This window comes from Sphingobium sp. TomMM15 (assembly GCF_055397045.1).
The window spans coordinates 330,301-383,590 of record NZ_AP027314.1; the positions used below are offsets into that span (position 1 = coordinate 330,301).

Sequence of the window (53,290 nt, forward strand, 5' to 3'; positions counted from 1 at the left end):
CGCGACCTTGTCGGGATGGCCTTCGGACACGGATTCCGAGGTGAAGAGATAGTTGCTGCGCATGGGACTCCCGTAAGCCAAGCTGGCGTGAAAGCGACATAAAGAAAAGTTTATGTGCCCCTATTAGCCCTTCACCCTACGGATGGCAATGGCCAGTCCGGCCAGCAGAGCCATGAACAGGAGGGATGCCCAATTACCCAAATGGGCAAAGAGCGTGGGCGGCAGCGCGGGGGGCAGCGCGCCGTCGAGATAGCCGGCGCGGTGGAGGCCGAGGGCGCGCAGAACGTGGCCGCGCGCATCGATCACCGCTGACACGCCGGTGGGGGTGGAGCGGATGATGGGGATGCCTTCCTCGATCGCGCGCAGGCGGGCTTGTGCGAGATGCTGGACCGGCCCCCAGCTGCCGAACCAGGCGTCGTTGGAGGGGTTGAAGAGGAAGGCGGGGCGGTTCTTCGCGTCGATCACATGGCCGGAGAAGATGATTTCGTAGCAGATCTGGACGCCCATCTTGAGCTCCGGGCGACCGAGGGTGGCGGGGAGGGTGAGGCTTTGCGGGCCGGGGCCGGGCCAGAAGTCAGCGTCTCCGGGGACGAGGCGGGAGAGGCCGATCGGCTGGAGGAGGGCGCGCATGGGGAGATATTCGCCATAGGGGACGAGATGCGCTTTGTCATAGCGACCGAGTAGTTGCGCCTGAGGGGAGACGATGAAGAGGCTGTTGTTCGCTCCGGCGAGGGCGTCGGTGGTGACGCCTTCTTTCTGAACCTGCTTGAAATAGACTTTGGTTGCGCCGGTCATCAGCAGGTCGCCGGGGCCAAGCAGCGCGGCGAGGCGCGCGCGCCATTGCGGTTCCATGTCGAGATAGGCGGGGATGGCGGCTTCGGGCCAGAAGATGAGGCGCGGGGCGGGGCGGGGTGTGCCGGAGAGGGTGGCGAGGGTGCGGAAGTGGGCTTCTTCCAGTGCTGGCGAGTATTTTTCGTCCTGGCCTATGTTGGGTTGGACGACACGGATGCGTGGGGCGCCTGCGGGGGTTTGCGGGGCAGGTGTGAGGAGGCCCCAGAGGGCTAGGGCGGCGAGGGGTGCGGCGATGGCGGCAGCGGGGCGGAACTGACGCTTGATCGCGAGGAGGATGGCTCCGGCGGCGAGGATGGTGAGGCCGCCTACGCCATAGGTGCCGATCAGGGTGGCGGCTATGGGGATGCCGGTGGGGAGCAGGGTGACGCCGAGGGGGTTCCAGGCGAAGCCGGTGAAGGCGGTCGCGCGGAGATATTCTGAGGCTATCCAGCAGGCGGCGAAGAGGAGGATGAAGGGGGTGCTACTGCCCACCCCGCTGCTAGGCGGCAGAGCCGCCAAGTCTCGCTGCCCCTCCCGCCTGCGGGAGGGGAAGGTTGTGGAGAGCCACCATGTGCCGAGCGTTGCCAGGCCGGGATAGACGGCGAGATAGAGGGATAGCAGGACTACCGCGCCGTAGCCGAACCAGTGCGGCATGGCGTCCTGGAAGGTGAAGGCGTGGGCGATCCAGTTGAGGCCCAGGGTGAAATGGCCGAGGCCGAACAGCCAGCCGCGCGTGAAGGCCGCGCGGCGGGTGGGGGCGGTTTCGATGAGCCAGAGGAGCAGCGCGAAGCAGGCGAGGGTGACGGGCCATAGCTTGAGCGGCTCAAATCCGGTGGCGGCGATAAAACCGGCGAGCAGGGCCGTGAGCTTTGGGAAGCGGGCGAGCAGTTGCATCATTGGGGCAGATCAGCGGATCGAGGCCATGGTGGCGTGGCTGCACTTGTCGTTCTTGTGCCCGCCGCCCGACAGCATCGATGCCGCGATGAAGCCGCCGACCACGAGGACAAGGAAAGCGGCGGAAAGGAGGCCCAGATATTTCTCGATGAACGCCTTTATCGGGCGGCCGAATTTCCAGAAGAGGAAGCCGACCAGCATGAACTGGAAGGCGCGGGACAGGATGCTGGCCCAGAGGAAGGTGAAGAGCGAGAGGCCGATGAAGCCTGCGGTGATGGTGATGAGTTTGAAGGGGATGGGCGTTGCGCCCTTCACCAATATGATTTCCGCGCCATAATCCCGCAGATAGCAGGCCGCGACGGGGAATTTGGCGGCGAGGCCGAGGGCGTCGAGAATCTGTTGTCCGACGGCCTCATAGAGGAAATGGCCGATCGCATAGCCGAGCATGCCGCCCAATACCGAGGCGATGGTGCAGATGATGCCGAAGCGGATCGCCCGTTCCGGCCGGGCAAGGCACATCAGGCCAAGCAGCGGGTGCGGGGGGATTGGGAAGAAGCTGCTCTCCATGAAGGAGATGACGAAGAGCCAGCGTTCGGCATGGGCGTGGGCGGCTTTGGCCAGCGTCCATTGATAAAGCTTGGTGAGCATCGGGGGCGGGCCTAGCGGAGATTACCGGGGACGGCCAGCGCTTTCATCCCATTACGGAGTTGCAACATCGTGAAGGCGTTGACGCGGTGAGAACGGCTCGGCATCACCCCTCTTCTCCGCATCAGCAGCCCGGCCGGTTTTTTGTGACGATTTCCAACCCATCATGGTCGAAAGTGCGCGAGCGTGGTGGGGGATTGATCTTTGCGCTGGGGCTGAACGCGCTGCTGGTGCTGGCCTTGCTGACATTGGCGCCGGGTCTTGATCCCCAGAAGGTTGATCCGCGCAATCCGGTGACGTTCGAAATGGCCGCTGCGCCTGAACCTCAAGCCGAGAAAAGCCCCGAGCGGGCTGAAAAGAAAGAAAAAGCGGCGGCGCCGGAGAAGAAGGAAAAGGAACCCGACAAGCCGCGCAAGCCGGTCGAGAAACCCGTCGTGACGCCGGTCGAAAAGCCGATCGTGACTTTGCCGCCGACCAAGCAGCCGTTCCTGCAACTGGACAGCGCGCAGATGGCGACGGCGGACATCGGCAAGATGCCCAAGACGGATGACAGCCAGAGCGCGGGCACGGCCGGGCAAGGGAATAGCCGCATGGCGGCGGGGCCAGGCGAAGGGCCAGGCGGCGTCCAGCTGTTCGAGGCGGAATGGTATCGGCGGCCAACGCCTGCGGAACTGGGCGGCTATATGCCCGCCAATGCGCCCGCCGGTGGATGGGGGCTGGTGGCGTGCAAGACGGTGGAGAATTTCCGGGTCGAAAATTGTCAGGCGCTGGGGGAATCGCCGCAGGGGTCGGGCTTTGCGCGGGCCGTTCGGCTGGCGGCATGGCAGTTCCTGGTGCGCCCGCCGCGCGTCAATGGGAAGGCGATGGTCGGACGCTGGGTGCGGATCAGGATCGACTATAGCCGTGCGCCTGCCGACAGCGGCGGGGCGGGCATGTGAATTTAGGTTGCATTTCGATACCTATATGAGATGAGGTGTCCCGTCGATTAGTAGGGAGACTCTCATGATCATCTATGGCGCGCGTCCATCGCCCTTCGTCCGTAAAGTTATCGTCTTTGCCGCCGAGAAGGGGCTGGCGGTGGAAGTGAAGCCCGGCGGCTTTGGCCAGGGCGGCGAGATTTTCGAGCGGGCGTCGCCTTTCGGAAAGATGCCCGCGTTTCAGGATGGTGATTTCCTGATCAGCGACAGCAGCGCGATCATAACCTATATGGATGCCATCAAGCCCGATCCTGCGTTGATCCCGACAGAGCCGAAAGCGCGTGCGCGGACGATCTGGTATGAGGAGTTCGGCGATACCATCGTACAATCCGCCGGGGCCGCGATCTTTTTCAATCGCATGGTTGCTCCGTTGCTGGGGATGCCGCAGGATTTAGTGGCGGCAGACCGGGCGGAGGCGGAGCAGCTTCCGAAGATTGGCGATTATATTGAGAAGATCCTTCCGGAGAGCGGCTTTCTGGTGGAGGATCGCTTTACCCTGGCCGATATTGCGGTTGCCTGTCCGCTGATCAACGTCGGCTATTGCAGTTCGAGCTTGAAAGGCGGGCGCTGGCCGCGGCTGGAGCAATGGTTGGAGAAAATCTGCGCGCGGCCGAGTTTTGCCGATGCGCTGGTGGCGGAAATGAAGGGCATTGAAGCCATGCGGGCATCCTGAACGAACCTAAATGGAACATTATGCTTGACATCGTCACGCTGTTCTGGCAGTTATGTCGATATTGGGAATTGTGAGTCGCCGGGATGGTGACGCGGCAAGGGCTGGTCCGGAAGGACTGGCCCTTTTTCGTTGGGATAGTGGGGGCGAGGGGATGGGGCAAGAGGACGGCGCCAAGATGGTGCGGCGTTTTTCCGGCAAGGCCAGCGATGCGCCCGACAGGGAACTGATCGTGCAGCGGAGCCAGCGCGGCGCAGCCGGTAGCGGGGCGCAGATGCGCGCGGTGCGCCGGGACGGCTGGACTGTCGAGCGGCGCAAGGTCTTCATGGAAACGCTGGCGGCGACTTGCAATGTCAGCGAGGCGGCGCGGGTGGCGGGGAAGAACCTGTCGAGCGCCTATTATCAGAAGCGGCGCGATCCCGGCTTTGCGCGGGAATGGGCGCAGGCGCTGGGCGTCGGCTATGCCGAACTGGAGGCGCTGCTGCTGCGGCAGGCGCTGTTCGGCACGGAAGAGGAAGAGGTGGTGCTGGACGGCGAAGGGATGGTGAAGAGCCGGAAGGTGAAGCGCGGGCATCCCAATGCGGTGGGGGTGCGATTGCTGGTGCAACATCGGCGCGAGGCGGGGGAGAGGCTGGCGGCGGATGCGGTTGAGAGGCCGGACGGGGCGGATGCGGTCGAGCGGTTGCGGGAGGCGTTGGAGAGGGTGCGGGAGAGGCAGGGGGAGGGGTGAGCTAGCTCCATTTAGTTAATCACATTAGCAGTGATGGTTAGGTGAGGCGTCGCTGTACGGGGCATGCAGCGAATTGGACTCTTATTCGATGCGCCAATTGACAGTTCTCCCCCACCTTACCGCTACGGGCGCTCCGGTTGCATCGGTGGCCGGCCGAAAGCGAGCTCTCTTCAAAAGAGCCGCACAGGCCGCCTGATCGAGATCGTCATAACCACTGCTCTTCTCAATTTTGCAGTCGTTCACCGATCCGTCGGGTTGGACCAGGACTGTGATTATGCTTTGTCCCTGCGCGCGAACGGCGGCAGCAGAAGCGGGATAGTCCGATGGTTGAACCCATTTAGACCTGTCGCCGATGGGGGCCGTCGCCCTCATTAATCGATTGGCCTTGAGGTAGGCCGAACACTGTTTATGGAATGCGGGCGTATCCTGTCCTGGAGGCGCTTTGCAGGATTTAAATCGACCATTGTCGTTGGCGATGAAGCGGGTGTCAGCCGGAAGGTCGCTTTGTAGCCAGCCGGATTTTTCTTTGGCTGGTTCAAGCGCCGCATCTTGAGCGACCGCTGGGACTGTGAAGAGCCAAAATGAACACACAAGATGGGCGGCTTTCTTTCTCATGTGATCTTCCCCTGCTGTCACCACTGTGACTGCTCGCCTTTGGATCGCAAGCACTCCTGCTCGTCCTAATTGCGGTAAAAGCAGGAATTCGCAAGTCATGCTGGACATAGCGAGAGTGTCCCGGGTGAAGTCGGGGATGACGGCTTAGGAAAGGCCCTTCTTCACCGCACTGCTTCGGGCGCATGTCTCAGGTGGAGCAGGGGGTAGGGGCGGCCTTGGCCGTCCTTTTCCGAACGGCCGGTGCGGGCGAAGCCCATGCGTTCGTAGAAGGTGAGAGCACCTTCATTCTGTTCGTTGACGTCGGTGGTCATAGCCGGGTGGAGGGCGAGGCCGTGGCTTACGAGCGCGCGGCCGACGTCTTTGCCGTGCCAGGCGGGGTCGATGAAGAGGGCCTCCATATGCGTGCCTTCTATCAGCATGAAGCCGACCGCCCGGTCATCGGCGTCGGTCGCCAGCCATGCGGGGGCGTGGGGCAGGAAGCGGGACACTTCTTTATCGAGCGCTCGGCGATCGGCTGGATCGAGGAAATCATGGGTGGCGTCGATGGCGGAGCGCCAGATGTCGAGCAGGCGGGCGCCGTCGGCAGCGCGGGTGGGGCGGATCGATGTCATGGCCTCACATATAGAGATGAGGTGGCCCAGGCGAAGAGGCGCGGAGTTTGAAAGAGTTGAAGCGGGGCGAGGAGAGCGCGGGCCGATGGGTGGCATGTCGGATTTCGAGAGGTTGGCGGTCCTGCCCGACGCGGCGCGGGAGCGGGTGCTGGCGGGGCTGAATGGCGCGGCGGCGCAGGCTTTGGCACATGATTGGGAGTGGCTCGCCCGGCCGGAGCAGCTGGCGCCCGAGGGAGGCTGGCGGATTTGGTTGATGATGGCGGGGCGCGGGTTCGGCAAGACGCGGGCCGGGGCGGAATGGGTGCGGCGGGTTGCGGAGAGCGATGGCGCGGCGCGGATCGCGCTGGTGGGCGCGACTTTGGGGGAGGCTCGCAGCGTGATGGTCGAGGGGCCTTCGGGCCTGCTGTCGATTGCGCCATGGTGGAACCGGCCGATCTTTTCTCCTGCGCTGCGGCGGTTGGTGTGGCCCAATGGGGCGATGGCGCTGATATTTGGGGCGGCTGACCCGGAATCGCTGCGTGGGCCGCAGTTCAGCCATGGATGGGCCGACGAGATTGCGAAATGGCCGCAGGCGCAAGCGGCCTGGGACAATATGATGATGGGGATGCGGCTGGGGCGCGCGCCTCAAGTGATGGCGACGACGACGCCGCGCCCAGTGGCGCTGGTGCGCGGGCTGGTGGCGCGGGATGGCGCTGATGTCGCGGTGACGCGGGGGCGGACGGCGGACAATGCGGTCAACTTGGCCGATGGCTTCGTGGCGGCGATGGAGCGGAGCTATGGGGCGACGCGGTTGGGGCGGCAGGAGCTGGACGGCGAGCTGATCGAGGAGGTCGAGGGCGCGCTGTGGAACCGGGCGCTGCTGGAGCGGTGCCGGGTGGCTCATGTGCCGGGCGGCGGTAGCGATGGGGCATTGCTGTCGCGGGTCGTCATCGGCGTTGATCCTCCGGCGTCGGCGCATGGCGATGCCTGTGGGATCGTGGTGGCGGGGATTGGCGGCGATGGCCGGGCCTATGTCATTGCGGATGCGAGTGTTGAGAAAGCGAGCCCGGAAAGCTGGGCGCGAGCGGTGGCTGATGCCGCCGCAGTGCATGGCGCGGATCGGGTGATTGCCGAGGCGAATAATGGCGGAGCGATGGTGGAAAGCGTGCTGCGCGCGGCGGAAGCGGCGCTGCCGGTGCGGTTGGTGCATGCGAGCCGGGGGAAGGCGGCGCGGGCCGAGCCGGTGGCGGCGCTGTATGAAGCCGGGCGGGTGCGGCATCGCGGGGCATTCTGGGCGCTGGAGGATGAGATGTGCGGGCTGATCGCCGGGGGCGGCTATGTGGGGCCGGGGCGGTCACCGGATCGGGCGGATGCGCTGGTCTGGGCTTTGACCGAGTTGATGCTGGGACGGCGGGGGGATGCGCGGGTGCGGGCGGTTTAAGGAACCGGGCGCCCAAGCGCGGCGTATTATCCTAAGTCAATTTTATAGAGGGAGTGAGGCTGATGAAATTGGCCAGGATCATGATCGTAGCGGCTGGCGCGACTTTGGTTGCGACGCCGGTGACGGCGGCTTCGCTCAACGGCAAGGAGCGGGCGCGGGTGGCGCGGGCGGCTCCGCGTGATCGGGATGATGTGCGCTATTGCCTGTTACAGGCGAAGAAGGGGCGTGATCGCGGGACGGTGATTGGCGCGGCTGGTGGTGCTGGCGTGGGTGCTTTGGCTGGCGGGAGCTTGGGTGAGTCCTTGCTGGCGGGCGCGGCTGGGGCTGTGGCTGGGCGTGTTATTGGGAAGAGTGAGGGGACTAACGCGGAATGCGATCGGGTTTTGCGGCGTAATCCTTGAGCTAGCGGGCGAGGGGGCTTTCCCCTCTCCAGGTTACGGTAGGCGAGGGCGGTCCCCTCTCCAAGTTTCGCTAGGCGGCTGGCGCCGCCAAGCTTCACTATCCTCTCCCCTGAAGGGGAGAGGATTTGCTTTTGTGCGGGGTTTTTCCATGAAATTCTTTGGGGCGAGGGCGGCGCGCGGGGGCGCGCGGCCGGTGTTGGCGCGTGCCTGGGGTTCGGGCGCGGTGGCGTTGGGGGAATGGCCTGCTTCCTATGAGGCGCAGGTGCGTAGCGGCGTGATTGGCAATCCGATTGCGCAGCGGGCTTTGCGGCTGGTGTCGGAGGGCGCGGGGGCTATGGCTTTGCTGGCGAGCGGGGTTGAGGATGAGGAGCGCGGGACGGTGCTTTCGCTGCTGACGCGCTGTTCGGCGGGGCAGGGGTTGGTCGAGACGCTGGCGAGCCATCTACTGCTGCATGGCAATGGCTATGTGCAGGTGATGATGGGCGCGGATGGCAAGCCGGTCGAGCTATATGCGCTGCGGCCCGAGCGGGTGAGCGTGGAGGCGGATGCGCGGGGGTGGCCTGCGGCTTATCTCTATCGCGTGGGGGATAGCGTGACGCGGTTGCTGCCCGAGGATGCGGCGGGACGGGCTTCGATCCTGCATTTGAAGGCGCTGCATCCTTTGGATGATCATTATGGGCTGGGATGCGTGGGCGCGGCGGCGGGCGCGGTGGCGATCCACAATGCGGCGACGGTGTGGAACAAGGCGCTGCTGGACAATGCGGCGCGGCCTTCGGGGGCTATGGTTTATGATCCGGGCGACGGGTCGGTGATGAGCCCGGAGCAGTTCGAGCGGGTAAAGCGGGAGATGGAGGTCGCCTTTTCCGGTGCGGCCAACGCCGGGCGGCCGATGTTGCTGGAGGGCGGGCTCGACTGGAAGGCGATGAGCCTGACGCCTGCGGAAATGGACTTTGTGGGGCTGAAGGCGGCGGCGGCGCGGGAGATTGCCCTGGCTTTCGGGGTGCCGCCGATGCTGATGGGGCTGCCGGGGGATAATAGTTACGCCAATTATCGTGAGGCGAACAAGGCGTTGTGGCGGCAGACGATATTGCCTCTGGTTGCGAAGATTTGCGGCGGGCTGGCGCAAGGGTTGCAGGGGTGGTGGCCGGGTTTGTCGTTGGCGGCGGATCTGGATGCGGTGCCTGCATTGTCGGACGAGCGGGCGGCTTTGTGGGAGCGGGTGGCTGCGGCGGATTTTCTGACGGCGGATGAGAAGAGGTTGATGTTGGGGGTTTGAGGTCGCGCAGAGGCGCAGAGGGCGCGGAGGATTTTGCAGGGCTGCCTTTGGGCGGCTTTTTGTTGCTCAGCAGCCTTTGCGTGCTCTGCGCGATAATCGGGACGGGGGCTGATGAAGAGGGTTGGTTGGGATGTTGAGGAGAGGGCGGTTCCCCTCTCCCGCTGCGACTAGGCGGCATCGCCGCCAAGTCTCGCGCCAGTTCGTGGTAAACAACACCCCATGTTGTTTAGGTCATGCCGGGGGCATGACCGACCCCGAACTCCCCTGAAGGGGAGAGGGGAAGGAGGGCATTTTCATGAAATATGATGGCGAGATGCTGGCGCGGCTGGTGGCGCAGGCTGACGCGGCGCCGGGGCAGATGGACATGGTGATGATCCGCGCGCTGATCGAGGAGGCGAGCGAGTTGGGCGCCGGGCGGGCGCTGGAGCGGCTCGGCTTGAGCGATCGGCGCGCGGAGGATGATGTGCGGGAGTTGCGTGAGCTGCTGTCCGCCTGGCGCGACGCGAAGAAGGCGGCGCGCGGGGCGGTGGTCGGCTGGGCGGTGCGGATCGTGATGGCGCTGGTGCTGCTGGGTGTAGCGGTGAAGGCTGGGCTGGTCGGCATGGTGCGGGGATGAGTGGCCCGAGCGGTGAGTGCGACGTGCGGTTCGCGGGGTATGCGGCGGTGTTCGATCGGGTGGATCATGGCGGTGATGTGGTGCGGCCGGGGGCTTTTGCGGGCGTGGCGGCGGGGGTGCCGCTGCTCTGGCAGCATCTGCCGGGTGAGGCGATCGGGACGGTCGAGCGGGTGGAGGAGGATGCGCGCGGGCTGCGGGTAATTGGGCGGGTGTCGGGTAGGACTTCTGCCGGGAGGGCAGCGGCGCGCGCTTTGAAGGAGCGCGCGGTGGATGGGTTGTCCTTTGGCTATCGGGTGCGGGAGGCGCGGGGAGCTGGGCCGCGCGAGCTGCTGGCGTTGGAGCTGGTGGAGGTGAGCGTGGTGACGCACCCGATGCAGCCTTTGGCGCGGGTGATTGCGGTGGAGGGGTAGCGCTTCTCCCCCCTCATCCAACTTCGCCTAAGCGGCTCTGCCGCTAAGGCTTCGTATCCTTCTCCCCCCGCGGGGAGAAGGTTTTGATGAGCGGTCCTTTGGGGCCGCTTTTTTTGTGGGAGTGGTTGATGACGGATCAGTTGGAAGCGAGCTTTGATGCGGTGGTGCAGGGTGAGCGTATCGAGGCGCTGGAGGGTGAGGTTGCGGCGCTGAAAGGGGCGCTGGTGCAGCAGCAGCGGCCTGCGCTGGATGGGGTGAAAGGTGGGACGTTCGATCCCAAGCGGGCCGCTTTTGTCGAGCGCTATGTGCGGCAGGGGCTTGAAGCGGGTGTGGAGCTGAAGAGCTTTTCCGGGGCGAGTGGCGCTGCGGGCGGCTATGCGGTGCCGCGTGAGATCGACCAGATCATCGATGCGACGTTGAAGAGCATCTCGCCCATTCGTTCGATTGCGAATGTGGTGCGTACCGGCAGCGCTGGCTATCGCAAGCTGGTGACGTCGGGCGGCATCGTGTCGGGCTGGGCGAGTGAGACGGGTGCTCGAGCGGAGACGGCTACGCCCAATTTCAACGAGATCGTGCCGCCTTATGGCGAGCTTTACGCCAATCCGGCGGCAAGCCAGGCGATGCTGGACGATGCGCAGTTCGATGTCGAAGGCTGGCTGGCGGGCGAGATTGCCCGTGAGTTTGCGGCGGCGGAGGGCGCGGCGTTCGTTAACGGCAATGGCACGAACAAGCCCAAGGGGTTCCTGACCTATACGACGACCAATGAGGCGGACAGCGTGCGTGCCTTTGGCTCGCTGCAATATGTGGCCTCCGGCGGCGCGGGTGCTTTTGCTGCGACCAACCCCGAGAACAAGCTGATCGATCTGGTGCAGAGCCTGCGGGCGCCCTATCGTCAGGGGGCGTGCTTTGTCATGAATTCGGCGACGCTGGCCGTTATTCGCAAGATGAAGACGAGCGATGGGGCGTTTATCTGGCAGCCTTCGCTGAGCGCTGGGCAGCCTGCGACGCTGCTGGGTTATCCGGTGGTGGAGGCCGAGGATATGCCGGATCTTGCTGCGGGTTCGCTGTCGATCGCCTTTGGTAATTTCCAGGCGGGCTATGTGATTTCGGAGCGTAGCGAGACGAGCATCCTGCGCGATCCGTTCAGCAACAAGCCGTTCGTGCATTTCTATGCGGTGAAGCGGATTGGCGGCGCGGTTTCCAATTCGGAGGCGATCAAGCTGATGAAGTTCGCGGCTTCGTAACAAACCCCCTCATCCAACTTCGCCTAGGCCCGTTCGGGCCAAGGCTTCGTATCCTTCTCCCCCCTCAGGGGGAGAAGGGTCTTTTTTTAGGGAGGGGCGGTTGGTGCTGGTGCGGGAAGAGGCTGGGGTGGCGGGGGCGTCGCTGGCGGAATTGAAGGATTATCTGCGGATTAGTGGCAGTGGCGAGGATGGGTTGCTGGAGGGGCTGCTTAGAAGTGCGACGGCGTTGTGCGAGCAGTTTCTGGGGCAGTGGCTGATCATTGGCGAGGCGCGGGAGACGGTGCGGGTTGATGGGGGATGGCAGCGGCTGTCCGCTACACCGGTGGTGGCGATCCTGGGGGTCGATGCGGTGGGGCCGGATGGCGTGGCGCAAGCGTTGGCCGTCGATGCTTATTCGGTTGATATCGATGCGGCGGGGGATGGCTGGGTGCGGGCGCGGCCTTTGACGGGCGAGCGGGTGCTGGCGGTGCGTTACCGGGCGGGGATGGCGGAGGACGCGGATGGACTGCCCGATCCGATCCGGCAGGGGATCGTCCGGCTGGCGGCGGAGCATTTTTCCGCGCGTGACGGTGATGTGGCGACGCCGCCTGCGGTGGTGAGCGCGCTGTGGCGGCCGTGGCGGCGGATGCGGCTGGCATGAAGGTGGCGGTGCTGGCGAGGAAGGTCGAGGCGCGGGCGGCGCGGCGGCGTGGGCAAGTGGCCGAGGCAATGCTGGCGGCGGGCGTGGAGGATGTGCGGGTCGAGGGGGAGGCTGTGCTGTTGTCGGGGCGGGGGTTGCTGCGGCGGTGGCTGGGCGACCTTGATCTGCGCGAGAGGGTGAGGGGCGGGCGATGAGTGCGGAAGTGACGGTGCGGGCTGCGGTGGTTGCGGCTTTAGGCGAAGATGCGGAGTTGATGAGCGGGCTGAATGGCCTGTTCGATGGTCAGCCTGTGCGGGCGAGTGTGCCTTATGCAGTGGTTGGGGAGTGTCTTGCGAACGATTGGGGCGCGAAGGATCTCGACGGGCGCGAGTTGCGGCTGACGATCGGGTTGCATGATGCTGGGGAGACTCCGGGGCGGTTGGCGGTGTTGCTGGAGCGCATTGGTGGCGTGATGGAGGGTTTGGAGGCTGCCGAGGGGTGGCGGATCGTTGGGGTGCGGTTGATCCGGTCTCGGGTGGTCAAGGGGCGGGAGAAGGACGCCTGGCAGGCGGTGGTGGATTATCGGGTGCGGGTGGTGAGGGTTGAGTAGGCCGCCTCGAAATCAAGTAAAGAAGTAAAGCCGTTGGCTTCGCCGGCCTTCGGCTCGACAGGCTCAGGGCGAACGGAGTTTTGAGGGACGGGTGTCAGTTTGACAGGACCACTGGCGACGAAGCGCCAGCGGTGCTGGGCTGGCCGGGCGGCATGAAGCGTTAGCCGCCGGGCTTGGAATAATCCTCGAACTCGCCGGTGATCTTGTCGACATATTCGGCGATCTGGTCGTCGGCGTCGGCTTGCGCGTCCTTTTCGGACATGCCGGTGGATTTGTCGTCAGCGACGATGGCGGCGCGGAAGGCGGCTTCCTTGGCGCTGCACTTGGATTTCAGCGTGGACTGGAAGTCGCCGAGCGTCAGCTTCTTGTCGAGCGCGGGGCTGATCTCTTTTGACAGGCATTCGGAATAGGCCTTGCGGCCAGCGCCGACGGCATCGCCGCTTTGCGCCGAGGCGGCCAGCATCATCATGAGGGGAGCAGCGAACAGCATTCGAACCTCTCCAATCGCAATTCAGGCACGGTTTATCTTACAGGAGAATGCTCCATGGCAGTGGAAAAAGGAAGCGCGTTTCTATTGAAAGTGGGCGATGGCGGGTCGCCTGTCGCCTATGCGACGGTGGCCGGGATGCGGACCACGCAGCTGTCGGTGAACGGCGAGGGCGTCAACGTGACGTCCAAGGATTCCGGTGGTTGGCGCGAGCTGCTTTCGGGCGCGGGGGTGCGGTCTGTCAGTGTGTCGGCGGCTGGGATCTTTACCGGGTCGGCGGCGGAGGTGCGCATTCGCAATCATGCGCTGGCCGGGACGATCGAGCAGTTTGAATTGAGCTTTGAAAGTGGCGAGCGGATGCGGGGGCGGTTTCTGGTCACGCGGCTCGACTATGCGGGCGATTATAATGGTGAGCGTAATTATGCGCTTAGCCTGGAAAGCTCTGGCCCGGTGGTGTCGGAATGAGCGCGGTGAATGAGGCGCCCAATAGCGCAAGGGGCGAGGCTGCGCTGGAAGTGGCTGGTGAGGTTTTGCGGTTGCGGCCGAGCTTTGCGGCTCTGGTGGCGGCGGAGCAGGAGTTGGGGCCGTTGTTCGAGCTGGTCGATCGGGCGGCTGCGGGCAAGTTGTCGCTGTCCGACATGGCGGGTCTGTTCTGGCATTGCCTTGCTGATGCGCCCGTGGGGCTGACGCGCGAGAGGTTGGGCGAGGCGATCGTTGAGGCGGGGCTGGTGAAGCTCTCGCCGGTGCTGAGCGGGATCATCAGGCAGATTTTGGGGGGACGATGAGCTTCTTCAAAGCGGCGGCGCGGCTGGCTGGCGTCGCGGGATGGTTGCTGGGGTGGCGGCCGGATGAGTTTTGGCGCGCGACGCCGGTGGAGTTGGAGGCGGTGTTGCGGGCTGCTCGGGGTGAGGACGAGCCGGTGGTAGGGGTGGATAAGGGGGAGTTGGAGCGGTTGCTGGGGGTGATGCCTGATTGAGGCAGTGATCTCCGGACAGAATTAGAGTGGTCGCGTGGGGGCCGCCCCCACCCCAACCCCTCCCCTGAAGGGGAGGGGCTTATTTTGGTGGCTCTTGGAGGCAGGGGATGGACGAGGACATCGAGACGCTGGTGGTGCGGGTTCGGGCGGATACGCAGGGGCTTTCGCGGGATGTGGAAGCGATGCGGGGGGAGTTGGAAGGGCCGCTGGCTTCAGGCGCGGAGCGGGCGGGGCGGCGGATTGAGCAGGGGTTGCTGCGTGCGGTGCGGAGCGGGCGCTTTGGCTTTGAGGAGCTGAAGCAGGTTGCGCTGTCAGTGCTGGAAGAGATTGCGGCGGGGGCGGTTCGGTCTGGTGCGGCTAGTGTTGGGGGCGTGGGTGGTTCCTTGCTGACGTTGGCGGGGGCGGCGCTGGGATTGCCGGGGCGGGCTACTGGCGGGCCGGTGTCACCGGGGCGGGCCTATGTCGTTGGTGAGCGGGGGCCTGAGTTGTTCGTGCCGACCGCCAGTGGGCAGGTGATGGCGAATGGTAGCGGCGGCGCGCGGGATGTGCGCGTGAACATCGCCGTGCAGGGGCGTGGTGAAGGGTTCGACAATGCGCGGATGCTGGCGCGGAGCGCGCGGCAGGTGGCGCGGGCGGTCAGGGGGGCGCTGAACGGATGAGTGGGCTTGGCTATTGGTTGGCGGACGCGCGGCGGGGGCAGGAAGAGCGCTTCATGAAGCGTTTCGCGCCAACGCATTGGACGGTGAACTTTCCGCGGCCGATGATGGCTAGTGTCGTTACGACGGCGGCGGATGCACTGCGGGTTGACGCGGTTTTTTACGGGTCCGGCGATCTGGCGGGGCTGATCTGGGAGGCGGAGGACAAGTGGAGCCATCCGCTGCTGGCCTATGAGACGGCGCGGGATTTTCGAGATTGCGTGTTGCGGTTTCGTTGGCGGAGCGGGGGGCTGAAGCGGCTGGATGAGGTGCATGGACCTACGCTGACTATCGAGGGCCGGGATGCCGGGGGCGATCCGAGGTCCTGGTATGTGCGGCTTTGGAACTATGCGAGTGGATCGGCGGAAGACGCTGACATCGTTTTGAATTTCGCTGATCTGGATGGGGGGTTCCTGCTGCCGGGCGAGGCTGATCCGGTTTGGGCGGGTGATGTGGACCGGATGTTCATATCGCTTGCTGCGCCGGGCTATGATGCTGGGGCCACAGCCTTTGCGGCGGGGGTCGAGGGTTGGGCAGAGCTGTCGAACATGCGCTGCGATGGCGCGGGGTCGGTGCTGAGCGTTGGCGATGTGATGGTGCCGGAACATGGGCTGTCGATGGCGACAGGCTATGATGATTGTTTCAACCAGACGCCCGAGCGGATCGTCGATGCGATCCATGCGCTGGGCTATCGCGGCGACATCAACCATTATGTGGGGATGAGCCATTATTTCCGGCTCGAACCGCTGGGTGGTGGTTTTTATGTGAGCCTGGCGGGAGGCGTGTTGAACGCGCCCTGTGCGGCTTGGCATGCTGACTTTTCGGGGCGGGCAAAGGCTCTGGGGCTAGGGGTGATCTGGTCGCTTTCCTATGAGTTGCTGGATGCGCATTGCTGGAACGATTGGAAGCAACGCGCGGAGAATGGTGATGCGGCGCTGACGGGTTGGTCGCCGCCCTCGACTTTGCTGTCGCCTGCGCATGATGGGGCGATGAGCTATTTGCGGCTCGTGGCCGGGGCCTTTGTTTCCATTGGGTTGAGTGCCGGTATTCCGATCAAGTTTCAGGTGGGCGAGCCATGGTGGTGGGTGATGCCTGACGATGGGCGGATCTGCATCTATGATACGGCGGCGCGGGCTGCCTTTGGTGGGAGCCCGGTTTCGATCAGCGACGTGCGGGGTGTGTTGAGCGGGCCGCAAAAGGCTCTGCTGGATCAGGCGGGGGCGGTGCTGGCGGCGTCTACGGCGGCGCTGTGTGCCTGGGTGAAGGGGGTGGCGCCGGGGGCGGTGACGCATTTGCTCGCCTATCTGCCGACGGTACTGGACCCGCTCGCGCCGGAGGCCAAGCGGGCGAACATGCCGGTGGGGTGGGCTGCGCCAGCCTTCGATGTGTTGCAGCTGGAAGATTATGACTGGGTGACGGAGTGGCGACCTACGCGCACCTCGCGGGGGATCGAAGTGGCGACGGCGCGGCTCGGCTATCCGGTGGAAGAGCAGCATTATTTTTCTGGCTTCGTGCTGCTTGGCGAACAGGCGGCGCAGTGGCGGCAGATCGCTGACGCGGCGGAGGCGGCGGTGCGGCGGGGGACGGCGGCGACATTCGTGTGGGCGCTGCCGCAGGTGGCGCGGGATGGCTTCACCTGCTTCAGACTTCAGGGGGATGATGAGATGCAAGCCTTTGACGATGTGGCGTTTCCGATCGCCATTGGGCGGGACGCGAGCCTGTCGCCTGCTTTTTCGACGCAGGTGGTGGAGAGCCCGTCCGGGCATGAGCGACGGAGCAGCGACTGGGCGGATGCGCGGCTGTCCTTCGATGCGGGGCCGGGGGTGCGATCGGAGGCGGACATTGTCGAGCTGATCGCTTTTTTCCGGGCGCGACGTGGGGCGGCGCGGGGGTTCCGTTTTACCGATCCTTATGACGACCGCAGCTGTGCGCCGGGGATGGTGCCGGGTTCGTTGGATCAGCGTCTGGGAACCGGGGATGGCGTGCGGACGGAGTTTCCGTTGCAGCGCTATTATGGCGACGGTGAGGAGGCGCAGGTGCGGCGGATCACCCGGCCGGTGGCGGGCAGCATTCGCGTGGCGGTGGATGGCGTCGAGCTGAGCAGCGGGTGGAGCCATGCGGGACTGGGCGTCATCGCGTTCGACGAGGCTCCGGCGGTGGGCGCGTTGCTGACGGCGGGGTTCCGTTTCGACGTGCCGGTGCGCTTTGCCGAGGACAGGCTGGACGTCAACCGCGCGACCTTTGCGGCGGGTGAGGCACCTTCGGTGCCGCTGGTGGAGATACGGGAATGAGCGGGCTGGAGGCTTTGGAGAAGCCGCTGGCGACACTGGCCTTTTGCTGGCGGCTGGAGCGGCGGGATGGGGTGACGATTGGGCTGACGAGCCATGACCGTGATCTGGAGATCGGGCATGTGCGCTATCGCGCCGCGCCGGGGATGACGCCTTCGGCCGTTCGCAGCGGGATCAGTGCGGAGGGGGGCGATACCGACTTGCAGGGCGCCTTGATTGCGGATGCGATCAATGAGGCGGATTTGATGGCGGGCCGCTGGGACGGGGCTGCGCTGGAGTTGCGGCTGACGGAATGGGAAGCGCCGGGCGAGATGTGGCTGATGCTCGCGAAGGGTGAGATTGGGAGCGTGGCGCGAAAGGGCGGGGCTTTCACGGCGGAGCTGGTGGGGGCGATGGCGGCGCTGAAGGCTCCGGTTGCGCCCTCTACATCGCCCGATTGCCGGGCGCGGCTGGGGGACCGGCAGTGTCGTGTCGATCTGGCGGGGCGGCGTAAGGTCGTGGCGGTGTCGGCTGTCGATGATGTGGAGGTGAGTGCGGCAGGGTTGGCTGCGGGTGTCTATGCCTTTGGCACATTGCGATGGCTGACGGGCGCCAATGCCGGAGCGGTGCAGGCTGTCGTGGATAATGGGGCAAGTGGGGTGACGCTGGCCGATCCGCCATGTTTTGCGGTGGCGGCAGGGACGCTGGCGCTGCTGACAGAAGGTTGTGACCGGCAGTTGGATACGTGCCGAACGCGCTTCGCCAATGTCGTGAATTTCAGGGGGGAGCCTTATTTGCCGGGCACGGACCTTCTGACGCGCTATCCCGGCGCGTGAGCGGCGCAATGGGGGGCCGGATCGTGGCGGCGGCGCGCGATCTGGTGGGGGTGCCTTTCCGGCTGCAGGGGCGCAGCAGGACGAGCGGTATCGATTGCGTCGGGCTGGCGGCTTTGGCGCTGGCGGAGGCGGGGCACAAGGGTACACCGCCGCGAGGCTATGGGCTGCGGTCGGGCGATGCGGCTCTGGCGCGCGACTGGCTGGAGCGGGCGGGCTTGCAGGCGGTTGAGCGGGGGCAGGCGGGCGACCTGGCGCTGGTGCGGCCGGGGCCGTTGCAGTTGCATCTAATGATTTTGGTCCCCGGCGGGCATGTGCATGCCCATGCGGGACTGGGGCGCGTGGTCGAGACGCCGGGGCCTTCGCCTTGGCCCGTCATCGGCCATTGGCGGGCGATATAGGAGCAGACATGGCGACTTTAGTGCTGACGGCGCTGGGCACGGCGATCGGCGGGCCGCTGGGCGGTGCGATCGGCGGATTGATCGGCAGCAGCCTGGATCAGGCGGTGCTGTTCAAGCCCAAGGGGCGCGAGGGCAGGCGGCTGACCGAGTTGCAGTTGCAGACATCGAGCTATGGCGCGCAGATCCCGAAGCTGTTCGGGAAGATGCGTGCAGCCGGATCGGTTATCTGGGCGACCGACCTTAAGGAAAAGCGCAACAAGAGTGGCGGTGGCAAGGGGCGGCCGAGCGTCACCAGCTATAGCTATTCCGCGAGTTTCGCGGTTGCGTTGTCGGCGCGGCGGGTGCGGGCGGTGCGGCGCATATGGGCGGACGGCAATCTGCTGCGCGGCGTGGGCGGGGATTTCAAGTCGGGGCTGAGCGCGTTCCGCCTGCATTTGGGGGGCGAAGATCAGGCTGCCGATCCGCTCATCGCTTCGGCGGAGGGCGTTGACCGGACGCCGGGGCATCGGGGCATTGCCTATGCAGTGTTCGAGGATTTGCAGCTTGCCGATTATGGCAATCGCATTCCTTCGCTGACCTTCGAGGTGGAGGCGGATGAGGGGGTGGTGACGATCGGGACGGTGGCCGTCGATCTGAATGGGGATGTGCTTGAGGCGGTCGTAGATGGAACCGTCGATGGCTTTGCGGCGGGCGGAGCTGATGTGATCGACGCGATTGGTCCGTTGGTGGAGGCATGGGACCTTGCCTTTGTTGCTGGTGAAGATGGACTGCGGCTGACCGGCACGGGGGGCGATGAGACGGGTGGTGAGATCGGCGCGGGCGCTTTGTGCAAGCGTATCAATGGCCGTGCCATCGACGCCGTCGAACAGTCGGGGGAGAGTGCCGATGCGGTGCCGCTGGCCCTGTCGCTACGCCATTATGATGCGGCGCGGGACTATCAGGCGGGGGTGCAGCGCGTCAGTCGGCCGGGCGCGGGGCGGGTCGAGCGCGGGATCGATCTGCCGGTCACCATGTCGGGCGATGCCGCGCGCCGTCTGGCGGCCCGTCATCTTGGTCATGACTGGACGGGCCGATCCGCCATGACGCTGCGGTGCGGGTGGGACGCCCTGCGCCATGAGCCCGGTGATCTGGTGACGGTCGAGGCCATGCCGGGCCGCTGGCGGGTGGAGGAACGGGAATGGGAAGCCATGGCCGTTCGGTTGGCGCTGCGGCGGGTGCCGGGGGCGGGAGGCGTCTTGCCTGCGGGAGCGTCCTCCGGCGCGATCGTGCGGCAGGCGGATGCGCCGCATGGACCTACTATATTGATGCTGACCGACCTTCCGCCGCTGCGGGAGACGGCGGCCACCGTGCCGTTGATCGCTGCGGCGGCCAGTGGCGGGGAGGGGTGGAGGAACGCGGCCCTGTTCGTGATGAGCGAGACGGGAGAAGCCAATCCGGTCGGCCGCACCGCGCCGCGTGCCGTGATGGGGGAGGCCGACGAGGTGTTGGGGCCGGGGAGCTGGGCTCTGATCGATCTGGTCAACAGCTTGCATGTGACGCTGCTGGCTGCCGACATGGAACTGGGCGACGCGGATGAGGCGGCATTGGCGCAGGGGCGCAATCTTTGCATGGTTGGACGGGAGCTTCTGCAATTTTCCCGCGCGGTGCAGACGGGGGCGGCGAGCTTCCGGCTGGAGGGGCTGCGGCGGGGATTGTTCGGGACCGAATGGGCTATGGATGCGCATGTCGCTGGCGAGCCGTTTCTGCTGATCGAGGAGGAGCGGCTTGCCGAACCTTTTGCAGCCCTGGGCAATGGCGAGATCGGCAGCACGCTGCGGCTTTCGGCGGTCGGGATTGGCGATGCGGAACCGGTGGAGGCAGAGCTGACCGTCAGCGGGGAAGCGGTGACGCCGGTGGCGCCCGTTCACCTTCGCGCCGTTGCCGACGGGGCGGGCGGATGGAATCTGAGCTGGGTCCGGCGGAGCAGGAATGGCTGGCGCTGGATCAGCGGGGCGGATGTGCCGCTGGGCGAGGAAAGTGAGTGTTACGAACTGCGCGTGCTGGCGGATGGCGCCCTGATGCGCCGGATCGAGTCCACATCGCCGTCATGGGCATATGACGCGGACGCATTCGACGCGGATGGCGGCGGCGCATTGACGATCGAGGTGCGGCAGATCGGCTCTTTCGCCCTGGGACGGGCGGCGCGGATCGTCTTGCCGCTTTGATAATCGACAATTGGAAAAAGGAAGTTCGATCATGACGAGCGATGCGACGCCTCGCTGGGCCTTGCCCCAGCTTTTCGCCGGGCAGGCGCAGAAGGAAGTCTTTCACAACGAGGCGCTGGCGCGGATCGACATGCTGCTGCATGGCGCGGTGGAAAGCGCTGACGAGGATGTGCCGCCAACTTCGCCCGACGACGGCCAGTGTTGGATCGTGGCGGAAGGCGCTTCAGGAAGCTGGTCGGGGCAGGATGGGTCGGTCGCCTGTTGGACTGGAGGCGGATGGCGGTTTGTCGCGCCGCGTGCGGGCTTGAGGCTGCGGGTCGTGGACCGGGGGCACTCGATGTATTTCGACGGCAGCGATTGGCAGGATGCAGCGGCTCGCAGCGACGGCTTCTATGTAGGGGGCGAGCGGGTTGCGGGAGCCCGGCAGCCGGCCATAGCCAACCCCGTGGGGGGAAGCTCCATCGACAGTGAGGCGAGAAGTTCCCTGGTATCGATTTTAAATGCGATGCGCAGTCACGGACTGATCGAACCATGACTTGAGGGGTGTCCATCTTTTACAATAGAGGCTCGCGGAAATGCTTGTGCTACCGGGCTTCTCGAGCCGTGTGATGTATTTGAGCAACAGTTTCACCAATTGTGGACTTGCCATGAAACTTTCTTGCCGATACATGGTTTCAGCAGTCCTTCGTGACACTTTTGAAAGGGGAATTCAAATGCGGAAGCTTGCCCTCGCGGCTGTGCTTGCCTCCTCCGCCCTGGCCACCCCGGCCCTGGCGCGTGATAACAGCTGGTATATCGGAATCGATTCCGGTGTTACCATTGTTGAAGATCAGGACATCACCTTCACGCCCGGTATCGATCCAACGACTGGTCTTGGCACTGCCAGCACCACGCTGGAAAATGTCGACTACCACAAGGGTTGGGACGGTGATGCGGTCATCGGTTACGACTTCGGCGGTTTCCGTCTTGAAGCCGAAGCTGGTTACAAGCGTGCCAAGGTTGACCTGGACAACAGCGGTTTCGGCGGTTCCGCGTCGGCCCTTTCGTTCATGCTGAACGGTCTGCTTGACTTCGGTTCGGACGACGGCCTGCAGGGCTTCGTCGGTGGCGGCGTTGGCGTTTCGCGCGCCAAGCTGGCCAATGACCTGGTCAACGACAGCGACACCGGCTTCGCCTGGCAGGCGATTGCGGGCGTTCGCTATCCGCTGACCAACAATGTTGACGTCTCGCTGAAGTATCGCTTCTTCAATCAGGACAACATTGATCTGGTTCCGGCCTACACCACTTCGGTGGGCGTTGCCGGTGGCGATGTCAGCACGAAGCTGCGCACGCACAGCCTTCTGCTGGGTCTGGCGTATAACTTCGGTGAGCCGGCTGCACCTCCGCCGCCTCCGCCGCCCCCGCCTCCGCCGCCCCCGCCGCCCCCGCCGCCGCCTCCGCCGGTCGCTGAGTGCAGCCCTGGGCCGTACATCGTGTTCTTCGAATGGGACAAGTCGGACGTCACGCCTGACGCCGCGACCATTCTGGACAACGCGGTTTCGGCCTACAGCAACTGCGGCAGCGCCCAGGTCATGCTGGCAGGTTATGCGGACCGTTCGGGTTCGGCATCGTACAACGTCGGCCTGTCGCAGCGCCGTGCTGACGCGGTCAAGGCCTACATCTCGTCGAAGGGTATCCCTGACGGCGTGATCACGACCCAGGCGTTCGGTGAATCGAACCCCCGCGTCGAAACCGCCGACGGTGTTCGCGAACTGCAGAACCGTCGCGTGGAAATCACTTACGGTCCGGGTTCGGGTCAGTAAGCAAGATTTCCATCTTCGCGGATGGAACAAGGTTGAGGGGCTGGTCGAAAGACCGGCCCCTTTTCCTTTGCGGTGATCAGGCGCATCGGCGAGCGAGTGGTTTCATAGCCTCCGTCTGGCCGTCAGCGTTGGGGAGATCGGTTGGCATTGTGGACTATATGCGCAACAAATGGCGACTTGCTGCGTTCGCCAGCTATTGCTTCACCGGGAGTGCATTTGATCATGAAAAACGCCCTAATCGTCTTTGCGCCCCTCGCACTTTGCCTGACTGCCTGCGCGAGCGGGGATGGCGGGGCTTTGAATTCCGGGTCGGCCGGGATGCTAAATGCACGCGCTGTCTTGTTGGCTGCGGACGGGTTGGCTCGGGGCGAAGCGAAGGTGACGGAAGCGACGGACGGCCTGCATGTCGATGTGCGGGCAAGCGGGCTCACGCCTGGTGTTCATGCGGTCCATATCCACATGACCGGAACATGCACGCCGCCCGACTTCAAGAGTGCCGGTGGGCATTGGAATCCAACCGCGCGCCAACATGGCCGGGATAACCCGGCGGGCATGCATATGGGAGACATGCCAAACCTGACCGCTGGACCGGATGGGACTGGGCGAATGGAGTTCGTGGTCTCCGGCGCGACCTTGCGCAGTGGGACCAATGCGGTCCTGGACGCAGATGGCGCCGCCATCGTGATCCATGCTCAGGCGGATGACAACAAGACCGATCCTGCGGGTAACGCAGGCGGGCGCATTGCCTGTGGTATATTGTCCGCCGGTTGAAGACGCCCGGCGGGCACGTATTTTAGAGAGCGGACGGGTCGGCAGGGTATACCGCCGCCATCTCATAATGCGCTCCATTCTGCGTGAGGTGGCTTTCGAAAAGGGCAAATTCGTCCACCAGAAATGGAGGACTGGAAAGTCCGGCGTGATAGGTTAGGAACCCGTTCGTGCTGCCCCCGTTACGGCCGAAGCGGGCGAGAGTGAGGTGGGGCAGATAGGCGCGTTGCTCAGCCGGAAAGCCCGCCGCAACACAGGCGCGGTCGATCTTCCGATGAAGCTGGTCGAGCGCATCGCGAGGTTGAACGGCTGCCCATAATGTGTCGGTTCGCCCTTTGCGCTCGAACTGTCCGAGGCCGGACAGGGAGATCGCGACAGGAGCGAAGCGCACGGCTGCCAGCGCCTCGGCCAGATCGTTGGCTTGGTGCCGGTCGGCGTTTCCTACAAAGCGTAAGGTCAGGTGCAGTTGATCCTCGCTCTGCCATCGCGCGCCAGCGATGCCGCTCATCAATGACAATAAGCGCGCCCGGATCGGCTCAGGCGGGCGAATGGCGACGAACAGGCGGTGCATGAGGCCATTATAGCGAGCCTGGGGAATTGTGTCAGCGGAAGCGGAGGAAGGGTGGAGTTGGTGCGCTGGAAGAGGAGCCAGGAAACCATCCTATGTCGTTAGAGCGTTCCAGTCGCTCTTCCCTTGAATTAGCGGCCAGATATGGCGATAATAGCAATGTCGGCGAAGTGCGCCGGTGAAGGAGATTATCTCATGGCCAATTGGTCTGACCCCCGCTCGAACATTGCCGGTTTCGGCGGGACGACGGTTGCGCGCGGCGAGGCTTTCGACGCTGGCCTGCGCAGCTATATGCTGTCGGTTTACAATTATATGGCGAGCGGCGTGCTACTGACGGGCGTCGTTGCCATGCTGTTTGCGTCGAGCGGGCTGGCTTATCAGATCCTGGCTGGCCCCGGCATTCTCAAATATGTCATCATGCTTGCGCCGCTGGCGTTCGTGATGATCATGAGCTTTGGCATGAACCGCCTGTCGACTGTCGCGATGCAGGCGATGTTCTGGGCCTATGCCGCAATGATGGGGCTGTCGCTTTCCTCGGTCCTGCTGGTTTATACCGGCACGTCGGTGGCGCAGACCTTCTTCGCGACGGCAGCGGCTTTCGCGGGCCTTAGCCTGTGGGGTTACACGACGAAGAAGGATCTTTCGGGCTTTGGCACCTTCTTGATCATGGGCGTGGTCGGCCTGCTGGTCGCGTCGCTCATCAACCTGTTCTTGCGGTCGAGCGCGATGGACATGGTGGTCAGCTTTATCGGCGTGCTGCTGTTCGCGGGCCTGACCGCTTATGACACGCAGAAGATCAAGAGCATCTACGCCCACGTTGCTGGCACGGACATGATGGGCAAGTCGGTGGTGATGGGGGCGCTGAACCTCTATCTCGACTTCATCAACATGTTTCTGTTCCTGCTGCGCTTCATGGGTGATCGCCGCTGATCTTCCGGCGGCGGTGCCGAACATGAAAAAGGCCCGATGGCATGCGCCACCGGGCCTTTTTTCTTATGCCGGCTTCTGCATCTGCGCGATGAGGGCGCCGTCGAGTTCCTTCTGCCGCCTGTAGGCGGGGCGCTCACGGAGGCGGGCGGCGTAGGTTTCGAAGGCTGGGCGGCTGTCCATCGTGCCGAAGCTCAATCCCCAGTCGATCTGGGAGCCGACATAGACATCGGCCGCGGTGAACTGGCCGCCGCAGATCCATTGATCGCCTGACACGGCCTTCTCCAGCGTTGCGAGCGTCTGGCCATAGTTGCCGTAGCCCATGGAGCGTTCGCGGTCTTCAGGAACAGTGAGGCCCATCGCCTTGTTGGAAACAGCCGCTTCGACCGGGCCAGCCGCGAAGAACAGCCAGCGATAATAATCCGCCCGCTGCTCCGGCGGAGGCGCGAGGGCTGCGGCGGGGAAAGCGTCGGCCAGATAGGCGCAGATCGCAGCGGCCTCTGTCACGACCTTGCCCTGATGGACGATGGCGGGAACCTTGCCCATCGGATTGATGGCGAGATAATCGGCCGCCTTCATGGTGGTGCCATAGTCCAGGATGATCATGTCATAGGGCTGGCCAACTTCTTCCAGCATCCAGCGTGCGATCTGCCCGCGCGACATGGGGTTGGTGTAGAAGGTGATGTCTGCGGCCATGTGACTCTTCCCTCGTGAAGACGTGGTTGGAATTCGCGGGCGCCAGATTGGCAAATGCTGGTGGTGCCGACCAATGGAATTTTGATTGTGGGGTGGCCGTTTCAGATCACCTTTGATGTTGCGCTTGCCCACCCCCTAACCCCTCCCGCTTGCGGGAGGGGGTATGCGATCCTCCTGACGCTCGCAGGCTTTGCCCAAAAACAAAGGGCGGCCGTGGGAGCCGCCCTTTCATATCTCGTGCCTCGGCCTGCTTACTTGGCCGATTCCGCAGGCTTCGCCTTGCCACCCTTCTTGCCCTTTTTCGGAGCGGCCGGGGTGATTTCAAAGGCCAGCGCATCGTCCTTCAGCCGGACATGCACCTCGCCGCCATGGACGAGCTTTCCGAACAGCAGTTCCTCGGCCAGCGGCTGCTTGATCTTTTCCTGCATCAGGCGGCCCATCGGGCGGGCACCGTAGAGCTTGTCATAGCCCTTCTTGGTCAGCCAGCCCTTGGCATCGTCGTCCAGCGTGATGTGGACGTCGCGGTCGGCCAGTTGCAGTTCGAGTTGGAGCACGAACTTGTCGATGACCCGCGCCACGATCTCCGGCGGCAGATAGCCGAAGGGGACGATGGCATCGAGACGGTTACGGAATTCGGGGGTGAAGAGCTTCTTCACCGCATCCTCCTGCACATCGTCGCGGGTCAGTTCGCCAAAGCCGATGCTTTCCTTTGCCATGTCCGACGCACCGGCATTGGTGGTCATGATGAGGATGGTATTGCGGAAATCCACCGTCTTGCCGTGGTGATCGGTCAGGCGGCCATTATCCATGACCTGCAACAGGATGTTGAACAGGTCGGGATGCGCTTTTTCGATCTCGTCCAGCAGCAGGACGCTGTGCGGATTCTGATCGACCGCATCGGTCAACAGACCGCCCTGGTCATAGCCGACATAGCCCGGAGGCGCACCGATCAGGCGGCTGACCGAGTGCCGCTCCATATATTCCGACATGTCGAACCGCTGGAGCGGGATGCCGAGCAGGTTCGCCAACTGGCGCGCAACCTCCGTCTTGCCGACACCCGTGGGGCCGGAGAAGAGATAGCTGCCGATCGGCTTTTCCGGATCGCGCAGGCCCGCCCGCGACAGCTTGATCGCGGAGGACAATATCTCGATCGCCCGGTTCTGGCCGAAGACGACGCGCTTGAGATCGGTGTCGAGCGAACCCAGCACCGACTTGTCGTCGGCCGAGACGGTCTTGGGAGGAATGCGCGCCATGGTCGCGATGACCTGCTCGATCTCCTTGGGCGTGATCGTCTTCTTGCGCTTGCTGGGCACCACCAGCATCTGCATCGCGCCGACCTCATCGATCACGTCGATCGCCTTGTCCGGCAGCTTGCGGTCGTTGATGTAGCGCGCCGAAAGCTCCACCGCCGCCTTGATTGCGTCGGGAGTATATTTGACGTTGTGATGCTCCTCAAAGGCGCTGCGCAGCCCAGCGAGAATCTTGATCGTGTCTTCGATGGTGGGTTCGTTGACGTCGATCTTCTGGAACCGGCGCAGCAGGGCGCGGTCCTTCTCGAAATGGTTGCGGAACTCCTTGTAGGTGGTCGAACCGATGCAGCGGATCGTGCCGCCTGACAGAGCAGGCTTGAGCAGATTGGACGCATCCATCGCCCCGCCGCTGGTTGCGCCAGCGCCGATCACGGTGTGGATTTCGTCGATGAAGAGAACCGCATGCGGCATCTTCTCCAGCTCGGTGACGACCGCCTTCAGCCGTTCTTCGAAATCGCCGCGATAACGGGTGCCAGCCAGCAGCGCGCCCATGTCGAGCGAGTAGATCACCGCTTCCTTGAGTACGTCTGGAACATCGCCCTCGACGATCTTGCGCGCGAGGCCTTCCGCAATCGCGGTCTTGCCCACGCCCGGATCGCCCACATAGAGCGGGTTGTTCTTCGACCTGCGGCACAGGATCTGGATCGTCCGGTCGACTTCGGCGCTGCGGCCGATCAGCGGGTCAACCTTGCCCCGCATCGCCTTCTCATTGAGGTTGACCGTGAACTGCTCCAAGGCACTGTCCTTCTTGCCCTTGCTGTCCTGCGCCTTTTTTTCCTCTTCCGGAGCGCCCTTTGCGGCGCCTTGCTCCGGAACGGCAGTACCCTTGCCGACGCCGTGGCTGATGTAGCTTACGGCATCCAGTCGGCTCATATCCTGTTGCTGTAGGAAATAGACGGCGTAGCTCTCCCGCTCGGAAAAAAGCGCGACGAGCACATTGGCTCCCGTCACTTCATCCTTGCCGGAAGATTGCACGTGCAGGATGGCGCGTTGGACGACGCGCTGGAAGCCGCTGGTTGGCGAGGGGTCGCTGGACCCTTCCACCTTCAGGCTGTCGAGTTCACTGTCGAGATATTGGGTGACGGCGTCGCCCAGTTCGCCAAGTTCTACGCCGCAGGCCTGCATCACCTTCGAAGCATGCTCGTCATCAATCAGCGCGAGGAGCAGATGCTCCAGCGTCGCATATTCGTGGCGGCGCTCCGACGCATGGGTCAGCGCGTTGTGCAACGTGGTTTCAAGGGCGGGTGCGAAAGATGGCATTTCTATTCTACTCCTGGCCCCAAAGAGGGGCTGACTTGAACCATATGTCGGCATTGCTCGACGGCGGATCAAGGAGGGGTCCCTGATCGCCGGAATTGCGAGACTGCCCGTACCCGGTAAAGCCCATGTCAGGGCCGCAGGGGGCGGGGCGCGGGTTCATCGCTTGAATAACGCCTCAGCACTTGATTTGTGGTTAACGGCGCTTTCAATCTTTGATCTGGTTCGGGCGATTTCACCCTCCAGCGCGCTGATGCGCTCTTCCAGATCGGCAAGGGATAAGGGACCCAAATCCTGTCGAAGCAGTTGGGCCAGCGGATCATCAATCTTGCGAGGCAGATCGTCGTCCATGTCCATAAATGCCAATGTTGACCGCCGGGGCGCCTCTGTCAATAAGGCCCTTAAGCCGCTTGTGATTTTCAGCTGCGGTGCCAGATTATTGCGGGGGATTGGCCATCATGGGGTTTGAAGCGGCACTGCCTGATGAAATGATGGCGATTGCCATTCCATCGCCCGGCGGTCCCGAAGCTCTGGTGGCTGAGCGTCGTCCGGTTCCTGCCCCCGCAGCGGATGAAGTGTTGATCCGGGTCGCCGCCGCAGGCGTGAACCGGCCCGATGTGTTGCAGCGGCAGGGCAAATATCCGCCGCCCCCTGGAGCGTCCGACATTCCGGGGCTGGAGGTTTCCGGCACGATCGTCGCGGCCGGCGGCAGCGCGGAACAACTGATCGGGCAGCGCGTATGCGCCTTGCTCACCGGCGGCGGCTATGCCGAATATGCGGTTGCGCCAGCGGGGCAATGCCTTCCCGTGCCGGACAGCTATGACATTGTCGAGGCGGCGGCATTGCCCGAAACGCTCTTCACCGTCTGGACCAACCTGTTCGAGCGTGCCTATGTCGTCGGAGGCGACACGGTGCTGGTGCATGGTGGGACCAGCGGCATCGGCACGATGGCGATTTCACTCTGCCGCCTCTTTGATATCACCATCATCGTCACCTGCGGCAGCGATGCGAAATGCGAGCAGGCGAAGGCTTGGGGCGCTCATCATGCCATCAATTATCGCGGCCAGGATTTTGTCGAAGAGGTGAAGCGCATTACCGCTGGTCAAGGCGTGCAGGCGGTTCTGGATATGGTCGGCGGCGACTATGTGCCCCGAAACTTGCAGTGCCTTGCCGAAGATGGCCGCCATGTGTCGATCGCGGTACTGGGTGGCGCGAAGGCGGAAATCTTCTTGCCCACGGTGATGACACGGCGGCTGACGCTGACCGGATCGACGCTGCGGCCCCGCTCATCTGCTTTCAAGAGTCTGGTGGCCGACGAAATCATCCGTGAGGTCTGGAGCTTCGTGGAGGAAGGCAGGCTCCGTCCGGCGATGGACCAGCGCTTCCCCTTGGCCGAAGCGGCGCGGGCACATGCGCGCATGGATGCGGGGGAGCATTTCGGCAAGATTGTCCTGACTGTCTGAGGGCCTGTTGGGTGGATTGCGGTCATAGCTAAATCCTCCCCATCGTGAGATGGCGAGGGGGACCGTTCGCGAAGCGAATGGTGGAGGGGATCTCACAGGTCGTGCCATTTTCCCCTCCACCAGCCTGCGACTGGTCCCCCTCCCCACGCTTCGCGCAGGGAGGATTTGGAATGTCCGCCAATGGCTACAAAACAGTCGATCACTTCTATTTCGCGATACCGTAAAACCCCGTAAACCGTAGCATTTCCGTCACATTCGCTGCGGGATTGTAACATTGCGCCGCTAAGGATTCGGTCCCGAGGACAATAGCTCCAGGGGTTGCATCATGAATGCCATCACACGCCTGCCTTTCCTGGCGGACATGAACGAAGGCGCTCAACATTTCGACACGCCGGAACAGGGCGGCAAGCGTCGCCGTTACCGCACGGTCTGGATTTCGGACATCCATCTCGGCACGCGCGGCTGCAATGCGAAGCTGCTGATCGATTTTCTCGACAGCGTCGATAGCGAGACCATGTATCTGGTCGGCGACATCATTGACGGCTGGCGGCTCAAAAGGCGCTTCTACTGGCCCGCCGCGCATAATGACGTGGTCTGGCGCATCATGAAGCGTGCCAAGCGCGGCACTCGCGTCGTCTATATCCCCGGCAATCATGATGAGATGTTCCGCCAGTTCACGGGCCTCAGCTTCGGTGGGGTCGAGATCAGGCGCAAGGCGATCCATGAGACTGCGGACGGCCGCAAGCTCCTTGTCCTGCACGGCGATGAGTTCGACACGATCATGCTGGCCCATCGCTGGCTCGCCTTCGTGGGAGACGCCGCCTACGGCTTGCTGATGCGGCTCAACGTCGTGGTGAACGCGGTGCGCCAGCGCATGGGTCTGCCCTATTGGTCGCTCAGCAAAATGGCCAAGCACAAGGTCAAGAACGCCGTCGAGTTCATCTCCCGCTTTGAAGAAGTGGTTTCGCACGAGGCGGGCGCACGCGGCGTCGATGGCGTGGTCTGCGGGCACATCCACAATGCCGAAATGCGTGAGATCGGCGGCATCCAATATTATAATGACGGCGATTGGGTCGAGGGATGCACCGCGCTTGTCGAACATTTCGACGGCCGTATGGAGGTGCTGCATTGGGCTGATGAAGTCGCGGCACGCGCCGTGGGCGATCAGGTGAGGATCGCCGCCTGATGCGCATCGTCATCGTGACCGACGCCTGGTCGCCTCAAGTGAATGGCGTCGTCCGAACGCTCCAGACCATCCAGGCGGAGCTGGAGGCGCGGGGGCACGCCGTCAAGGTCATCTCGCCCGATCTCTATGGCTCTTTCCCCTGTCCGACCTATCCCGAAATCCGCCTGGCCTTCGTGCGATCGGGCGTGGTGGGCGACGCGATCGCGGCCTTTGAACCGGATGCCGTCCATCTCGCAACCGAAGGGCCGCTCTGCCTTGCCGCGCGGCGCTGGTGCCTGCGGGGCGGGGTGCCTTTCACCACCGCTTATCACACGCATTTTCCCGACTATGTCTCGCGCCGGACAGGACTGCCCGCGCGCTGGTTCTGGTCCTACATTCGCTGGTTTCATGGCCCGGCGCGGGCGGTGCTGGTCTCCACCGGATCGGTGCGGCAGCAGTTGCACGCCCATGGGTTGGCGCAGGTGCGGCCATGGGGCAGGGGAGTGGACCTGTCCGCCTTCACATCCGAGGCAACGCCGCCAACGATATTCGCCAATCTCCCGCGCCCGATCCAGCTCTATGTCGGCCGGGTCGCTATCGAGAAGAATCTCGAGGCATTCCTTGCCAATGATCACCCCGGCAGCAAGGTGGTCGTCGGCGATGGCCCGGCGCGGACCCAGTTGGAACGCGATTATCCCGACGCGCATTTCCTCGGCCCTCTGTTTGGTCAGGAGCTGGCGGGCGCCTATGTCGGCGCCGACGTGTTCGTCTTCCCCAGCCGCACCGACACATTCGGCCTCGTGATGATCGAAGCACTGGCTTGCGGCACTCCTGTCGCGGCTTATCCGGTCAGCGGGCCGGTGGACATCGTGACGCCCGAAACCGGCGCCCTGTCCGAAAATCTGGAGGACGCCGTCGCCGCCGCCCTGCGCTGCGATCGCACCGCCTGCGCCGCCCATGGCCGCAGCTTCAGCTGGGAACGCAGCGCCGACGAATTCCTGACCGGCCTCCACTGCATCGATCCCGTCGTCAGAGACAGCGCGGCCTGACGCTTTTCCTTGCTCCACCGGGTTTCTTGCACTATCTCAGGACGGGCGTGGCCGCCCTGCTTGGGCGGCCCTTGTTGTTTTTAGTGCCGGAGAATCCTCGTGTCCCAGCCTCTCATGCCCCATGCAACCGCCAGCTGGCTGGTCGACAATACCGCGCTCAGCTTTGATCAGATCGCGGAATTTTGCGGGCTCCATATTCTGGAAGTGCAGGCGATCGCCGATGACACGGCTGGCACCAAATATACCGGCCGCGACCCCGTTCGCGCGCATGAAATCACGATGGAGGAAATCCACAAGGGTGAGTCCAACCCCGATTATCGCCTCAAGATGCTGAAAGGCCCCGAGCCTGTCCGTCGTACCAAAGGCCCGCGCTACACGCCGGTGTCCAAGCGTCAGGACAAGCCCGATGGCATCGCGTGGATCCTGCGCAACCACCCGGAAATCTCGGACGGCGCGATCGGCAAGCTGATCGGCACCACCCGCACCACCATCGCCGCCATCCGTGACCGCACGCACTGGAACATCTCCAACATCGTGCCCAAGGATCCGGTGACGCTGGGCCTCTGTTCGCAGCGGGAACTGGACGCGCTGGTGACGAAGGCCGCGAAGAAGCTCGGCATCGAGGCGCCGACCGATTCCCGCCTGGACGGCGACCGCGAGGCACTGATCGAGGAATTGCGCCGCGAGCGCGACGACGCTGCCCGCCGGGCCGAGCAAGCGTTGAAGAGCGAGGCGGAGCTGATCTCGGGCGTTGCCACGATCCTCGACCCGTTCAGCAACAATCAGGGCCAGGTCTGATTCTGCCCTGACGCGCCCTGCTTTACGCTTGCGTAAAGCAGGGGCCTGACATACATCTCCGTTAATGGAGAGCATCGAGACGGTCTGGAAAGACCATTATAATCATCCTTTCCCCTGGGATCAGTCCTTCCCTCCCATGTCGATGGTGGACATGGTCGTGGACAGCGCGACGGCCAATCCCGATGCCGTGATGATCGACTTCCTCGGCCGCAAGACGACCTATGGCGACATGCTCCATGTCATCCGCCGGGTCGCGAAGGGGCTGCAGGACCTGGGCGTGCGAAAAGGTGACCGGGTCGGCCTCTACCTTCCCAACGTCCCCCATTATGTCGCGGCCTATTATGGAGCGATGATGGCGGGTGCGACCGTCGTCAATTTCTCCCCCCTCTACACCGCCGCCGAGCTGGAACATCAGGTCGAGGACAGCGGCACCAAAATCCTCTTCACCCTGTCGGCCAAAGCGTTGCTGCCCACCGCGCAGGAAGTGCTGGACAATAGCAGCCTCGAACGGCTGATCGTCGGCTGCGTCGCGGAGGTGCTGCCACCCGCGAAATCGCTGCTGTTCCGCATATTCAAGCGTAAGGAAACCGCGCCGGTCCCGCATGACCCGCGCATCACAAACTATGCCGACCTGCTCCGCCACGGCGACGACCCAGCGCCTGTCGCGATCGATCCGGTCAACGACGTCGCCCTGCTGCAATATACCGGCGGCACCACCGGGCGACCCAAGGGCGCGATGCTCACTCATCAGAACCTGACCGCCAACGCCCGTCAAATCAGGCTCATCGATCCGCATCCCGAAGCCATCGACCGCATCCTCGCGGTCCTGCCCTTCTTCCATGTCTTCGCCAACACCTGCGTCCTTAACCGTACGGTCCTCAACGGCGGCGAAATGGTGATGCTGCCCCGGTTCGAAGCCGTACAGGTACTCGCCGCCATTCAGCGAACCAGCCCCACCTCGATGCCCGGCGTCCCGACCATGTTCCAGGCGCTGCTCGATCATCCGGCGACGCCGAACATCGATTTCTCCTCGCTACGCCTGTGCATTTCGGGCGGCGCGCCGCTGCCGCTGGAACTCAAGAAACGGTTCGAAGCCGTCACCGGCGCCAAGCTGTGCGAAGGCTATGGCCTTACCGAAAGCAGCCCGGTCGTCTGCTCCAACCCCTATGAAGGACTGAACAAGCCCGGCACCGTGGGTCAACCCGTCCCCGGAACGCACGTAAAGCTCGTGGATCGAGAGGACCCGTCACGGCCGCCGCCCCCCGGTGAGCCCGGCGAACTGGTCTTTGCCGGTCCCCAGATCATGAAGGGCTATTGGCAGCGCCCCGACGCCGACAAGGAAGTCTTCATCGACGGCTGGCTGCGCACCGGCGACGTCGGCCTGATCGACGCCGACGGCTATGTGAAGATCGTCGACCGCCTGAAGGACATGATCGCGGTCGGCGGCTTCAAGGTCTTCCCTAGCCAGGTGGAAGAGGTGCTCTACCACCACCCCGACGTGAAGGAGGCGCTCGTTATCGGCATCCCCGATCCCTATCGCGGCGAGTCCCCCAAAGCGTTCGTCACGCTTCAGGAAGGCGCGAAGACAGATGGCGAGGCACTGAAGGCATGGCTTAACCCCCAACTCGGAAAGCATGAAAAAGTCTGCGAGGTCGAGGTCCGTTTGAACCTTCCCAAGACGCTGGTCGGCAAACTGTCGCGCAAGGAATTGGTCGCCGAAGAACGCGCCAAGGCGGAGGCAGCCACAGGGCAGGCTGGAACGGCTGGCTGAACATAACTATCTTGTGCCCCACACAGGATAAGGAACAGGCGAATGGCCGAAGAAATCGCGACGCTGGCAGGTGGCTGCTTCTGGTGTACCGAAGCGGTATACCAAAATCTGAAAGGCGTCCGGTCGGTCGAAAGCGGCTATCTTGGCGGCCAATTGCCCAATCCTACCTATGAACAGGTCTGCTCAGGCACGACTGGCCATGCCGAAGCGATCCGCATCGCCTTTGACCCGGAAGTCATTTCCTATGGCGACCTGCTCGACATCTTCTTCGCGACGCATGATCCGACGACGCTCAATCGGCAGGGCAACGACATCGGCACCCAATATCGCTCCGCCATTTTCCCCCATTCGCCGGAGCAGGAAGCGGAAGCCAAAGCCGCCATCGCCCGCGCGCAACTGGATCATGGCAACCCGATCGTCACCACGATCGAACCGGACGCCCCCTGGTATCCCGCCGAGGATTACCACCAGAAATATTGGGACCGCGTCGGCGACCGCAACCCCTATTGCATGGCGGTCATTCCCCCCAAGCTCGCCAAATTGCGCAAGGGATTTGCGGAACGGATCGAGGGCTGATCTGGGCCTGACTCATGTCCATTCCCCAACTTCCTACCTCTCCCCGTTCGCCCTGAGCCTGTCGAAGGGCTTTCCTTCCCTTAGAAAGAGAGAGGCTTCGACAGGCTCAGCCCGAACGGGAATAAAGTGGATTCCCCGCAAAATCGCTTAGGCTAAGGTTAATCCTATCCATGCCAAGCACGCCCGCAGTTCACAGGGGAATATCAATGCGCCCATTCGCGACAATTGCCGCCGCCGGAATAATGCTGATCCTCCCGGGCTGCATCGCAAAGACGGCGCTGGACGTAGCCACCCTGCCGGTGCGCGCCGGATCGCAGGCCGCAGATTGGGCCACCACCAGCCAGGAAGAATCCGACCGCAACTATGGCCGCCGCATGCGCAAGCAGGAGGCCAGGGAAGCGCGCGACCGCAAGAAAGCGGAAGAACAACGCCGCCGCGAATGCAAACGCGCTGGCTATCGGGACTGTGATTGAGGCGGGTTACGTTCCGCTGACATTGTATGACCAAATCTAGAGTGTGATCGTCTACACGGAAGTATGCACGCTAAGGCCCTTTTTCCGTCACCCCGGGCTTGACCCGGGGTCCCGCTGCCTCAGCAGCGCCAGATAAGAAGCGGGACCCCGGATCAAGTCCGGGGTGACGATCACTCAAACATGATCTTGCCCTAGGTTCCGTCCGCACTTAGCCTGTCGAAAGGCTCCACCCGAACGACGCCAAAGTCCTTGAGCCCTCAAGCCGCCGCCCGCTTCAACCGATCATTGATTGCCACTCCAATCCCCACATCCGGAATAGGAGCCACCGCAATATGCGTCGCCGCGCTCGCATCGGCGACATGCAGCGCCGCGAACAGATTGGCCGCAGCCTCCTGCACATCGGCATCCGGGCTCAAATTGATATTGCACGGCATCAGGCCAAAGCCGATCAGATATTCGTCCTTCTCCGCCCTCAACGCGTTCAGCCGCACCGGCTTGGATGGCGCATAATGGCTTTCCAACTGACCCGGCGCCTCGATCTTCGCATCGGCCGCGCCCGTCACGACAGGAAGGCCCGTCGCCTGCTCCAGCATCGCCGCCGTTACCGGACCCGGCCGCAACAGTCGGATACGGCCATCCTCAGGCGCGACGATCGTCGACTCCAGCCCCTCGCTTGTCGGCCCCTCATCCAGGATCAGCCGCACCTTGCCATTCAGGCTGGCGAGCACATGCTCGGCCCGTGTAGGGCTGATGGCCCCGCTGCGATTGGCCGATGGCGCGGCGAGTGGTCGCCCGCTTTCCCGGATCAGCGCGCGCATCGCTGGGTGGGCGGGCAGGCGCAGGGCGACCGTCGGCAAGCCCGCCGTCACCAGCGACGAAAGGCCGCTGTCTTCCCGTACCGGCAGCACCATGGTCAGCGCGCCCGGCCAAAATCGCGCCGCCAGCTTGTCCGCCACGGGCGAAAAGACCGCCAGCCGCTCCGCCATCTCCTTGTCCGAAACATGCACGATCAGCGGGTTGAAGCTCGGCCGCCCCTTGGCGCTGTAGATCGCCGCGACCGCGCTTTCGTCCGTCGCGTCGGCGGCCAGCCCATAGACCGTTTCTGTCGGCACCGCGACCGGCTCGCCCGCGCGGATCAGCAGCGCGGCCTCGCGCAGGGCTTCGGCGCCATAGCGGCTGATCCGGGTGGAATAGGCAGGATTTGGGATGGTCACGGCCCCGCGATATAAGCTCCAGCGCCGCAGAGTAAAAGTCCATTACGACAGAAGAATGACAGGGCCACGCGGCTTGCGGGGGCGGGGGAGGCGGATTAAGCCCGGCGCATGAACAAGGAAACTCTCAGCCGCATCGCCGAAGCGCTGGAACGGATCGCGCCGCCACCGGCCATTTCCGCCGACCTCGCCGCCGCGCCCGCCTATGTCTGGGACGGCACCGCGATTCAGGCGGTGGATGCCTTTATCCCTGTAGATTACGACCTTCTGACCGGCATCGACGCGCAAAAGGCGACGTTGCTCGAAAACACCCGCCGCCATGCCGCTGGCCACGCCGCACATGACGCGCTGCTCTGGGGCGCGCGGGGAACGGGCAAGTCCGCGGTCGTCGCCGCCGTCATCGACCGGCTCCAACGGGAGGGCGCTGACATCGCCTTGCTCCAATGCGCGATCGATGAACTGAACAGCTTGCCGCGTCTCTTCTCCCTCCTGCGCACCACGCAGCGCCCCTTCATCCTTTTCCTCGACGATCTCGGTTTCGACGAAAACGGCGTCGGTGACGCGCGCGCGCTGCGCTCATTGCTTCAGGGCGGCACGGCGGCCCGACCCGCCAACGTCCGCCTCTATGTCACCTCTAACCGCCGCCACATCGTCCCGCGCCACCTGTCGGAGCAGGATGACCCGGTCAATCCGCGCGACGTGATCGATGACAAGATGGCGCTGTCCGATCGCTTCGGCCTCAGCCTCGGCTTCCATGCCATTGACCAGCAGGCCTATGTCGACATCGTCTCCGGTTATGCGAACAGCCTCGGCCTCAGCTTCGACCCGCTCGAAGCCATCCAGTGGGCAACTCAGCGCGGCAGCCGTTCAGGCCGCGTCGCCTGGCAATATGTGGTTGAACTGGCGGGCCGCAACGGCCGTTCGCTCTGATCCTTTGTTTGCCGCGATTTCGACCAGCACTCGGTTCCGAGCGCTTGGAAATCGCTCATGAGCATGATCATGTTAGAGTTGTCGTCACCCCGGACTTGATCCGGGGTCCCGCTTTTTATCTTACGCCGCCCAGCCAGCGGGACCCCGGGTCAAGCCCGGGGTGACGGAAAAGGAGCCTTGATGCGGATGCGCCCGCGTAATGCGATCACGCTCTCAATCACTTCGCGCCAGTCACCCGCCAGATGACGCCGCCGACATCGTCGCTGACCAGCAGCGCGCCCTTCGCGTCGCCTGCCACATCGACAGGCCGCCCCCGCGCGTCGCCCTTCGCATCCAGAAAGCCGGTCAGCACATCGACCGGCTTGGCCTTGCCCACCTCGCCATTCGCCTCGAAGGGCACGAACACCACCTTGTAACCGGCGGCAGGCTTGCGGTTCCAGCTGCCATGCAGTCCGACAAAGGCGCCGTTCGCGAACGCCCCGCCGATCTTCACCTTGTCGGCAAAGGCCAGCCCCAGCGGCGCGACATGATTGCCCAGCGCATAATCGGGCCGCTTGGTATATTCGCGCACTTCGGGCCGTTGCGGCTGCACGCGGCGGTCCTCATAACCGCCCCAATAATTCCACGGCCAGCCATAGAAGCCGCCAAACTCTACCCGCGTCAGATAATCAGGCACCAGATCGCTGCCGAGCATGTCGCGCTCATTCACCACACCCCACAGCGCCCCGCTATTGGGCTCGAAAGCCAGCCCCACCGGATTGCGCAGCCCTGAAGCGTAGATGCGATAGTCACCCGTCCTGGGATTGACCTCCAGCACCGCCGCGCGGTTCGCCTCCCCATCCAGGCCGTCCTCGGCGATATTGCTGTTCGACCCGACACCCACATAGAGCAGCCCCGTGGGGCCAGCCACCAGGCTCTTGGTCCAGTGCATGTTGGGCGCGTTCGCGGGCAGGTTCAGGATCTTGCGCCCCTTGGCGGTGATCCGCGTCTCGCCCTCCTTATAGGGGAAAGCCATCAGCGCGTCCGTATTGGCGACGTAAAGCGTCCCGTCCACCAGCGCCATGCCATAGGGCGAGTTGAGCCCGGTCAGGAACGCCGTCTTCACCTCCGCGCGCCCGTCGCCATCCGCGTCGCGCAACAAGGTAATACGGTTGGCCGAAGGAACGCCCGCGCCAGCCTTGTCCATCAAATAGCTCATCACCCGATCGACGATCCCACCGGCTGGGCGGGGCGGGCTGTTCGTCTCGGCCACCAATATGTCGCCATTGGGCAGCACCAGCATCGATCGCGGATGTGCCAGCCCCTCGGCAAAGCGCGCGACGGCAAGGCCCTTCGCCGCGACGGGCTTCTCGCCCGCCGTCCAGGCCTTCACTTCGGCCACGTTGATGGTAGGGATCAGCTCGCTGCGCGGGGCGCTGAAAACCGGCTCCTTGCCCGTGTCCGCACCCGCCGCCAACTGCGCCGTATCCCCTTGCGCCAGATAGAAAATGACGCCCCCGGCGATCAGCAGGAGGATAAGGGTGATGGCGATCAGATGCTTCTTCATGTCGCCTGTCTATGCTGCGAATTCTCGCGCGGCAAGGCGCCCCGTCAGCCCCGTTCGCGCAACCACAGCAGCAGCGCGATTACGCCCCCCAGCGCCGCGCCGGTCAGCAGGCCCGCGCTCGGCTGCCCCATCATGCCGCCGATGATCGCGCCGCCCAGGATTAGCAGCGCGATGATGGCGCCCGCGCCCGTCGGATTCTTCTTGCCATTGGTCATCGGCACCGCCCTTGCCACGGCCCGCCCGCCAAGGCCAGAGCCTTTGCGGATCGCCCCGTCGCGGGACAGCCCAGTCCCGTCGGGAGACAGCCCAGTCCCGTTGCAGGACGACTGTACCGCAACGGGACTTGCCTAACGCGCCATTCACCCTCGAAAGCCGCCCCCATCCGTGGAAGCGGGAAACTGGCACGGCAATTGAACCCTTGGTTTCCATCGCGGCGAGAAATTTTCGGGGGTTCACATGCAGTTGCCATATCTTTCCGACCGCAAAAGCTATGATGACGCGGCGGAGCTGATGGCGGCCTTCGGTGACAATGCGGGCTATGAAGCCGCCGCGCGCGCCGACCGCAGCCGCGACCTCGGCAACTATATCCATTTCTGCCACTGGCGTCAGATTGAGCGGCTGATCGTGCTGCTCACCTACGACGCGCCACTCGGCACGGTTCATTAGAGCCTGATCATCCTAGAATGATCGTCACCCCGGACTTGATCCGGGGTCCCGCTTCTTATCTGAAACCGCCCAGGCAGCGGGACCCCGGGTCAAGCCCGGGGTGACGGAAAAGGAGCCTAGATGCGCATGCTGTAAGACGATCCGCTTAAACCATCAGCGAGCGCGCCCTAAAGCCGCAACCCAGCCGTCTCGGGCAACCCGGCCAATATATTGAGATTCTGCACCGCAGCCCCGGCCGCGCCCTTGCCCAGATTGTCGAGCGCCGCCACCAGCCGCACCTGACCCGCATCCTCATTGCCGAAGACGAACAGCGCCAGCCGATCCGTCGCGCCGACATGCTCGATCGCGACCTGACCCATCGCCGCGCTGTCCTCCAGCGAAGCAACGCTCACGATCGGCGATCCCGCATAGGCATCAGCCAGCGCCGCATGAATGTCCGCAACCTTGGGCGCCCCCGCCATCGCGCGCAGCTGCAACGGCACTTCGACGATCATGCCGCGATAGGCATTGGCCACCGCAGGCGCAAAGATCGGCGGATGCGACAGCCCCGAATAGCGCAGCATCTCCGGGATATGCTTGTGCGTCATGCTCAGGCCATAGGGCCGGAACGCACTCGGCGCGCCGCTTGTCCCTTCAAACTCCGCGATCATCGCCTTGCCGCCGCCGGAATAGCCCGACGCGCCCGACACCGTCACCGGCCAGTCGGCAGGCAGCAACCCGCCAAGCACCAGCGGCCGTATCAGCGCCAGGAAGCCGGTCGGCCAGCACCCCGGATTGGACACGAACCGCGCGTTCGCCAGCTTTTCCCGGTGCCCCGGTTCCAGCTCGGCAAAGCCATAGGTCCAACCGTCCGCAACCCGATGCGCGGTCGACGCATCGATCACGCGCGTCCGGTCATTGTCGATCAACGCCACCGCTTCCCGCGCGGCATCGTCGGGCAGGCACAGGATGACGATATCGGCGGCGTTCAACGCCTCCCGCCGCGCCGCCCCATCCTTCCGCTTGTCCTCGTCCAGCGTGATGAAGGACAGCTCGGGCCGCCCCGCCAACCGCTCGATAATCTCCAGCCCCGTGGTGCCGACGCCGCCGTCGATGAAAATCTTGTGGGTCACGCGCCGATCCTCCGCCGCGAAATTATCGGTTCCGCATGGTCCGCCGTCAGCCGGGCGACCACATCCGCCAATGGTTCAACAACCACGGCCATCCAATGCGCATTGGCATGCAGCAGATTTTCGCCGTCCGTCATGATGCCGACATGGCCGGGGAAAAAGACGAAGTCGCCGCGCTTCAACGGCTCGTCGGAGGGCAGGGGGTTGCCGATGCCTTCCCGCTGCAAGTCCGTATCGCGCGGCGCCTTGATCCCGCACTGACCCAGCGCGACCTGCACAAGTCCCGAACAGTCGATGCCGCGATGGCCCCGTCCGCCCCACACATAGGGCTGGCCAAGGTAGCGCAGCGCCACGGCGACCCAATCGCTTTCCGTCGCATCGGCGCTGACGGCATGCCGCTCATGGACATATCCTTCGGCACAAGCCACGAATCCGTCCGCCGCCTGTCCGGTGAACAGCGCGCCGCCCGGCCAGTAATCGCGAATGGGCGACTTGATGTCGGCCGCGCTGAATAGTGGCGCGGTGCCAGCAAAAATCCGGTGGTTAGTCTCTTCATGCGTGTCCAGCGCCTCGCGCCGCACATAGCCGACATAGCCGTCATGCCCGCAAAAGCCCCAGGCCCAGTCCGTGGTCATGTCCAGCGCATGGAAGCTTTCGCCGCGCAGCAATTCGCTGACGGCCGTAGATGTGACGGCGGGCGAGGACAGCAGCGGCGTGCCCGCCGCAACGCAGGTCAGTTCAATCGAACGGGCATAATGCGCGGAAAACAGCACCCCCGCCAGCGACAGGTCAGCCAGGTCGCCGCGCGCGGCGTGGATGCGGCTGTCCAGTTTGACGGAGCGGCCGTCAAGTTTGAACCGGATACGTTCAGGCGGTGCGTTCCGCGGAGTTGAAGTCGTGGCGTTCATCGCGGCCGGTTCCTGCGATGAAATGGTGAAACGCGTCAAGGAATTCCGCCCCTTTGGGGGTGCGAGTGATGAAAATATTACGCCGATCGGCCGCATCGCGCTCCCGGCGAAGATATCCGAGCGCCGAAAGCTTGTTCAGCGCGCGGGTAATAACCGGCTTCGACACATGCAGCGCCTCGGCGAGTCCCCGCACCGTATGCGGCCCCGCGCTGATGTAAACGGTCATCATCAACGCCATTTGCCGGTTGGTAAGATCGGGCCTGCCGGATCGCACATAATCGACCAGCGTGCGCATCCATTGGGCAAGTTGTTTCAGACCTGGGCGGTTCAGCTCAGTAGTCTGTTCCTGTGCAGAAGCGGCATCCATGCCCCCGTAACGCACGATGCACGATCCGGTTGCGTAACGGCCCCGTACCAAAGGTCATTTCTGCCCTGATTTTTCATAACGTTGTTCCAGCATGCGGAAAACGGCGCGGAGGCCCAATGCCTCACCACCCTTCGGCCGCCCCGGCTTTGGCGACGGCCGCCAGGCGAAGGTGTCGAGATGCAGCCACTTCGCCTTGTCCGGCACGAACCGTTTCAGAAACAGCGCGGCGGTGATCGCGCCGGCAAAGCCGCCTTCGCCCGCGTTATTGATATCGGCGATGTCCGACTTCAGCATGTCGGCATAGCCATCCCATAATGGCAGGCGCCAACTCGGGTCGTCCACTTCGCTACCCGCCGCGTCCATCTGAGCTGCCAATGCGTCATCATTGGTGAAGAGGGCAGGGAGGTCGGGGCCGACCGCCACTCGCGCCGCGCCGGTCAACGTCGCATAGTCGATGACGAGTTCGGGCTCATCCTCGCCCGCCAGCGCCAAGGCGTCGGCCAGCACCAGCCGCCCTTCCGCATCGGTATTGCCAATCTCCACCGTCAGCCCCTTGCGGCTGCGCAATATGTCGCCGGGGCGGAAGGCATTGCCTCCCACCGCATTTTCCGCCGCCGGGATCAGCACATGCAACTGCACCGGCAGGCGCGCGCCCATGATCAACCGGGCGAGCGCGATCGCATGGGCCGCGCCGCCCATATCCTTCTTCATCAGGCGCATGGCCGACGATGGCTTGATGTCCAGCCCGCCGCTGTCGAAACAAATGCCCTTGCCGATGATGGCGACGCGCGGATGCTTGGCATCGCCCCACCGCAATTCGATCAGGCGCGGGGCAAAGTCCTTGCCCGCTGCCCGGCCCACGGCATGGATCATCGGGAAACCCTGCTCCAGCGGGTCGCCCTTCGTCACCGTGAAGCGCGCGCCAAAGGCTTCGGCGACCTTCGCCGCTTCCTCCTCCAACTGTTGAGGCCCCATGTCGCCAGCGGGAATGTTGACGAGGTCGCGCACTAGCGCCACCGCCTCCGCCAGCCTGACCGCCGGGTCGATTTGCGCAACCTCGCTGGTCAGCAGCACGCGCGGCCCTGCGCTATTTTCATCGCGGCGATAGCGGTCGAACCGATATTGCGCCGTCAGCCAGCCGAGCATGGCTGGCCCGGCCGTCCCCTCCGCCAGCCGATATTGACCCTCGGGCAATGTTTCGCCCAGCTTGGCGAGGCACCAGCTGCTGAGCTTCGCTTTGTTCGCGACCCCCGCGACCACCGACCAGTCCGAAGGATCATCTCCCGGAATAATCGCATGCTCATATCCCTTGCCCGCGAACTTCTGCGCCGCGACGATCGTCCGGACGCGCTGCGGCTGCGCGGAAAGCCAGTTTTCGAAGCTTTCCGCATCGACGATCTGGATCATATGAGCGGGCTGATTGTTGTCTGCTTTCAGCAGGTCGGAATAATCGGTCATGGGCGGGATTCTGGACAAGGATGATGGGGTTGGAAAGCCCCATTTTTGCGATGTCGGCGCCTCGGCCCGGCCATCCCGCATTTGCCCCTGACCGGCAAAGGGTTTAGATTGATGTCAACGCAAACTGGCAAGGAGAGAGACATGGTAATGCATGGCGATAATGCGCGGCAGCAGGCGCTTCGTGCGCGTGCCTATCAACTCGCCGAAAGCGGGCGATTTGACGGCGCGCATCAGGTTGAACAAGCCCTGATCGCGGAAGGCTGGCCCAACGCCGCCGCCGTTCTTCAGAGCAGCTATGCCCGCAAGGCGATCAGCGAGCGTTGTCTGGCGGCCAAGCCGCACTGATGCAGCGCTTACCAATGCGAATGAAGGCAGGGCCGGTCGCAGGACTGGCCCTCTTTCTCTGTGCCTGTTCTCCCTCGGCTGGCGATCAGGCGACGGATAATGTCGCTGACACCGGCAATGATGTCGCCACGGCCAATTTCGTTAACCGGATGGCGGGCGCGGAACAGCCAAAGCCGCCGTCCCAGCCTTTCCAACAGGCTGAAAAGACCGACCTGCTGGAATTCCTCTACGCATGGCCTGCGCAAGCGTCCGCCGTGCCGCAGATCGACGAAAAATTGCGCAAGGACATGGAAAGCGGAAAGGCCGACGCGCTCAAGATGGCGGCGGACGACCGTAAATCGGCGCAGCAGTCCGACTTTCCCTTCCACGCCCACAGTCTTGAGACCCGCTGGACCGTCGCCGCCGACACGCCGCGCTTCCTGTCGCTTCGCTCGAGCCGCTACACCTACACCGGCGGCGCGCATGGCATGACCGGCTATGACGTGCTGCTCTGGGACAAGGCGCGGAAGCGCGAAACGAGCGTTCAGGCGCTCATGACCTCGCCCGCCGCCTTCGCTGCCGCGATCCGCGATTCCTTCTGCGACGGTCTCGACAAGGCCCGCGCGAAAAAACGGGGCGGGCCGATCATGCGCGGCGACGATCCCTTCACCCAATGCATCGACCCGATGAAGGAAGTCCTCGTCCCCACCTCGCGCGGCGGCAAGCTGATCGACCGGATCGTCGTCGTCATCGGCCCATACAGCGCCGGGCCTTATTCGGAAGGGACCTATGAAGTCCCGCTGCCCGTCGATGCCGCTATGCTGAAAACGATCAAAACCGAATATCAGGACGCGTTCGTGGGCGCTCCGTAAAGATCATGCTCGTCGGCATCCTCGATCACCACGTCGAGGATGTCGCCAGCCTTCCGCCCCTCACCGACATCACGCAGGAACACATTGCCGTCGATCTCCGGCGCATCAGCCTGACTCCGCGCCGTCGCGCCGACCGATCCGTCCTCGTCGGGTTCGCCAACCTCATCGATGATCACCGGCAGCACGCGCCCGACCTTCGCCTGCAACTTGGCGGCGCTGATCGCAGCCGTTTTCTCCATGATCCGCTGGTAGCGTTCTTCCTTCACCTCTTCCGGCACCGCGCCCGGCAGTTCATTCGCCGCCGCGCCCTCCACGGGCTCGAACCGGAACGCGCCCACGCGATCCAGCTGCGCCTCGTCCAGCCAATCGAGCAGATACTGAAAGTCCGCCTCCGTCTCGCCGGGGAAACCGACGACGAAGCTCGAACGGATCGCGATGTCCGGGCAGATGCTCCGCCACTTGCGGATGCGATCCAGCACCTTCGCCTCGTTCGCGGGCCGCTTCATCGCCTTCAGCACAGTGGGCGAGGCATGCTGGAACGGAATGTCGAGATAGGGCGTCAGCAGCCCCTCCGCCATCAGCGGAATGACATGATCCACATGCGGATAGGGATAGACATAGTGCAGCCGCACCCACGGCGCCACGCCTTCACTGGTCCGCAACTGCCCCAACTCCCGCGCGAGGTCGGTCATATGCGCCCGCACCTCGCGGCCCTTCCACGCGCGCGGTTCATGCCGGGTATCGACGCCATAGGCCGAAGTATCCTGGCTGATCACCAGCAGTTCCTTCGTCCCCGCATGCACCAGCTTCTCAGCCTCGCGCAGCACCGCATCGATCCTGCGCGACACCAGATCGCCCCGGATCGACGGAATGATGCAGAAGGAGCAGCGATGGTTGCAGCCTTCCGAAATCTTCAAATAGCTATAGTGCCGCGGCGTCAGCTTGAGGCCCCCTTCGGGCACCAGATCAACGAACGCATTGGGCACCGGCGGCGAAGCGTCATGCACCGCATTCACCACCTGCTCATATTGATGCGCACCCGTAACGGCCAGCACCTGCGGGAACTTGGCGCGGATCACGTCCGCCTCGTCGCCCATGCAGCCCGTCACGATAACGCGGCCATTTTCCGCGATCGCCTCACCGATCGCCTCCAGCGACTCTTCCTTCGCCGAATCGAGGAAACCGCAGGTATTCACCAGCACCACGTCCGCGCCCGCATAGTCGGCGGACATCAGATAGCCGTCGGAGCGCAGCTTGGTCAGGATGCGTTCGCTGTCGACCAGGTTCTTGGGACAGCCGAGCGACACCATGCCGACCTTCGGCGCTTCAGGGATTTTGGTTGCCATGATCGGCGCGCACATAGGGATTTTCACGCCAAATGTCACGCCCGCCCGAAAGATCAGGCGAATCGGTCCGTCTCGCCAACCTCATCCCCGTGAACAATCTCGATAATAAGATCGCCCGGCTCCAGCTTCCGCGCGCCTTCTTCCCAAAAGCCGATGACCCGCTCACCCCGATAGATGCGTACGCCAAGTCCCGTCCCGATCGCCGACAAAGGCCCGCCAATCTCTTCAGCCAGCGCCCGCCGCTCATGCAGCTTCACTCGCCCGCCCGAAGCGGCAAGGTCCGCCATATAATCGGCGATATGCCGCCCGCTCGTGCTCCCCGCCAGCAGCAGCCCGGCAAAGCTCACCGGATTGATCACCGTCGTCGCCCCCGCTTGCCGCGCGGGCAGTTCATTATCCTCGTTCCGCACCACGATGCTGATCGGCAGGCGAGGGGCCAGATGCCGCGCCGTCAGCGTTATCAAAATCGACGTATCGTCCCGTCCCGCCGAAACGATCATCGCCCGCGCACGGCCGATCGCCACATCCTTCAGCGTCTCGTCCCGTGTCGAATCGCCGCACATCACATTGCAGCCCAGATCCTCCGCCTCCACCAGCGGCTTGTCCTGCGGATCGACCACCACGATCTCGCGCGGATCGACACCGCGCGCCAGCAGCTCGCGCACCGCCTCGCCGCCGCTGGTGCCAAATCCGGTGACGATGATATGATTATGCAGATCGGCCTGAATGCGTGCCATGCGCCACCTGTAGAAGATGTTGCGGAAAAACAGATTATAGGCCGTCCCCAGAAAGATCAGCCATACGAACAGCCGGATCGGCGTCACCAGCAGCGCCTCGAACAGCCGCGCTTCCGGGCTGACCGGCACGATGTCGCCATAGCCTACCGTCGTTACCGTGACGGTCGTGAAATACAGCACGTCGACAAAGCTGATCTGGTTATCCAGATTGTCCTTCAGCCCATCGCGCCCGACCCAGTGGATCAGCAGCACCAAGGCGATCAGCCCAAAAACCAGCCCCACCCGCCAGACCAGATCGGCCCAAATCGGCATGGACGATCGCCGCCGCAGAAATCCGGTTTGCGCCAGGGGAAGGCGGGTAGGATTGATCCTCATGGGGTGCGCGTTTAGCCCTCCAAATCCCAACCCATCACCGTCATCCCAGCGACCCGTAGGGCGGCGTCCGCCAACGCTGGGATCTCAGGAGATGTCGCACAACCTCGCCCGAGACCCCAGCGTTCGCTGGGGTGACGAGATACAAGGCTAGCGTTCGACAATCACCGAGGCTCCAACCGCGTCACCCCACCCATATAAGGCGCCAACGCCTCAGGCACGATCACGCTGCCATCCTCCTGCTGGTAATTTTCCAGCACCGCGACCAGCGTCCGCCCCACGGCCAGCCCGGACCCGTTCAGCGTATGCAAGAACCGCGTCTGCTTCTCGCCCTCCGGCTTGAACCGCGCATTCATCCGCCGCGCCTGGAAATCGCCGCAGTTGGAAATGGAGCTGATCTCGCGATAGGTCTGCTGGCTCGGCAACCACACTTCCAGGTCGAATGTCTTCGCCGCCGCAAAGCCCATGTCGCCGGTACACAGCAGCACCTTGCGATAGGGCAGCCCCAGCGCCTGCAACACGCCCTCGGCCGCCGCGCACATGCGCTCATGCTCGGCCTCCGATTCTTCCGGCTTGCAGATCGCGATCAGCTCCACTTTCTCGAACTGATGCTGGCGAATGAAGCCGCGCGTGTCGCGCCCCGCCGATCCCGCCTCAGACCGGAAACAGGGGGTCAGCGCCGTCAACCGCATCGGTAGGCTCGCCACATCGACAATCTGCTCGCGCACCAGATTGGTGAGGGAGACTTCGGCCGTGGGAATCAGCCAGCGGCCATCGGTCGTGCGGAACAAATCCTCGGCGAATTTCGGCAGCTGCCCGGTGCCGAACAGCGCCTCATCCCGCACCAGCAGCGGCGGGTTCACTTCCTCATAGCCATTTTCGCCCGACTGGCGATTCAGCATGAACTGCGCCAGCGCCCGGTGCAGCCGCGCCATCTGCCCACGCAGTGCCGTAAAGCGCGCGCCCGACAAAGCCGCGCCGCCCTCAAAATCCAGCCCCAGCGCCGGGCCGAAATCGGCATGATCCTGCGGCGTGAAGCCAAATTCGCGGGGCTCGCCCCACCGGCTCACCTCGACATTGTCCGCTTCGTCGGCACCCTCGGGCACATCGGCGGCGGGCAGGTTGGGAATGGCCGACAGCAGGACGTGCAGCTTCTCGCTCACCTCCCGGTCTTCCTCCTCCCGCGCGGGCATGCTTTCCTTGAGCGCCGCGACTTCGGCCTTCAGCGTCTCGGCCTTTTCCATGTCCTTGGCCGCCATGGCCGCGCCGATCGCCTTGCTCGCTTCATTGCGGCGGGCCTGTCCCTGCTGCAACTCCGTCTTGATCGCCCGGCTTCGCTCATCCAGCGCCAATATGTCCGCACTCGAGGACGCAAAGCCCCTGCGGGCAAGGCCAGCGTCGAAAGCTGCGGGATTTTCGCGGATAAAACGGATATCATGCATGGGTCCGCCCTATGCCGTTCCGCGACCAGCCGCGCAACCCTATGCGCCCCTGTCCGTTAGGGACTGCAAGTCACAGGAAAGGAGCCGGGAATGTGGATCGATCATGACGCGATGGTGCTGGTTGCCGACGGTCGCAAGATGCTGTTCTTCCGAAACAAGGGCGACCGCATGGCGCCCAATCTGGAAGCAGAAACGGTGAAGGTGCAGGAAAATCCCGCCGATCGGGATCAATCCACCGACCTATCGGGCCGTGCGCCCTATATAATGGGCGCGCAGGCCACCATGGGCAACACCGATTATCATGAACAGGAAGAGGCGCGCTTCGCCGTGGAGGCAGCCGACCTGCTCAGGCGGCGCGCGCTCGCCAACGACTTTGAAAAACTCATCGTCGTCGCCCCGCCGACCGCGCTCGGCCACATGCGCAAACATTATCACAAGGAAGTGCAAAGCCGCCTGGTGGGCGAGATTGCCAAGGATCTCGCCAATCACCCCGTGCCGGAGATCGAGAAGATCATCGCGCAGGCCTGACGCGATCGACCGCAAAAAAAGGGGCGGCTCCCCCACGAGCCGCCCCTTCTCACGCCCCCGCGTGAAAGGCTGCATCGGCCCGTCGGTCTATCGGGCCACCTGATGCGCCATCATTCAGGCCGGGCCAAATCCCAGCCCTAAAGCCTTCAAGCCACCTTGGCCTTGCGCTCGGCAAAACGCCGCCGCGCCATCAGCGCCACCGCTCCCGCGCCGAACAGCAGGACCATCGGCGGCGCGGGCACGTCATGCCCCCCGCTGCTGGTGGAACCGCCCGAGCTGCTCGACGACGTGGACGAGGAAGTGCTCGATGACGTCGAACTGGACGAGGACGTGCTGGACGATGTGGAAGAGGAGGTTGAGCTGGACGTCGATGATGACGAGCTGCTCGTCACGTTGCCGCTGGAGGTAGAGACATTCCCGCTGGACGTGGACACGCCGCCCGTGGAGGTCGATACCCCGCCGGTCGAAGTCGAAACGCCGCCCGTCGTGGAGCTGGTCGAGCTGCTGATGCCGCCGGTGGAGCTGCTGGTCGATGAGATGACCACCGAGCCGCCGCTGCTGCCACCACCGCTGCCGCCGAAGAAGCCGCCGATGAACCCGCCGCCGCCAAAGCCGCCGCCGCCCGCCATCACCACAGGAACGCCGCCACCGCCCGACATGATCGGCATTTCAGCGGCAGCCAGCGGCGCGGGCAGGGGGATGGGCGCCGCATGCGTCGTCACCGACACGGTCTGCGGCGCGCAGGACATGGTCTTCACCACCTTGCGCTTTACAGTCCGCACGGCATAGCGCTTGGGCGCGGCCTTCACGCTCTTGTTGCTGTGGACCCCGGCTGGCCGGGCGCTCTCGGCAACATGGACGGCGCCGCCGCCGATGATCGCGCCACCGCATGTGCAGGCGCATAATTTGGCCAGTGCCATCCGTACCGACATAGCTATCCACTCTTGTTCGTCTTCAAGCTTCTGGCCGCGTCAGTTACCTTCTGAGACCCGGAAGCTGTTTCCTGCCCTGTAACAAGACAAGATAACCGCTAAACTTCAACGCCATTAACCTTGAATATAGGCTATAAGTTGGTGGCGAATATAGAACAGCGCCAATCTTCATGGTTAACGTCTCGTTTTGATACAAAGGGAGTTAACGGCGGGGCTTGAGTTATTCTTTGTGGTCGATGCCGTCGATCGCGCGCGCAAATCGTCGGGACGTGGCACTGTCAGCCGTTGCAAATTCTCGCCGCCCGGCTCGCTCTCTTGAATGCGCGCTTGTGTCGCCCCGCGCTGCTCGTTATTAGGCGCCGTCAATCATAAGTCACGGGCTACCGGACCTTTTGAACCGGAGCCCTCGAGTCGGAGAGCCAGATGGCATCGGTCCTGAATTCCGATAAAGACGGCCATAATCCGCCGAAATCGGCTGTTACACTTCCCCCCGACTATCGTCCTTCGCCCGACGAAGAGTTCATGAATCCCCTCCAGCTTGAATATTTCCGCCAGCGGCTCTGGGACTGGAAAAAGCAGATCCTGACGGAGGCGGAAGGCACGCTGGCCGTGCTGCAAAATGAACCCTTGCGCGAACCCGATCTCAACGACCGCGCGTCGAGCGAGACGGACTGGTCGATCGAACTGCGCACCCGCGACCGCCAGCGCAAGCTCATTTCCAAGATCGACGCCGCGCTCCGCCGCATCGACGATGGCGAATATGGCTATTGCGAAGTGACGGGCGAACCTATTTCGCTCGGCCGCCTCGAAGCCCGCCCGATCGCGACCATGACTGTCGAGGCGCAGGAGCGTCATGAGCGGCAGGAAAAGGTATCGAGAGACGATTGATTAACGCTTTATCCACTGGTCGCTGGCAATGTCCCGCCAAATAAACGGGTCATTGCAAGGGATTGGGCATGGATAGCGATCAGGAAATGGCGGAACGGGGACCTGCTCGGTCAGGCCCGCGGGACAGCCTGTTCCTGCTTACCAACCTGACTTGCAGCGAAGGCACGCCCCTCGGCCGTGCCCGCGTGCGCAACCTGTCGGCTACCGGCCTCATGGCCGACTGCGAACGGCCGGTGCCTGCCGATGCCGCGATCGTCCTTGAACTGCGCGGAGTCGGGCGGGTCAGCGGCCGGGTCGTCTGGGCCAAGGATGGCAAGATCGGTATTGCATTCGATCATGAGATCGATCCCCAGCTCGCCCGCAAACCCATAGCCTCCGGAGCCGCTCACCGCGCCCCCTCTTATCTGCGCCTCCACCAGATAGGCCGCTGACCAAAACGCGTTCTTCTCGCCATTTCCTTCACGAAAAAACGCGCCGCCTCCCAGCGCCGCGTCAATCCCGATTGTCCGGGAAGTAAGGGCGGAGCCGCGTTTCGCCGCGGCCCCGTGCCCTCAATCTTAATGCCGGGTCAATTTCGCGACATTTCCTCTTTCACCCGCAACTTCTGCTTCTTGAGCGAGGCAACCAGGATCGCGTCGGGCATCGGCCGACTCGTCTCTGCCTTGATCCGTGCCTCAAGCCCGGCATGTTTGGCTGAAAGAGCTGAAACGTGGCTGTTTTCCATGACATTCTCCTGATGAGGGTGATGGACGAACGAGTAGATCATGATTCGCCCCGCCTGTCTTTCCGGAATCGGCGCTTTGCGATGGGGCGCGTGCAAATTTGCGATGGTCCGATAGTGTCCGGGGAGTTATCAGGAGCCTGTCCGCAACATGGCCGAGAAAGTGGGTAGTGGGTGAGCCGGGAAGACATCATGCGACGGCTGGAACTGCTGCGAATCGAACATCGTGATCTTGACGGCGCCATCGAGGCGCTCGTGGACGCGGGAGGGCGCGACCAGATGCAGATCGCCCGCCTCAAGAAACGCAAGCTCCGACTCCGCGACGAGATCGCGCTTTTGGAGGATGCGTTGGTGCCGGACATCATCGCCTGACCCCCCCTGCGTGGCGATTGTTGGTTAACAACGACCCTGAATGATACAATCTGCCCCCAGATGCCTGCATCGGGACTGACAAGCAGCCGCTTTTATGTCAGTGATTCGGCCTATGTCTCCTGCTGTCACTTTGGACCGTGGCTTGCATCGACGTCTTGTCGATGGCCTCTATCTTGAAGCCATGGTTATGGCCGATGAGGCGCGCGCCTATTTCGACCGCCGCGATATGACGGAAGCCGAGATCGAAGACCCCCTCCGCCGCGTCTCGTTCGCCTGCGAATCCCTCAAGGTGACGACCCGGCTCATGCACATCATCGCCTGGCTATTGAGCCAGCGGGCGTGGCAGCGGGGCGAGTTGTCAGATGCCGACCTGATGGACGAGAAATACCGGCTGGGTCGCGCGACGGAAACTGACCCGGATATTGCGGCAGCTTTTCCCTTCGCGGCCCGCGCCTTGATCGAGGCCAGTCAGGAACTGTACGGGCGCGTCGCGCGCCTGCAAGACAGGATGGATCATATGGCTCGTCCGCACGGCCGTGTGGACAGCAGCCCCGCTCGCGCCTTGATGGATCGCCTGAACACCGCCTTCTGAGGTCGGCTTGTGAAAGGCGTTTCGTCGCTTCTTCGTGCGGAGGATCATCGTACGGGCTGGCGCTTCCTTTCCCAAATGGGCTAGACCGTTGATATGAACACGGGCTTGCGGACTTTTCGCCGCGTATCAGCCATGTCGCAAGCCTCCCGGCTTTTGATCCTGCCTCTGCTTTTGGCGGCTCCCGCCGTGCATGCGCAAATTGTGGAACCGCCGGCGGATGTGGTTGACCAGGAGCTTCCCCTGGACCCCATGCCTGACCTGGGCGTGACATGGCCTGACCTGGGGCAGCCCGACGCGGTTGCCTCCCTACCTCCCGATCCGGCCGATACGCCCGACCTTGCTGATGATGCCACAAGCCCCGCGCTTCAGGATTCCGATGTCGATTTGCCTGATGAAGCTGCGGCCTTGGCGGATTCGGGTGAGGAAAAGCGTTATTCCGTTCAGCTTAACGGTTTGGACGGGATAGCGGACACGCAGTTCGACAGCCGCTTCAAACAATTATCCGTGTTGCGTGAAGGAGAAGGGAAGCCCGCAAATCTCGCGCAGATAAACCGACGGATCAAGGAAGATAGCGAGCTGCTAGACCGGCTGCTGCGTGCGAAGGGCTATTATGCGGCCCGCGTTCGTAGCGCCATTTCCATTTTGCCTGAAAAGGAAGGCAGGCTGGCCGTGCGGTTCGAGATAGTGCCGGGGACGCGCTATCTGCTTTCCTCGGTCGATCTCCAGGGCTTGGCCGAAGCGGGCGAACAGCAGACGACGCTGCGTGAAGCTTTCCCTCTCCATGCGGGCGATCCCATCGATGCCGACGCGATTCTGGCGGGGCAGGCTTCTCTTTCGCTTGCCATGAGTGAAAATGGCTTCCCGTTCGCACAGGTTGGCGAGCCGGAGGTGCGGATCGACCATGAAGAACGCAA

The 53,290-nt window shown here is 63.7% G+C and carries 63 protein-coding genes (2 of these 63 running past the window's edge); 42 read left to right on the plus strand and 21 right to left on the minus strand.

The genetic code is table 11. The features are described 5' to 3' along the window. The 3 genes in view from metK to ACZ51H_RS01805 are tightly spaced (at most 60 nt apart) and all read right to left on the minus strand, a layout consistent with a single transcriptional unit that may run on beyond the window. Positions 1-63, minus strand: the 5' portion of a protein-coding gene (gene metK, locus ACZ51H_RS01795; protein ID WP_464802260.1) for a methionine adenosyltransferase. The gene continues 1,143 nt to the left of window position 1, outside the view; only the first 63 of its 1,206 coding nucleotides appear in the window; it begins with the start codon at positions 61-63; its stop codon lies beyond the left edge, outside the window. Between the two features lie 60 nt (positions 64-123). Further along, a complete protein-coding gene (gene lnt / locus ACZ51H_RS01800) occupies positions 124-1,728 on the minus strand; it encodes an apolipoprotein N-acyltransferase (RefSeq protein ID WP_464802261.1) in 1,605 nt (534 codons plus the stop codon). A gap of 9 nt (positions 1,729-1,737) precedes the next feature. Then, positions 1,738-2,373: a YqaA family protein gene (locus ACZ51H_RS01805; protein ID WP_464802262.1), complete on the minus strand. Its 636-nt coding sequence runs from the start codon at positions 2,371-2,373 to the stop codon at positions 1,738-1,740. A 143-nt stretch (positions 2,374-2,516) separates the two neighbouring features. Here ACZ51H_RS01805 and ACZ51H_RS01810 point away from each other — a divergent pair, with 143 nt between their 5' ends. The 3 genes from ACZ51H_RS01810 (at position 2,517) to ACZ51H_RS01820 (ending at position 4,747) form a co-directional block, all read left to right on the plus strand. Further along, on the plus strand, positions 2,517-3,308 hold the full coding sequence (locus ACZ51H_RS01810; protein WP_464802263.1) for a hypothetical protein: 792 nt from the start codon (positions 2,517-2,519) through the stop codon (positions 3,306-3,308). Between the two features lie 64 nt (positions 3,309-3,372). Beyond that, entirely contained in the window at positions 3,373-4,020 is a 648-nt protein-coding gene (locus tag ACZ51H_RS01815; protein WP_464771990.1) for a glutathione S-transferase family protein, read from the plus strand. A gap of 151 nt (positions 4,021-4,171) precedes the next feature. Continuing rightward, positions 4,172-4,747: a hypothetical protein gene (locus ACZ51H_RS01820; RefSeq protein ID WP_464802264.1), complete on the plus strand. Its 576-nt coding sequence runs from the start codon at positions 4,172-4,174 to the stop codon at positions 4,745-4,747. Positions 4,748-4,828: 81 nt separating this feature from the next. Here ACZ51H_RS01820 and ACZ51H_RS01825 read toward each other — a convergent pair whose 3' ends face one another. Beyond that, on the minus strand, positions 4,829-5,362 hold the full coding sequence (locus ACZ51H_RS01825; RefSeq protein ID WP_464802265.1) for an energy transducer TonB: 534 nt from the start codon (positions 5,360-5,362) through the stop codon (positions 4,829-4,831). Between the two features lie 161 nt (positions 5,363-5,523). Next, positions 5,524-5,973, minus strand: a complete 450-nt coding sequence (locus ACZ51H_RS01830; RefSeq protein WP_464802266.1) for an acetyltransferase — start codon at positions 5,971-5,973, stop codon at positions 5,524-5,526. 85 nt (positions 5,974-6,058) lie between these two features. Here ACZ51H_RS01830 and ACZ51H_RS01835 point away from each other — a divergent pair, with 85 nt between their 5' ends. The 9 genes from ACZ51H_RS01835 (at position 6,059) to gp17 (ending at position 12,569) form a co-directional block, all read left to right on the plus strand. After that, positions 6,059-7,393, plus strand: coding sequence for a DNA-packaging protein (locus ACZ51H_RS01835; RefSeq protein ID WP_464802267.1), 1,335 nt, complete (start codon positions 6,059-6,061; stop codon positions 7,391-7,393). Positions 7,394-7,455: 62 nt separating this feature from the next. Next, complete coding sequence (locus ACZ51H_RS01840; RefSeq protein ID WP_464802268.1) at positions 7,456-7,794, plus strand: hypothetical protein; 339 nt, start codon at positions 7,456-7,458, stop codon at positions 7,792-7,794. Between the two features lie 148 nt (positions 7,795-7,942). Then, positions 7,943-9,070 (plus strand): phage portal protein, encoded by a 1,128-nt coding sequence (locus ACZ51H_RS01845; RefSeq protein WP_464802269.1) that lies wholly within the window; start codon positions 7,943-7,945, stop codon positions 9,068-9,070. Positions 9,071-9,365: 295 nt separating this feature from the next. Next, positions 9,366-9,686: a DUF6127 family protein gene (locus tag ACZ51H_RS01850; protein WP_464771995.1), complete on the plus strand. Its 321-nt coding sequence runs from the start codon at positions 9,366-9,368 to the stop codon at positions 9,684-9,686. Beyond that, complete coding sequence (locus ACZ51H_RS01855; RefSeq protein ID WP_464771996.1) at positions 9,683-10,096, plus strand: HK97 family phage prohead protease; 414 nt, start codon at positions 9,683-9,685, stop codon at positions 10,094-10,096. The genes ACZ51H_RS01850 and ACZ51H_RS01855 overlap by 4 nt, the downstream gene beginning before the upstream one ends. A gap of 128 nt (positions 10,097-10,224) precedes the next feature. Beyond that, positions 10,225-11,340, plus strand: coding sequence for a phage major capsid protein (locus tag ACZ51H_RS01860; RefSeq protein ID WP_464802270.1), 1,116 nt, complete (start codon positions 10,225-10,227; stop codon positions 11,338-11,340). Between the two features lie 103 nt (positions 11,341-11,443). Further along, positions 11,444-11,980: a head-tail connector protein gene (locus ACZ51H_RS01865; protein WP_464802271.1), complete on the plus strand. Its 537-nt coding sequence runs from the start codon at positions 11,444-11,446 to the stop codon at positions 11,978-11,980. Continuing rightward, on the plus strand, positions 11,956-12,174 hold the full coding sequence (locus ACZ51H_RS01870) for a hypothetical protein (RefSeq protein ID WP_464802272.1): 219 nt from the start codon (positions 11,956-11,958) through the stop codon (positions 12,172-12,174). Before ACZ51H_RS01865 ends, ACZ51H_RS01870 begins: the two co-directional genes overlap by 25 nt. Next, positions 12,171-12,569 carry a tail completion protein gp17 gene (gp17, locus tag ACZ51H_RS01875; protein WP_464802273.1) on the plus strand — a complete coding sequence of 133 codons (399 nt, stop codon included), beginning with the start codon at positions 12,171-12,173 and terminating at the stop codon, positions 12,567-12,569. Before ACZ51H_RS01870 ends, gp17 begins: the two co-directional genes overlap by 4 nt. Before the next feature lie 160 nt (positions 12,570-12,729). On the opposite strand, the gene ACZ51H_RS01880 is transcribed toward gp17, so the two are convergent. Then, positions 12,730-13,059, minus strand: coding sequence for a hypothetical protein (locus tag ACZ51H_RS01880; protein ID WP_464802274.1), 330 nt, complete (start codon positions 13,057-13,059; stop codon positions 12,730-12,732). A gap of 54 nt (positions 13,060-13,113) precedes the next feature. Here ACZ51H_RS01880 and ACZ51H_RS01885 point away from each other — a divergent pair, with 54 nt between their 5' ends. The 11 genes from ACZ51H_RS01885 to ACZ51H_RS01935 all read left to right on the plus strand — a co-directional run bounded on the left by ACZ51H_RS01885 (position 13,114) and on the right by ACZ51H_RS01935 (position 23,005). Continuing rightward, a complete protein-coding gene (locus ACZ51H_RS01885) occupies positions 13,114-13,521 on the plus strand; it encodes a phage tail tube protein (RefSeq protein ID WP_196225666.1) in 408 nt (135 codons plus the stop codon). After that, positions 13,518-13,841: a gene transfer agent family protein gene (locus ACZ51H_RS01890; protein ID WP_464802275.1), complete on the plus strand. Its 324-nt coding sequence runs from the start codon at positions 13,518-13,520 to the stop codon at positions 13,839-13,841. Before ACZ51H_RS01885 ends, ACZ51H_RS01890 begins: the two co-directional genes overlap by 4 nt. Then, a complete protein-coding gene (locus ACZ51H_RS01895) occupies positions 13,838-14,032 on the plus strand; it encodes a phage tail assembly chaperone (RefSeq protein WP_464802276.1) in 195 nt (64 codons plus the stop codon). The genes ACZ51H_RS01890 and ACZ51H_RS01895 overlap by 4 nt, the downstream gene beginning before the upstream one ends. A gap of 107 nt (positions 14,033-14,139) precedes the next feature. Further along, positions 14,140-14,691, plus strand: a complete 552-nt coding sequence (locus tag ACZ51H_RS01900) for a tail tape measure protein (protein WP_464802277.1) — start codon at positions 14,140-14,142, stop codon at positions 14,689-14,691. Beyond that, positions 14,688-17,018, plus strand: a complete 2,331-nt coding sequence (locus ACZ51H_RS01905; protein WP_464802278.1) for a DUF2460 domain-containing protein — start codon at positions 14,688-14,690, stop codon at positions 17,016-17,018. Before ACZ51H_RS01900 ends, ACZ51H_RS01905 begins: the two co-directional genes overlap by 4 nt. Then, entirely contained in the window at positions 17,015-17,830 is an 816-nt protein-coding gene (locus ACZ51H_RS01910; protein WP_464802279.1) for a DUF2163 domain-containing protein, read from the plus strand. The genes ACZ51H_RS01905 and ACZ51H_RS01910 overlap by 4 nt, the downstream gene beginning before the upstream one ends. 8 nt (positions 17,831-17,838) lie before the next feature. Beyond that, complete coding sequence (locus ACZ51H_RS01915) at positions 17,839-18,228, plus strand: peptidoglycan endopeptidase (protein WP_464802280.1); 390 nt, start codon at positions 17,839-17,841, stop codon at positions 18,226-18,228. 8 nt (positions 18,229-18,236) lie between these two features. After that, the gene (locus tag ACZ51H_RS01920) at positions 18,237-20,432 is read left to right on the plus strand and encodes a phage tail protein (RefSeq protein WP_464802281.1); all 2,196 of its coding nucleotides are present in this window, start codon (positions 18,237-18,239) and stop codon (positions 20,430-20,432) included. 31 nt (positions 20,433-20,463) lie between these two features. Continuing rightward, complete coding sequence (locus ACZ51H_RS01925; RefSeq protein WP_464802282.1) at positions 20,464-20,967, plus strand: DUF2793 domain-containing protein; 504 nt, start codon at positions 20,464-20,466, stop codon at positions 20,965-20,967. Between the two features lie 178 nt (positions 20,968-21,145). Continuing rightward, positions 21,146-22,234, plus strand: coding sequence for an OmpA family protein (locus tag ACZ51H_RS01930; protein WP_449471471.1), 1,089 nt, complete (start codon positions 21,146-21,148; stop codon positions 22,232-22,234). A 222-nt stretch (positions 22,235-22,456) separates the two neighbouring features. After that, positions 22,457-23,005: a superoxide dismutase family protein gene (locus tag ACZ51H_RS01935; protein WP_464802283.1), complete on the plus strand. Its 549-nt coding sequence runs from the start codon at positions 22,457-22,459 to the stop codon at positions 23,003-23,005. A gap of 22 nt (positions 23,006-23,027) precedes the next feature. On the opposite strand, the gene thpR is transcribed toward ACZ51H_RS01935, so the two are convergent. After that, positions 23,028-23,573: an RNA 2',3'-cyclic phosphodiesterase gene (gene thpR, locus ACZ51H_RS01940; protein ID WP_464802284.1), complete on the minus strand. Its 546-nt coding sequence runs from the start codon at positions 23,571-23,573 to the stop codon at positions 23,028-23,030. 192 nt (positions 23,574-23,765) lie between these two features. Here thpR and ACZ51H_RS01945 point away from each other — a divergent pair, with 192 nt between their 5' ends. Continuing rightward, on the plus strand, positions 23,766-24,500 hold the full coding sequence (locus ACZ51H_RS01945; protein ID WP_464794404.1) for a Bax inhibitor-1/YccA family protein: 735 nt from the start codon (positions 23,766-23,768) through the stop codon (positions 24,498-24,500). A gap of 63 nt (positions 24,501-24,563) precedes the next feature. Here ACZ51H_RS01945 and ACZ51H_RS01950 read toward each other — a convergent pair whose 3' ends face one another. From ACZ51H_RS01950 to ACZ51H_RS01960, 3 genes are all read right to left on the minus strand, one after another. Next, positions 24,564-25,193, minus strand: coding sequence for a glutathione S-transferase family protein (locus ACZ51H_RS01950; protein ID WP_464802285.1), 630 nt, complete (start codon positions 25,191-25,193; stop codon positions 24,564-24,566). 251 nt (positions 25,194-25,444) lie between these two features. Then, positions 25,445-27,763 carry an ATP-dependent Clp protease ATP-binding subunit ClpA gene (clpA, locus tag ACZ51H_RS01955; RefSeq protein WP_449471478.1) on the minus strand — a complete coding sequence of 773 codons (2,319 nt, stop codon included), beginning with the start codon at positions 27,761-27,763 and terminating at the stop codon, positions 25,445-25,447. A gap of 156 nt (positions 27,764-27,919) precedes the next feature. Further along, on the minus strand, positions 27,920-28,117 hold the full coding sequence (locus ACZ51H_RS01960; protein ID WP_449471479.1) for a DUF1192 domain-containing protein: 198 nt from the start codon (positions 28,115-28,117) through the stop codon (positions 27,920-27,922). A gap of 101 nt (positions 28,118-28,218) precedes the next feature. On the opposite strand from ACZ51H_RS01960, the gene ACZ51H_RS01965 reads away from it, so the two are divergent. The 7 genes from ACZ51H_RS01965 (at position 28,219) to ACZ51H_RS01995 (ending at position 35,055) form a co-directional block, all read left to right on the plus strand. Further along, positions 28,219-29,223: an NAD(P)H-quinone oxidoreductase gene (locus ACZ51H_RS01965; protein WP_464802286.1), complete on the plus strand. Its 1,005-nt coding sequence runs from the start codon at positions 28,219-28,221 to the stop codon at positions 29,221-29,223. A gap of 325 nt (positions 29,224-29,548) precedes the next feature. After that, positions 29,549-30,409 carry a UDP-2,3-diacylglucosamine diphosphatase gene (locus tag ACZ51H_RS01970; RefSeq protein WP_464802287.1) on the plus strand — a complete coding sequence of 287 codons (861 nt, stop codon included), beginning with the start codon at positions 29,549-29,551 and terminating at the stop codon, positions 30,407-30,409. Next, complete coding sequence (locus ACZ51H_RS01975; RefSeq protein WP_464802288.1) at positions 30,409-31,437, plus strand: glycosyltransferase family 4 protein; 1,029 nt, start codon at positions 30,409-30,411, stop codon at positions 31,435-31,437. Before ACZ51H_RS01970 ends, ACZ51H_RS01975 begins: the two co-directional genes overlap by 1 nt. 114 nt (positions 31,438-31,551) lie before the next feature. Beyond that, entirely contained in the window at positions 31,552-32,235 is a 684-nt protein-coding gene (locus ACZ51H_RS01980; RefSeq protein WP_460988174.1) for a DUF1013 domain-containing protein, read from the plus strand. Positions 32,236-32,299: 64 nt separating this feature from the next. After that, positions 32,300-34,006 carry a long-chain-fatty-acid--CoA ligase gene (locus tag ACZ51H_RS01985; RefSeq protein WP_464802289.1) on the plus strand — a complete coding sequence of 569 codons (1,707 nt, stop codon included), beginning with the start codon at positions 32,300-32,302 and terminating at the stop codon, positions 34,004-34,006. Positions 34,007-34,048: 42 nt separating this feature from the next. Beyond that, on the plus strand, positions 34,049-34,582 hold the full coding sequence (msrA, locus tag ACZ51H_RS01990) for a peptide-methionine (S)-S-oxide reductase MsrA (RefSeq protein ID WP_464802290.1): 534 nt from the start codon (positions 34,049-34,051) through the stop codon (positions 34,580-34,582). 206 nt (positions 34,583-34,788) lie between these two features. Beyond that, complete coding sequence (locus ACZ51H_RS01995; RefSeq protein ID WP_464802291.1) at positions 34,789-35,055, plus strand: hypothetical protein; 267 nt, start codon at positions 34,789-34,791, stop codon at positions 35,053-35,055. Positions 35,056-35,312: 257 nt separating this feature from the next. Here the strand turns inward: ACZ51H_RS01995 and ACZ51H_RS02000 are convergent, their stop codons facing one another. Beyond that, positions 35,313-36,269, minus strand: coding sequence for an L-threonylcarbamoyladenylate synthase (locus tag ACZ51H_RS02000; RefSeq protein WP_464802292.1), 957 nt, complete (start codon positions 36,267-36,269; stop codon positions 35,313-35,315). Between the two features lie 108 nt (positions 36,270-36,377). On the opposite strand from ACZ51H_RS02000, the gene ACZ51H_RS02005 reads away from it, so the two are divergent. Continuing rightward, entirely contained in the window at positions 36,378-37,196 is an 819-nt protein-coding gene (locus ACZ51H_RS02005) for an ATP-binding protein (protein WP_464802293.1), read from the plus strand. 217 nt (positions 37,197-37,413) lie between these two features. Here the strand turns inward: ACZ51H_RS02005 and ACZ51H_RS02010 are convergent, their stop codons facing one another. Next, positions 37,414-38,742: a PQQ-dependent sugar dehydrogenase gene (locus ACZ51H_RS02010; protein ID WP_464802294.1), complete on the minus strand. Its 1,329-nt coding sequence runs from the start codon at positions 38,740-38,742 to the stop codon at positions 37,414-37,416. A 44-nt stretch (positions 38,743-38,786) separates the two neighbouring features. Beyond that, positions 38,787-38,957: a hypothetical protein gene (locus ACZ51H_RS02015; RefSeq protein ID WP_464802295.1), complete on the minus strand. Its 171-nt coding sequence runs from the start codon at positions 38,955-38,957 to the stop codon at positions 38,787-38,789. A gap of 241 nt (positions 38,958-39,198) precedes the next feature. On the opposite strand from ACZ51H_RS02015, the gene ACZ51H_RS02020 reads away from it, so the two are divergent. Continuing rightward, entirely contained in the window at positions 39,199-39,408 is a 210-nt protein-coding gene (locus ACZ51H_RS02020; protein WP_196225688.1) for a hypothetical protein, read from the plus strand. 167 nt (positions 39,409-39,575) lie between these two features. On the opposite strand, the gene argC is transcribed toward ACZ51H_RS02020, so the two are convergent. Genes argC through ACZ51H_RS02040 form a run of 4 tightly spaced genes read right to left on the minus strand, consistent with a single transcriptional unit; the run spans position 39,576 to position 43,250 of the window. Then, positions 39,576-40,520 (minus strand): N-acetyl-gamma-glutamyl-phosphate reductase, encoded by a 945-nt coding sequence (gene argC / locus ACZ51H_RS02025; RefSeq protein WP_464802296.1) that lies wholly within the window; start codon positions 40,518-40,520, stop codon positions 39,576-39,578. Continuing rightward, positions 40,517-41,425, minus strand: coding sequence for a C40 family peptidase (locus tag ACZ51H_RS02030; protein ID WP_449471497.1), 909 nt, complete (start codon positions 41,423-41,425; stop codon positions 40,517-40,519). The genes argC and ACZ51H_RS02030 overlap by 4 nt, the downstream gene beginning before the upstream one ends. After that, positions 41,385-41,792, minus strand: coding sequence for a MarR family winged helix-turn-helix transcriptional regulator (locus ACZ51H_RS02035; RefSeq protein WP_196225691.1), 408 nt, complete (start codon positions 41,790-41,792; stop codon positions 41,385-41,387). The genes ACZ51H_RS02030 and ACZ51H_RS02035 overlap by 41 nt, the downstream gene beginning before the upstream one ends. Before the next feature lie 54 nt (positions 41,793-41,846). Then, the gene (locus ACZ51H_RS02040) at positions 41,847-43,250 is read right to left on the minus strand and encodes a leucyl aminopeptidase family protein (RefSeq protein ID WP_449471498.1); all 1,404 of its coding nucleotides are present in this window, start codon (positions 43,248-43,250) and stop codon (positions 41,847-41,849) included. A gap of 141 nt (positions 43,251-43,391) precedes the next feature. On the opposite strand from ACZ51H_RS02040, the gene ACZ51H_RS02045 reads away from it, so the two are divergent. Together ACZ51H_RS02045 and ACZ51H_RS02050 are read left to right on the plus strand one after the other, a co-directional pair. Beyond that, the gene (locus tag ACZ51H_RS02045; protein WP_196225693.1) at positions 43,392-43,595 is read left to right on the plus strand and encodes a hypothetical protein; all 204 of its coding nucleotides are present in this window, start codon (positions 43,392-43,394) and stop codon (positions 43,593-43,595) included. After that, positions 43,595-44,446, plus strand: coding sequence for a DUF4163 domain-containing protein (locus ACZ51H_RS02050; protein ID WP_464802297.1), 852 nt, complete (start codon positions 43,595-43,597; stop codon positions 44,444-44,446). The genes ACZ51H_RS02045 and ACZ51H_RS02050 overlap by 1 nt, the downstream gene beginning before the upstream one ends. Here the strand turns inward: ACZ51H_RS02050 and rimO are convergent. The 3 genes from rimO to serS form a co-directional block, all read right to left on the minus strand. Next, positions 44,419-45,807, minus strand: coding sequence for a 30S ribosomal protein S12 methylthiotransferase RimO (rimO, locus tag ACZ51H_RS02055; protein WP_464802828.1), 1,389 nt, complete (start codon positions 45,805-45,807; stop codon positions 44,419-44,421). The genes ACZ51H_RS02050 and rimO overlap by 28 nt on opposite strands. A gap of 38 nt (positions 45,808-45,845) precedes the next feature. Continuing rightward, the gene (locus tag ACZ51H_RS02060) at positions 45,846-46,904 is read right to left on the minus strand and encodes a potassium channel family protein (protein ID WP_464802298.1); all 1,059 of its coding nucleotides are present in this window, start codon (positions 46,902-46,904) and stop codon (positions 45,846-45,848) included. Positions 46,905-47,065: 161 nt separating this feature from the next. Beyond that, positions 47,066-48,343: a serine--tRNA ligase gene (gene serS, locus ACZ51H_RS02065; protein WP_464802299.1), complete on the minus strand. Its 1,278-nt coding sequence runs from the start codon at positions 48,341-48,343 to the stop codon at positions 47,066-47,068. 90 nt (positions 48,344-48,433) lie between these two features. Between serS and ACZ51H_RS02070 the strand changes: the two genes are divergently transcribed. The 4 genes from ACZ51H_RS02070 (at position 48,434) to ACZ51H_RS02085 (ending at position 51,122) form a co-directional block, all read left to right on the plus strand. Continuing rightward, positions 48,434-48,871 carry a host attachment family protein gene (locus ACZ51H_RS02070; protein ID WP_460987669.1) on the plus strand — a complete coding sequence of 146 codons (438 nt, stop codon included), beginning with the start codon at positions 48,434-48,436 and terminating at the stop codon, positions 48,869-48,871. Positions 48,872-49,027: 156 nt separating this feature from the next. Beyond that, a complete protein-coding gene (locus ACZ51H_RS02075; RefSeq protein WP_464802300.1) occupies positions 49,028-49,660 on the plus strand; it encodes a hypothetical protein in 633 nt (210 codons plus the stop codon). Between the two features lie 566 nt (positions 49,661-50,226). Then, entirely contained in the window at positions 50,227-50,691 is a 465-nt protein-coding gene (gene dksA / locus ACZ51H_RS02080) for an RNA polymerase-binding protein DksA (RefSeq protein WP_449471508.1), read from the plus strand. 68 nt (positions 50,692-50,759) lie between these two features. Then, positions 50,760-51,122 carry a PilZ domain-containing protein gene (locus tag ACZ51H_RS02085; protein ID WP_464794422.1) on the plus strand — a complete coding sequence of 121 codons (363 nt, stop codon included), beginning with the start codon at positions 50,760-50,762 and terminating at the stop codon, positions 51,120-51,122. A 137-nt stretch (positions 51,123-51,259) separates the two neighbouring features. Here the strand turns inward: ACZ51H_RS02085 and ACZ51H_RS02090 are convergent, their stop codons facing one another. After that, positions 51,260-51,415, minus strand: coding sequence for a YdcH family protein (locus ACZ51H_RS02090; RefSeq protein ID WP_196225701.1), 156 nt, complete (start codon positions 51,413-51,415; stop codon positions 51,260-51,262). Between the two features lie 189 nt (positions 51,416-51,604). On the opposite strand from ACZ51H_RS02090, the gene ACZ51H_RS02095 reads away from it, so the two are divergent. The 3 genes from ACZ51H_RS02095 to ACZ51H_RS02105 all read left to right on the plus strand — a co-directional run. Then, positions 51,605-51,784: a YdcH family protein gene (locus ACZ51H_RS02095; protein WP_449471510.1), complete on the plus strand. Its 180-nt coding sequence runs from the start codon at positions 51,605-51,607 to the stop codon at positions 51,782-51,784. Between the two features lie 112 nt (positions 51,785-51,896). Beyond that, positions 51,897-52,376 (plus strand): DUF1465 family protein, encoded by a 480-nt coding sequence (locus tag ACZ51H_RS02100; RefSeq protein WP_449471512.1) that lies wholly within the window; start codon positions 51,897-51,899, stop codon positions 52,374-52,376. A 249-nt stretch (positions 52,377-52,625) separates the two neighbouring features. Next, positions 52,626-53,290, plus strand: the beginning of a protein-coding gene (locus ACZ51H_RS02105; RefSeq protein ID WP_464802301.1) for an autotransporter assembly complex protein TamA. The gene runs 1,228 nt beyond the window's last position; 665 of the gene's 1,893 nt are visible here — the first part of the coding sequence; its start codon is at positions 52,626-52,628; its stop codon lies off the right edge, out of view.

What these genes read in the sequence shown, in the direction of transcription:
- lnt (WP_464802261.1), bottom strand. Translation starts at nt 1,728, where the DNA reads ATGATGCAACTGCTCGCCCGCTTCCCAAAGCTCACGGCCCTGCTCGCC.
- ACZ51H_RS01805 (WP_464802262.1), bottom strand. Translation starts at nt 2,373, where the DNA reads ATGCTCACCAAGCTTTATCAATGGACGCTGGCCAAAGCCGCCCACGCC.
- ACZ51H_RS01815 (WP_464771990.1), top strand. Translation starts at nt 3,373, where the DNA reads ATGATCATCTATGGCGCGCGTCCATCGCCCTTCGTCCGTAAAGTTATC.
- ACZ51H_RS01820 (WP_464802264.1), top strand. Translation starts at nt 4,172, where the DNA reads ATGGGGCAAGAGGACGGCGCCAAGATGGTGCGGCGTTTTTCCGGCAAG.
- ACZ51H_RS01825 (WP_464802265.1), bottom strand. Translation starts at nt 5,362, where the DNA reads ATGAGAAAGAAAGCCGCCCATCTTGTGTGTTCATTTTGGCTCTTCACA.
- ACZ51H_RS01830 (WP_464802266.1), bottom strand. Translation starts at nt 5,973, where the DNA reads ATGACATCGATCCGCCCCACCCGCGCTGCCGACGGCGCCCGCCTGCTC.
- ACZ51H_RS01835 (WP_464802267.1), top strand. Translation starts at nt 6,059, where the DNA reads ATGGGTGGCATGTCGGATTTCGAGAGGTTGGCGGTCCTGCCCGACGCG.
- ACZ51H_RS01840 (WP_464802268.1), top strand. Translation starts at nt 7,456, where the DNA reads ATGAAATTGGCCAGGATCATGATCGTAGCGGCTGGCGCGACTTTGGTT.
- ACZ51H_RS01845 (WP_464802269.1), top strand. Translation starts at nt 7,943, where the DNA reads ATGAAATTCTTTGGGGCGAGGGCGGCGCGCGGGGGCGCGCGGCCGGTG.
- ACZ51H_RS01850 (WP_464771995.1), top strand. Translation starts at nt 9,366, where the DNA reads ATGAAATATGATGGCGAGATGCTGGCGCGGCTGGTGGCGCAGGCTGAC.
- ACZ51H_RS01855 (WP_464771996.1), top strand. Translation starts at nt 9,683, where the DNA reads ATGAGTGGCCCGAGCGGTGAGTGCGACGTGCGGTTCGCGGGGTATGCG.
- ACZ51H_RS01860 (WP_464802270.1), top strand. Translation starts at nt 10,225, where the DNA reads ATGACGGATCAGTTGGAAGCGAGCTTTGATGCGGTGGTGCAGGGTGAG.
- gp17 (WP_464802273.1), top strand. Translation starts at nt 12,171, where the DNA reads ATGAGTGCGGAAGTGACGGTGCGGGCTGCGGTGGTTGCGGCTTTAGGC.
- ACZ51H_RS01880 (WP_464802274.1), bottom strand. Translation starts at nt 13,059, where the DNA reads ATGCTGTTCGCTGCTCCCCTCATGATGATGCTGGCCGCCTCGGCGCAA.
- ACZ51H_RS01885 (WP_196225666.1), top strand. Translation starts at nt 13,114, where the DNA reads ATGGCAGTGGAAAAAGGAAGCGCGTTTCTATTGAAAGTGGGCGATGGC.
- ACZ51H_RS01890 (WP_464802275.1), top strand. Translation starts at nt 13,518, where the DNA reads ATGAGCGCGGTGAATGAGGCGCCCAATAGCGCAAGGGGCGAGGCTGCG.
- ACZ51H_RS01895 (WP_464802276.1), top strand. Translation starts at nt 13,838, where the DNA reads ATGAGCTTCTTCAAAGCGGCGGCGCGGCTGGCTGGCGTCGCGGGATGG.
- ACZ51H_RS01900 (WP_464802277.1), top strand. Translation starts at nt 14,140, where the DNA reads ATGGACGAGGACATCGAGACGCTGGTGGTGCGGGTTCGGGCGGATACG.
- ACZ51H_RS01905 (WP_464802278.1), top strand. Translation starts at nt 14,688, where the DNA reads ATGAGTGGGCTTGGCTATTGGTTGGCGGACGCGCGGCGGGGGCAGGAA.
- ACZ51H_RS01910 (WP_464802279.1), top strand. Translation starts at nt 17,015, where the DNA reads ATGAGCGGGCTGGAGGCTTTGGAGAAGCCGCTGGCGACACTGGCCTTT.
- ACZ51H_RS01915 (WP_464802280.1), top strand. Translation starts at nt 17,839, where the DNA reads ATGGGGGGCCGGATCGTGGCGGCGGCGCGCGATCTGGTGGGGGTGCCT.
- ACZ51H_RS01920 (WP_464802281.1), top strand. Translation starts at nt 18,237, where the DNA reads ATGGCGACTTTAGTGCTGACGGCGCTGGGCACGGCGATCGGCGGGCCG.
- ACZ51H_RS01925 (WP_464802282.1), top strand. Translation starts at nt 20,464, where the DNA reads ATGACGAGCGATGCGACGCCTCGCTGGGCCTTGCCCCAGCTTTTCGCC.
- ACZ51H_RS01930 (WP_449471471.1), top strand. Translation starts at nt 21,146, where the DNA reads ATGCGGAAGCTTGCCCTCGCGGCTGTGCTTGCCTCCTCCGCCCTGGCC.
- ACZ51H_RS01935 (WP_464802283.1), top strand. Translation starts at nt 22,457, where the DNA reads ATGAAAAACGCCCTAATCGTCTTTGCGCCCCTCGCACTTTGCCTGACT.
- thpR (WP_464802284.1), bottom strand. Translation starts at nt 23,573, where the DNA reads ATGCACCGCCTGTTCGTCGCCATTCGCCCGCCTGAGCCGATCCGGGCG.
- ACZ51H_RS01945 (WP_464794404.1), top strand. Translation starts at nt 23,766, where the DNA reads ATGGCCAATTGGTCTGACCCCCGCTCGAACATTGCCGGTTTCGGCGGG.
- ACZ51H_RS01950 (WP_464802285.1), bottom strand. Translation starts at nt 25,193, where the DNA reads ATGGCCGCAGACATCACCTTCTACACCAACCCCATGTCGCGCGGGCAG.
- clpA (WP_449471478.1), bottom strand. Translation starts at nt 27,763, where the DNA reads ATGCCATCTTTCGCACCCGCCCTTGAAACCACGTTGCACAACGCGCTG.
- ACZ51H_RS01960 (WP_449471479.1), bottom strand. Translation starts at nt 28,117, where the DNA reads ATGGACATGGACGACGATCTGCCTCGCAAGATTGATGATCCGCTGGCC.
- ACZ51H_RS01965 (WP_464802286.1), top strand. Translation starts at nt 28,219, where the DNA reads ATGGGGTTTGAAGCGGCACTGCCTGATGAAATGATGGCGATTGCCATT.
- ACZ51H_RS01970 (WP_464802287.1), top strand. Translation starts at nt 29,549, where the DNA reads ATGAATGCCATCACACGCCTGCCTTTCCTGGCGGACATGAACGAAGGC.
- ACZ51H_RS01975 (WP_464802288.1), top strand. Translation starts at nt 30,409, where the DNA reads ATGCGCATCGTCATCGTGACCGACGCCTGGTCGCCTCAAGTGAATGGC.
- ACZ51H_RS01980 (WP_460988174.1), top strand. Translation starts at nt 31,552, where the DNA reads ATGCCCCATGCAACCGCCAGCTGGCTGGTCGACAATACCGCGCTCAGC.
- ACZ51H_RS01985 (WP_464802289.1), top strand. Translation starts at nt 32,300, where the DNA reads ATGGAGAGCATCGAGACGGTCTGGAAAGACCATTATAATCATCCTTTC.
- msrA (WP_464802290.1), top strand. Translation starts at nt 34,049, where the DNA reads ATGGCCGAAGAAATCGCGACGCTGGCAGGTGGCTGCTTCTGGTGTACC.
- ACZ51H_RS01995 (WP_464802291.1), top strand. Translation starts at nt 34,789, where the DNA reads ATGCGCCCATTCGCGACAATTGCCGCCGCCGGAATAATGCTGATCCTC.
- ACZ51H_RS02005 (WP_464802293.1), top strand. Translation starts at nt 36,378, where the DNA reads ATGAACAAGGAAACTCTCAGCCGCATCGCCGAAGCGCTGGAACGGATC.
- ACZ51H_RS02010 (WP_464802294.1), bottom strand. Translation starts at nt 38,742, where the DNA reads ATGAAGAAGCATCTGATCGCCATCACCCTTATCCTCCTGCTGATCGCC.
- ACZ51H_RS02015 (WP_464802295.1), bottom strand. Translation starts at nt 38,957, where the DNA reads ATGACCAATGGCAAGAAGAATCCGACGGGCGCGGGCGCCATCATCGCG.
- ACZ51H_RS02020 (WP_196225688.1), top strand. Translation starts at nt 39,199, where the DNA reads ATGCAGTTGCCATATCTTTCCGACCGCAAAAGCTATGATGACGCGGCG.
- ACZ51H_RS02030 (WP_449471497.1), bottom strand. Translation starts at nt 41,425, where the DNA reads ATGAACGCCACGACTTCAACTCCGCGGAACGCACCGCCTGAACGTATC.
- ACZ51H_RS02035 (WP_196225691.1), bottom strand. Translation starts at nt 41,792, where the DNA reads ATGGATGCCGCTTCTGCACAGGAACAGACTACTGAGCTGAACCGCCCA.
- ACZ51H_RS02040 (WP_449471498.1), bottom strand. Translation starts at nt 43,250, where the DNA reads ATGACCGATTATTCCGACCTGCTGAAAGCAGACAACAATCAGCCCGCT.
- ACZ51H_RS02045 (WP_196225693.1), top strand. Translation starts at nt 43,392, where the DNA reads ATGGTAATGCATGGCGATAATGCGCGGCAGCAGGCGCTTCGTGCGCGT.
- ACZ51H_RS02050 (WP_464802297.1), top strand. Translation starts at nt 43,595, where the DNA reads ATGCAGCGCTTACCAATGCGAATGAAGGCAGGGCCGGTCGCAGGACTG.
- rimO (WP_464802828.1), bottom strand. Translation starts at nt 45,807, where the DNA reads ATGTGCGCGCCGATCATGGCAACCAAAATCCCTGAAGCGCCGAAGGTC.
- ACZ51H_RS02060 (WP_464802298.1), bottom strand. Translation starts at nt 46,904, where the DNA reads ATGAGGATCAATCCTACCCGCCTTCCCCTGGCGCAAACCGGATTTCTG.
- serS (WP_464802299.1), bottom strand. Translation starts at nt 48,343, where the DNA reads ATGCATGATATCCGTTTTATCCGCGAAAATCCCGCAGCTTTCGACGCT.
- ACZ51H_RS02070 (WP_460987669.1), top strand. Translation starts at nt 48,434, where the DNA reads ATGTGGATCGATCATGACGCGATGGTGCTGGTTGCCGACGGTCGCAAG.
- dksA (WP_449471508.1), top strand. Translation starts at nt 50,227, where the DNA reads ATGGCATCGGTCCTGAATTCCGATAAAGACGGCCATAATCCGCCGAAA.
- ACZ51H_RS02085 (WP_464794422.1), top strand. Translation starts at nt 50,760, where the DNA reads ATGGATAGCGATCAGGAAATGGCGGAACGGGGACCTGCTCGGTCAGGC.
- ACZ51H_RS02090 (WP_196225701.1), bottom strand. Translation starts at nt 51,415, where the DNA reads ATGGAAAACAGCCACGTTTCAGCTCTTTCAGCCAAACATGCCGGGCTT.
- ACZ51H_RS02095 (WP_449471510.1), top strand. Translation starts at nt 51,605, where the DNA reads ATGCGACGGCTGGAACTGCTGCGAATCGAACATCGTGATCTTGACGGC.
- ACZ51H_RS02100 (WP_449471512.1), top strand. Translation starts at nt 51,897, where the DNA reads ATGTCTCCTGCTGTCACTTTGGACCGTGGCTTGCATCGACGTCTTGTC.